53 protein-coding genes (2 of these 53 only partly in view) are annotated in these 56146 nt (G+C 71.1%); 31 read left to right on the top strand and 22 right to left on the bottom strand.

Features of this window, described 5'->3' with window-relative positions:
- On the bottom strand, positions 1 to 890 hold the 5' portion of the coding sequence (locus ABZ919_RS02345) for a sugar ABC transporter substrate-binding protein (RefSeq protein WP_361241474.1). The gene continues 427 nt to the left of window position 1, outside the view; 890 of the gene's 1317 nt are visible here — the first part of the coding sequence; it begins with the start codon at positions 888 to 890; the stop codon falls past the left edge of the window.
- A gap of 214 nt (positions 891 to 1104) precedes the next feature.
- On the opposite strand from ABZ919_RS02345, the gene ABZ919_RS02350 reads away from it, so the two are divergent.
- Positions 1105 to 2394 carry an ROK family protein gene (locus ABZ919_RS02350; RefSeq protein ID WP_361241476.1) on the top strand — a complete coding sequence of 430 codons (1290 nt, stop codon included), beginning with the start codon at positions 1105 to 1107 and terminating at the stop codon, positions 2392 to 2394.
- 285 nt (positions 2395 to 2679) lie between these two features.
- Here ABZ919_RS02350 and ABZ919_RS02355 read toward each other — a convergent pair whose 3' ends face one another.
- Complete coding sequence (locus ABZ919_RS02355; RefSeq protein ID WP_361241479.1) at positions 2680 to 4836, bottom strand: MMPL family transporter; 2157 nt, start codon at positions 4834 to 4836, stop codon at positions 2680 to 2682.
- 648 nt (positions 4837 to 5484) lie between these two features.
- Between ABZ919_RS02355 and ABZ919_RS02360 the strand changes: the two genes are divergently transcribed.
- Positions 5485 to 6018, top strand: a complete 534-nt coding sequence (locus ABZ919_RS02360; RefSeq protein WP_361241482.1) for a hypothetical protein — start codon at positions 5485 to 5487, stop codon at positions 6016 to 6018.
- A gap of 252 nt (positions 6019 to 6270) precedes the next feature.
- Here the strand turns inward: ABZ919_RS02360 and ABZ919_RS02365 are convergent, their stop codons facing one another.
- The gene (locus tag ABZ919_RS02365) at positions 6271 to 6468 is read right to left on the bottom strand and encodes a hypothetical protein (protein WP_361241485.1); all 198 of its coding nucleotides are present in this window, start codon (positions 6466 to 6468) and stop codon (positions 6271 to 6273) included.
- On the opposite strand from ABZ919_RS02365, the gene ABZ919_RS02370 reads away from it, so the two are divergent.
- Both ABZ919_RS02370 and ABZ919_RS02375 read left to right on the top strand, forming a co-directional pair.
- Complete coding sequence (locus tag ABZ919_RS02370; protein WP_361241488.1) at positions 6461 to 7243, top strand: alpha/beta hydrolase; 783 nt, start codon at positions 6461 to 6463, stop codon at positions 7241 to 7243. The two genes, ABZ919_RS02365 and ABZ919_RS02370, sit on opposite strands and share 8 nt — an antisense overlap.
- Positions 7244 to 7276: 33 nt before the next feature.
- Positions 7277 to 7498: a hypothetical protein gene (locus tag ABZ919_RS02375; protein ID WP_361241491.1), complete on the top strand. Its 222-nt coding sequence runs from the start codon at positions 7277 to 7279 to the stop codon at positions 7496 to 7498.
- Here the strand turns inward: ABZ919_RS02375 and fusA are convergent.
- The 4 genes from fusA to paaI form a co-directional block, all read right to left on the bottom strand.
- Entirely contained in the window at positions 7462 to 9519 is a 2058-nt protein-coding gene (gene fusA, locus ABZ919_RS02380) for an elongation factor G (RefSeq protein ID WP_361241494.1), read from the bottom strand. The genes ABZ919_RS02375 and fusA overlap by 37 nt on opposite strands.
- Before the next feature lie 525 nt (positions 9520 to 10044).
- Positions 10045 to 10833 (bottom strand): DNA-formamidopyrimidine glycosylase family protein, encoded by a 789-nt coding sequence (locus ABZ919_RS02385; RefSeq protein WP_361241497.1) that lies wholly within the window; start codon positions 10831 to 10833, stop codon positions 10045 to 10047.
- A 79-nt stretch (positions 10834 to 10912) separates the two neighbouring features.
- Positions 10913 to 12259 carry a phenylacetate--CoA ligase PaaK gene (gene paaK / locus ABZ919_RS02390; RefSeq protein WP_361241500.1) on the bottom strand — a complete coding sequence of 449 codons (1347 nt, stop codon included), beginning with the start codon at positions 12257 to 12259 and terminating at the stop codon, positions 10913 to 10915.
- Positions 12256 to 12699: a hydroxyphenylacetyl-CoA thioesterase PaaI gene (paaI, locus tag ABZ919_RS02395; RefSeq protein WP_361241503.1), complete on the bottom strand. Its 444-nt coding sequence runs from the start codon at positions 12697 to 12699 to the stop codon at positions 12256 to 12258. The genes paaK and paaI overlap by 4 nt, the downstream gene beginning before the upstream one ends.
- Positions 12700 to 12959: 260 nt before the next feature.
- Between paaI and paaA the strand changes: the two genes are divergently transcribed.
- From paaA to ABZ919_RS02425, 6 genes are read left to right on the top strand one after another with little or no spacing between them, the layout of a single operon-like run.
- Positions 12960 to 13943, top strand: a complete 984-nt coding sequence (paaA, locus tag ABZ919_RS02400) for a 1,2-phenylacetyl-CoA epoxidase subunit PaaA (RefSeq protein WP_361241506.1) — start codon at positions 12960 to 12962, stop codon at positions 13941 to 13943.
- Positions 13940 to 14242, top strand: coding sequence for a 1,2-phenylacetyl-CoA epoxidase subunit PaaB (gene paaB / locus ABZ919_RS02405; protein ID WP_361241509.1), 303 nt, complete (start codon positions 13940 to 13942; stop codon positions 14240 to 14242). The genes paaA and paaB overlap by 4 nt, the downstream gene beginning before the upstream one ends.
- A 9-nt stretch (positions 14243 to 14251) precedes the next feature.
- Positions 14252 to 15085, top strand: coding sequence for a 1,2-phenylacetyl-CoA epoxidase subunit PaaC (paaC, locus tag ABZ919_RS02410; protein WP_361241511.1), 834 nt, complete (start codon positions 14252 to 14254; stop codon positions 15083 to 15085).
- On the top strand, positions 15079 to 15594 hold the full coding sequence (paaD, locus tag ABZ919_RS02415; RefSeq protein WP_361241514.1) for a 1,2-phenylacetyl-CoA epoxidase subunit PaaD: 516 nt from the start codon (positions 15079 to 15081) through the stop codon (positions 15592 to 15594). The genes paaC and paaD overlap by 7 nt, the downstream gene beginning before the upstream one ends.
- Positions 15594 to 16727 (top strand): 1,2-phenylacetyl-CoA epoxidase subunit PaaE, encoded by a 1134-nt coding sequence (gene paaE, locus ABZ919_RS02420; RefSeq protein WP_361241517.1) that lies wholly within the window; start codon positions 15594 to 15596, stop codon positions 16725 to 16727. The genes paaD and paaE overlap by 1 nt, the downstream gene beginning before the upstream one ends.
- 36 nt (positions 16728 to 16763) lie before the next feature.
- Complete coding sequence (locus ABZ919_RS02425) at positions 16764 to 16898, top strand: hypothetical protein (RefSeq protein WP_361241520.1); 135 nt, start codon at positions 16764 to 16766, stop codon at positions 16896 to 16898.
- A gap of 27 nt (positions 16899 to 16925) precedes the next feature.
- On the opposite strand, the gene ABZ919_RS02430 is transcribed toward ABZ919_RS02425, so the two are convergent.
- From ABZ919_RS02430 to ABZ919_RS02440, 3 genes are read right to left on the bottom strand one after another with little or no spacing between them, the layout of a single operon-like run.
- Positions 16926 to 17348 carry an NUDIX hydrolase gene (locus tag ABZ919_RS02430; RefSeq protein WP_361241523.1) on the bottom strand — a complete coding sequence of 141 codons (423 nt, stop codon included), beginning with the start codon at positions 17346 to 17348 and terminating at the stop codon, positions 16926 to 16928.
- Entirely contained in the window at positions 17242 to 17790 is a 549-nt protein-coding gene (locus ABZ919_RS02435) for a DUF6545 domain-containing protein (protein WP_361241526.1), read from the bottom strand. The genes ABZ919_RS02430 and ABZ919_RS02435 overlap by 107 nt, the downstream gene beginning before the upstream one ends.
- Positions 17787 to 18947 (bottom strand): helix-turn-helix domain-containing protein, encoded by a 1161-nt coding sequence (locus tag ABZ919_RS02440; RefSeq protein ID WP_361241529.1) that lies wholly within the window; start codon positions 18945 to 18947, stop codon positions 17787 to 17789. The genes ABZ919_RS02435 and ABZ919_RS02440 overlap by 4 nt, the downstream gene beginning before the upstream one ends.
- A 75-nt stretch (positions 18948 to 19022) precedes the next feature.
- Here ABZ919_RS02440 and ABZ919_RS02445 point away from each other — a divergent pair, with 75 nt between their 5' ends.
- The 5 genes from ABZ919_RS02445 to ABZ919_RS02465 all read left to right on the top strand — a co-directional run bounded on the left by ABZ919_RS02445 (position 19023) and on the right by ABZ919_RS02465 (position 25495).
- A complete protein-coding gene (locus ABZ919_RS02445) occupies positions 19023 to 20279 on the top strand; it encodes an alkyl sulfatase dimerization domain-containing protein (protein WP_361241532.1) in 1257 nt (418 codons plus the stop codon).
- Positions 20280 to 20362: 83 nt separating this feature from the next.
- On the top strand, positions 20363 to 21481 hold the full coding sequence (locus ABZ919_RS02450) for a Ca2+-dependent phosphoinositide-specific phospholipase C (protein WP_361241535.1): 1119 nt from the start codon (positions 20363 to 20365) through the stop codon (positions 21479 to 21481).
- 20 nt (positions 21482 to 21501) lie between these two features.
- Positions 21502 to 22473 carry a hypothetical protein gene (locus ABZ919_RS02455; RefSeq protein WP_361241538.1) on the top strand — a complete coding sequence of 324 codons (972 nt, stop codon included), beginning with the start codon at positions 21502 to 21504 and terminating at the stop codon, positions 22471 to 22473.
- A gap of 58 nt (positions 22474 to 22531) precedes the next feature.
- Positions 22532 to 23641: an alpha/beta hydrolase gene (locus tag ABZ919_RS02460; protein ID WP_361241541.1), complete on the top strand. Its 1110-nt coding sequence runs from the start codon at positions 22532 to 22534 to the stop codon at positions 23639 to 23641.
- Between the two features lie 171 nt (positions 23642 to 23812).
- Positions 23813 to 25495: an APC family permease gene (locus tag ABZ919_RS02465; protein ID WP_361241544.1), complete on the top strand. Its 1683-nt coding sequence runs from the start codon at positions 23813 to 23815 to the stop codon at positions 25493 to 25495.
- Here ABZ919_RS02465 and ABZ919_RS02470 read toward each other — a convergent pair.
- The 4 genes from ABZ919_RS02470 to ABZ919_RS02485 form a co-directional block, all read right to left on the bottom strand.
- Entirely contained in the window at positions 25476 to 27197 is a 1722-nt protein-coding gene (locus ABZ919_RS02470) for a hypothetical protein (RefSeq protein WP_361241547.1), read from the bottom strand. The genes ABZ919_RS02465 and ABZ919_RS02470 overlap by 20 nt on opposite strands.
- A complete protein-coding gene (locus ABZ919_RS02475) occupies positions 27194 to 28168 on the bottom strand; it encodes a hypothetical protein (protein WP_361241550.1) in 975 nt (324 codons plus the stop codon). The genes ABZ919_RS02470 and ABZ919_RS02475 overlap by 4 nt, the downstream gene beginning before the upstream one ends.
- A 55-nt stretch (positions 28169 to 28223) precedes the next feature.
- Positions 28224 to 28556 (bottom strand): hypothetical protein, encoded by a 333-nt coding sequence (locus ABZ919_RS02480; RefSeq protein ID WP_361241553.1) that lies wholly within the window; start codon positions 28554 to 28556, stop codon positions 28224 to 28226.
- Between the two features lie 199 nt (positions 28557 to 28755).
- Positions 28756 to 30342: a Na+/H+ antiporter gene (locus ABZ919_RS02485; RefSeq protein WP_361241556.1), complete on the bottom strand. Its 1587-nt coding sequence runs from the start codon at positions 30340 to 30342 to the stop codon at positions 28756 to 28758.
- Positions 30343 to 30737: 395 nt separating this feature from the next.
- Between ABZ919_RS02485 and ABZ919_RS02490 the strand changes: the two genes are divergently transcribed.
- The 5 genes from ABZ919_RS02490 to ABZ919_RS02510 all read left to right on the top strand — a co-directional run bounded on the left by ABZ919_RS02490 (position 30738) and on the right by ABZ919_RS02510 (position 34236).
- Entirely contained in the window at positions 30738 to 32201 is a 1464-nt protein-coding gene (locus ABZ919_RS02490; RefSeq protein WP_361241559.1) for an ATP-binding protein, read from the top strand.
- A 74-nt stretch (positions 32202 to 32275) separates the two neighbouring features.
- Positions 32276 to 32668, top strand: a complete 393-nt coding sequence (locus ABZ919_RS02495) for a roadblock/LC7 domain-containing protein (protein WP_361241562.1) — start codon at positions 32276 to 32278, stop codon at positions 32666 to 32668.
- 3 nt (positions 32669 to 32671) lie between these two features.
- The gene (locus ABZ919_RS02500; protein WP_361241564.1) at positions 32672 to 33058 is read left to right on the top strand and encodes a DUF742 domain-containing protein; all 387 of its coding nucleotides are present in this window, start codon (positions 32672 to 32674) and stop codon (positions 33056 to 33058) included.
- Positions 33036 to 33659 (top strand): ATP/GTP-binding protein, encoded by a 624-nt coding sequence (locus ABZ919_RS02505; protein ID WP_361241566.1) that lies wholly within the window; start codon positions 33036 to 33038, stop codon positions 33657 to 33659. Before ABZ919_RS02500 ends, ABZ919_RS02505 begins: the two co-directional genes overlap by 23 nt.
- The gene (locus ABZ919_RS02510; RefSeq protein WP_361241569.1) at positions 33622 to 34236 is read left to right on the top strand and encodes a GAF domain-containing protein; all 615 of its coding nucleotides are present in this window, start codon (positions 33622 to 33624) and stop codon (positions 34234 to 34236) included. Before ABZ919_RS02505 ends, ABZ919_RS02510 begins: the two co-directional genes overlap by 38 nt.
- A gap of 190 nt (positions 34237 to 34426) precedes the next feature.
- On the opposite strand, the gene ABZ919_RS02515 is transcribed toward ABZ919_RS02510, so the two are convergent.
- Positions 34427 to 34753: a putative quinol monooxygenase gene (locus tag ABZ919_RS02515; RefSeq protein ID WP_361241572.1), complete on the bottom strand. Its 327-nt coding sequence runs from the start codon at positions 34751 to 34753 to the stop codon at positions 34427 to 34429.
- Positions 34754 to 35022: 269 nt separating this feature from the next.
- Here ABZ919_RS02515 and ABZ919_RS02520 point away from each other — a divergent pair, with 269 nt between their 5' ends.
- Entirely contained in the window at positions 35023 to 35979 is a 957-nt protein-coding gene (locus ABZ919_RS02520; protein WP_361241575.1) for an amidohydrolase family protein, read from the top strand.
- A gap of 173 nt (positions 35980 to 36152) precedes the next feature.
- On the opposite strand, the gene ABZ919_RS02525 is transcribed toward ABZ919_RS02520, so the two are convergent.
- The 3 genes from ABZ919_RS02525 to ABZ919_RS02535 all read right to left on the bottom strand — a co-directional run bounded on the left by ABZ919_RS02525 (position 36153) and on the right by ABZ919_RS02535 (position 39692).
- Positions 36153 to 37028 (bottom strand): YihY/virulence factor BrkB family protein, encoded by an 876-nt coding sequence (locus ABZ919_RS02525; protein WP_361241578.1) that lies wholly within the window; start codon positions 37026 to 37028, stop codon positions 36153 to 36155.
- 212 nt (positions 37029 to 37240) lie between these two features.
- Positions 37241 to 38023 (bottom strand): alpha/beta fold hydrolase, encoded by a 783-nt coding sequence (locus tag ABZ919_RS02530; protein WP_361241581.1) that lies wholly within the window; start codon positions 38021 to 38023, stop codon positions 37241 to 37243.
- Between the two features lie 124 nt (positions 38024 to 38147).
- Complete coding sequence (locus ABZ919_RS02535; RefSeq protein WP_361241584.1) at positions 38148 to 39692, bottom strand: FMN-binding glutamate synthase family protein; 1545 nt, start codon at positions 39690 to 39692, stop codon at positions 38148 to 38150.
- A gap of 430 nt (positions 39693 to 40122) precedes the next feature.
- On the opposite strand from ABZ919_RS02535, the gene ABZ919_RS02540 reads away from it, so the two are divergent.
- Positions 40123 to 40605: a hypothetical protein gene (locus ABZ919_RS02540; RefSeq protein ID WP_361241587.1), complete on the top strand. Its 483-nt coding sequence runs from the start codon at positions 40123 to 40125 to the stop codon at positions 40603 to 40605.
- Positions 40606 to 40910: 305 nt separating this feature from the next.
- On the opposite strand, the gene ABZ919_RS02545 is transcribed toward ABZ919_RS02540, so the two are convergent.
- Positions 40911 to 41516: a class I SAM-dependent methyltransferase gene (locus ABZ919_RS02545; protein WP_361241589.1), complete on the bottom strand. Its 606-nt coding sequence runs from the start codon at positions 41514 to 41516 to the stop codon at positions 40911 to 40913.
- 393 nt (positions 41517 to 41909) lie between these two features.
- Between ABZ919_RS02545 and ABZ919_RS02550 the strand changes: the two genes are divergently transcribed.
- A complete protein-coding gene (locus ABZ919_RS02550; protein ID WP_361241592.1) occupies positions 41910 to 43616 on the top strand; it encodes an MFS transporter in 1707 nt (568 codons plus the stop codon).
- A 402-nt stretch (positions 43617 to 44018) separates the two neighbouring features.
- Positions 44019 to 44882, top strand: a complete 864-nt coding sequence (locus ABZ919_RS02555) for a lipase (RefSeq protein ID WP_361241595.1) — start codon at positions 44019 to 44021, stop codon at positions 44880 to 44882.
- A 112-nt stretch (positions 44883 to 44994) separates the two neighbouring features.
- Here the strand turns inward: ABZ919_RS02555 and ABZ919_RS02560 are convergent, their stop codons facing one another.
- Positions 44995 to 45966, bottom strand: a complete 972-nt coding sequence (locus ABZ919_RS02560; protein WP_361241598.1) for a hypothetical protein — start codon at positions 45964 to 45966, stop codon at positions 44995 to 44997.
- A gap of 215 nt (positions 45967 to 46181) precedes the next feature.
- A complete protein-coding gene (locus ABZ919_RS02565; RefSeq protein ID WP_361241601.1) occupies positions 46182 to 47459 on the bottom strand; it encodes a protein kinase in 1278 nt (425 codons plus the stop codon).
- 519 nt (positions 47460 to 47978) lie between these two features.
- Between ABZ919_RS02565 and ABZ919_RS02570 the strand changes: the two genes are divergently transcribed.
- Positions 47979 to 48674, top strand: coding sequence for a glycerophosphodiester phosphodiesterase family protein (locus ABZ919_RS02570; protein WP_361241604.1), 696 nt, complete (start codon positions 47979 to 47981; stop codon positions 48672 to 48674).
- 196 nt (positions 48675 to 48870) lie between these two features.
- Here the strand turns inward: ABZ919_RS02570 and ABZ919_RS02575 are convergent, their stop codons facing one another.
- Complete coding sequence (locus ABZ919_RS02575; RefSeq protein WP_361241606.1) at positions 48871 to 49680, bottom strand: DUF427 domain-containing protein; 810 nt, start codon at positions 49678 to 49680, stop codon at positions 48871 to 48873.
- Positions 49681 to 50382: 702 nt separating this feature from the next.
- On the opposite strand from ABZ919_RS02575, the gene ABZ919_RS02580 reads away from it, so the two are divergent.
- The 6 genes from ABZ919_RS02580 to ABZ919_RS02605 all read left to right on the top strand — a co-directional run.
- Complete coding sequence (locus ABZ919_RS02580) at positions 50383 to 51405, top strand: lytic transglycosylase domain-containing protein (protein WP_361241818.1); 1023 nt, start codon at positions 50383 to 50385, stop codon at positions 51403 to 51405.
- Positions 51406 to 51458: 53 nt separating this feature from the next.
- Positions 51459 to 52517, top strand: coding sequence for a sigma-70 family RNA polymerase sigma factor (locus ABZ919_RS02585; RefSeq protein WP_361241609.1), 1059 nt, complete (start codon positions 51459 to 51461; stop codon positions 52515 to 52517).
- Between the two features lie 107 nt (positions 52518 to 52624).
- Positions 52625 to 53554, top strand: coding sequence for an ABC transporter ATP-binding protein (locus ABZ919_RS02590; protein ID WP_361241612.1), 930 nt, complete (start codon positions 52625 to 52627; stop codon positions 53552 to 53554).
- Positions 53551 to 54321: an ABC transporter permease gene (locus ABZ919_RS02595; protein WP_361241614.1), complete on the top strand. Its 771-nt coding sequence runs from the start codon at positions 53551 to 53553 to the stop codon at positions 54319 to 54321. The genes ABZ919_RS02590 and ABZ919_RS02595 overlap by 4 nt, the downstream gene beginning before the upstream one ends.
- 3 nt (positions 54322 to 54324) lie before the next feature.
- Entirely contained in the window at positions 54325 to 55149 is an 825-nt protein-coding gene (locus ABZ919_RS02600) for an ABC transporter permease (RefSeq protein WP_361241617.1), read from the top strand.
- Between the two features lie 11 nt (positions 55150 to 55160).
- Positions 55161 to 56146, top strand: partial view of an MCE family protein gene (locus ABZ919_RS02605; protein ID WP_361241620.1) — the 5' portion only. 271 nt of this gene lie beyond the right edge of the window; 986 of the gene's 1257 nt are visible here — the first part of the coding sequence; the start codon lies at positions 55161 to 55163; its stop codon lies off the right edge, out of view.

Below are 56146 nucleotides of genomic sequence, written 5' to 3' on the forward strand. Positions count from 1 at the left end.
CCGTAGGCGTCCTCGCTCATCCCCTGGGACTTGAGGTTGGCGGCGGCGGACTGCCACAGCAGCATCGCCTGCTTGCCCTTGGCGAAGTCGCTGACGGACTGGTTCTGCGCGTACTCGGCGTCACCGGCCGGGATGACCTTGTCCTTGGCCATCAGATCGACATAGCTCTTCACCGCATCGACGATCTTGGGGTTGGTGAAGTCGGGCTTGCCGTCGGCGGTGAAGAAGTCGGCGCCGCGCTGCTTGGCGAAGACGAAGACGTGGTGGATGTTCTCCGCCGGGTTCGAGCCCTCGGCGCCGAGCGGGGACTTGCCCTTGGCCTGGATCTTCTTGCCGTCGGCGACCAGTTCGTCCCAGGTGGCCGGCGGCTTGCCGATGCCCGCGTCGGCGAAGATCTTCTTGTTGTAGTAGAGGGCGTATGCCATCGAGTACAGCGGGACCGCGGCAGGGTCCTTGCCGGCCGCGCCGGTGGAGCCCAGGGCGGAGTCGACGAACCGGTCCTTGCCACCGATCCTGGCGAAGTTCTTGGTGTCCCACGGCAGAAGCGCGCCGGTCGCCTGCAGGGAGGCGCTCCAGGAGTTGCCGATGTTCAGCACGTCCGGGCCCTGCCCCGACGTGGTCGCGGTGAGGATCCGGTTGAGCAGATCGGTCCAGGGCACGACCTCCAGCTTCACCTTGATGCCGGTCTGCTTCTGGAACTTGTCGAGTTCGGGCTGGAGGACCTGCTGGTCGACGGCGATACTGGCGCCCTGGTTGGAGGCCCAGTACGTCAGCGTCTTCGGCGAGTCGTCGGACCCGCCGCCGCTGGACGAGCCGCCTCCGCAGGCCGCGGCCGCGAGGACGAGAGACAGGGTGACGGCGCCTGTGGCGGCGGCTCGGGTGCTGCGCATGGCTCCTGGTGTCCCTTTCCGGGAGTCGAGATCCCGGGGGCTGTTCACGGGGTCGGAACCCGTGCGGACCCGTTCGACCCCCGGAGCCCCTCATGGCTTAATTTAGGACGTGAGTTAAACCTCAAGAGAAACGCTCGTCAAGGGATGCGGCAGCGGCGAACGGCCCGAAGGGCCGTGCCACCGCAGGACATTCCCTGAAAAACTGGGAGGCCAGGTGGCAGCGCTGGGCGGCCGTACGGTACGTGACCTGCGGCGGCAGAGCCGGGGCGCGGTTCTGCAACGGTTGTATGTCGACGGGCCGATGAGCCGGCACGCCCTGGGCCCGGCGACCGGGCTGAGTTCGGGCTCCGTCAGCAACGTCGTGTCCGGACTGCTCGCCGATGGGCTGGTGGAGGAGGCAGGCGTCGTCGGCGCGGACGCCGGCCGGCCGCGCCGGCTGCTGCGGATACGGCCGGACAGCGGGCGGCTGATCGGGGTGGACGTCGGCGAGCCCCGCGTCCGGGTGGAGCTGCTCGACCTCGGCCTTGCCGAACTCGCCCGCACCGAACGCCCGCTGGGGTCGCACGGCTACGACGTCGACGTCGTCGTCGGCCATGTCGCGGACGGCATCGCGGAGGTGCTCCGCCGGGCCGGCCTCTTGCCCGGTGAGCTGCTCGGCGTGGGCGTCGGCGTGCCGGGCATCGTCGAGGACGCCGGGCGGCGGGGCGCGGTCGTGCACGGGCAGACGACCGGCTGGGACGCCGTACCGCTGGAGCGGTTGCTGCGCGCTTCGGGCCACCTCCCGCCCCACGTGCCGTACTTCATCGACAACGGTGCCAAGGCGCTGGGGCAGGCGGAGATGTGGTTCGGCGCGGGGCGCGGGGCCGGCAACGCCGTGGTGGTGCTGTTCGGTTCGGGTGTCGGCGCGTGCGTGGTCTCCGAGGAAGCGGCGCTGGGGCGCGCGGTGGAGTGGGGGCATCTGACGGTGCGGGTCGCGGGGCGACGTTGCCGGTGCGGGGCGCTCGGCTGCCTGGAGGCGTACGCGGGGGCGTCGGCGCTGGTCGCGCGCTGGCGGGAGGCGGGCGGGCGGCCGTCGGCCGGGGCCGGTGAGGAGCGCGCGCTCACCGAACTGCTGGCCGCGGCCCGCCCGTCCGGTGGCCGGGAGGCGGACCCGGTGGCCGCGGACGTACTCGCCGAGACCGCCGAGTACCTCGGAGCCGGCCTGTCCGACCTGATCAACCTCTTCCAGCCCGAGCGGGTGCTGATCGGCGGCTGGGCCGGTCTCCAGCTCGGCGGCGCCTTCCTGGACGAGGTCCGCGCCCACGCCCTGACCCGGGCGCTGCGCCATCCCGCGCGCCGGGTCCGCATCGAGCTGGGCCGGCTCGGCCCGGACGCGGTGACCGTGGGCGCGGCGGTCCTCCCCCTCGCCGCGTTCTTCTCGTCCGGCGGCCACCGCCCCCGCCCGGCTCCCGGGACGTCACCGGCACCGGCCTGGCGGGCCGTGGTGGAGGGACGGTCGGTGTGAGGGACGGGCGGGAGGGGCCAGGGTGTCGGGGAGGGGTGGGGACTCGACGACGAGGGCGTTCGTGTGTCCCCGTACGGCCGGCGTGAACCGGCCGCCGCGGACTTCGTCGCGCGCAGGCACGGCTCCCAGTCCGATCACGGCGTGTCGGGAACTCCGTGGTCCGGGGAACCGTGCCTGGTTCCGTTCACCAGCCGACGGCAGGTCAGCAGGGCCTGTGGCAGGCCACTTGCCGCGGTCCGCCCGACACGGTCCCGTTGCCCCGCTCCCGTCGGGGTGCGCGGTCCGTCAGTTCGCCGTCGGGTCGAGCTGCCGGGCGTCCGCGCCCACGCCTCCCGGAGCGGCGGGCGTCCCGCGGTCCTGTTGGCCGGGCCACCAGGCGGCGTGTCCGATCAGGGCCGTCAGGCTGGGGGTGAAGAACATCGCCATGACGAACGCCGCGACGACGATGCCGAAGGAGACGGCGAAGCCCATCTCGGTCAGCAGCGAGTTGCCCGCCATCATCAGGGTGGCGAACGTGGCCGCCAGGATGAACCCGGCCGCGGCGACGGTCGGACCGGCATGCCGCACCGCCATGCTGGCGGCGTCGCGTGGCTCGCGACCCTCGCGTGCCTCCTCGCGGAGCCGGGCGATCATGAGGATGTTGTAGTCGGTGCCGATGGCGACCACGAACAGGTACATGATCACCGGGAGCATGAACATCAGCCCCGAGTGCCCCTCGCCCTTCTGGAAGATGAGCACCGTGCCGCCCAGCGTGGCGCCGAAACCGAGCCCCACCGACGCCATCAGGTACCAGGGCGCCACGACGCTGCGCAGCAGCAGGCCGAGGATGACCATGATCAGCAGTGCGGCGACCGGGAAGACCGTTCGGTAGTCGTGGTCGACCGCGGCGTTGATGTCCTTGTAGATCGACGACATGCCGCCTACGAGTGCCTTGGTGCCGGGCGGTGCGTCGGAGTGCGCGATGTCGCGGACCTCGCCTACCGTGCTGAGGGCCTGATCGGTGGCCGCCTCGTACTTCAGCGTGACGGTGATGTAGGCGGTCGCGCCGTTGGTGCTGATCGCGGCGGGCCGGACGTCGGCGACGCCGGGGACCGTGCGGAGCTTCGCCTCGTACGCGGGCAGCGCGGCGGCGTCGAGCCGGCCGCCGCCGGTTGAGGTGACGAAGACGGAGGTCGGTTCGGCGGCACCGGCCGAGTAGGCGTCCTGCATCTCGGTCTGGACGACCATCGACTCCTCGGTCTTCGGCATCGAGCCGGACGCCAGGTCGAAGCTGGCCTTGAAGCCGAGCGTGCCGAGCGCCAGCGCGACCATGACCACGCCGGAGACGCCGGCGAACAGGGCCGGGCGGCGCCGTACTCCGCGGCCGAGCGCGGCGAAGCGCGCGTTCGACGGTTCCTTGCGCCACGCCTTCGACGGCCAGAAGAGCGCACGCGGTGGGATCAGCGAGCAGATGGCCGGGAAGAGCGTCAGCGCGGCGAGCAGCGTCACCGCGACGGTGATGGCGAGCGCCGGGCCCATCTGCTTGAGGAAGCCGAGCGTCGACAGGACGAGCGCGAGGAAGGAGATCATGACGGCGCCGGCCGCCGAGGCGATCGCCTCGCCGACCCGGCCGACCGCGTTGACCATGGCCTCCTTGGGCTGGTCGCCGGCTCGCAGCCGCTCGCGGTAGCGGAACATCAGGAACAGGTAGTAGTCGGTGCCGACGCCGAGCAGCACGACGATGAGCAGCGACGAGATCGAGCTGTTCGCCTGCAGCCCGAAGACCCTGGTGGCATCGGCGATCAGCCCGTTGGACGTGGAGGCCACCATGGCGATCAGGAGGATCAGCGGCAGCACCGCGAGGATCGGGGAGCGGAAGATGATCAGCAGGGTGATCAGAATGATCGCGAAGGTGCCGGCGAACGTCAGCGCGTTGGCGCGGTTGGAGGAGTCCTGCTGGTCGAGGGCCTGCGCCGCCGTACCGCCGAGCCTGGCCTCGAGGTGCGTGCCCTTGGTGAGCGCTTTGGCGTCCGTGCGCAGTGTCTTCGCGGCGTCCAACTGTTTCGGCTGGCCTGCGTTCTTGCTGTCCATCTGGACCAGGCCCAGCGTGTAGCGGCCGTCCTTCGAGGGCGCGCCGGGAATGACCCGCTGGACCTGGTCGATCTTCTTCCCGGCGAGTGCGGTGGTGATGTGCGCCGCGTCCTTCAGGTCGGCGGGGGTGAGCCTGCCGCCGTCGGAGCGCTGGTACACGACGATCGCGGACGGCGTGAAGGCGCTGGGGAACGCCCTCTGCTGAAGGTCCGTCGCTTGGATCGACTCGTAGTTCTTGGGGAGGAAGCTGCTCTCGTCGCTGTTGGACGGGAGGCTGGGTGCCGTGGCGGCGATGGCGACCGCGGCGACGATCCACGCCACGATCGTCCATACGGGGTGGCGGACGACGGCGCGCCCGATGCGGTGAAACATTCCGGTCTGCCTCCGGGCAGGAACGATCGCCACCCTTCGGTGCGGTACCCGGGGGCCGGCGAGATCGGCCGATGCGTGGGGACGCACCGGCGGGCTGACTGACTGACGGTGCCACTGTGGCACGTTGAGTGGCGCAGGAGCAAGCCATATTGGCTCATGAGGATGTCATTTGGCGCCAATCCGCAAACGCCAAGGGGGGCAGCGCCGGCCAGGCCGCGGTGGCTGGGTCCCGCGTCGACCCTCGTGCACCTCACCGGGACGGTGCGGCTCGCCGCTCGGCGCGCGAACGCGGGTGCGGGCATGCCCCACTTCGGGTGGACCGCACCGAACACAGCGAAAAACGATGGCTGTCGGGGAAGCGGGACGTCACCGTCGTACAGATGGCACCCCGGCGGGACGGCTCCGCTCGCGTCACACGGGGTGGGGTCGCGGCGATCGTGCCGCATCGATGGGCGGTGGGCGGTGGGCGCCACATGGCGCCCCTCCCGCCCTCAGCCATGGTCGGCACAGCAGGCCCTCCGCACACCGCGGCCAGCCGCCGTGGCCTGCGGCGTTTCCACTCGAGTGCACCAAGTGGCGCCAAAGGAGCACCCTCGCGCGGGCCAGCACGACTTGCCTCATGCGCCATAGATGCGCCATACTGGCGCCATGGACTTGGCCTTGTATGTGAGCCACCTCAGGCGTGAGTTCGTCACGCTCGCCGAAGCCGGCGGTGAGGACGCACGCGTGCTGGCCGAGCGCCTGACCGGGCCGCTCGAGTCGGCGATCCGGATGACCCTGCTGGACGCGCTGTCGGCGGCCGCCGACGAGATCACCCGGGGCCTTGCTCCGGTTTCCGTGGAAGTGCGCCTGCGCGGACGCGATCCGGACTTCGTTCTGGCCTCGCCGCCCGCCGAACCACCCGTACTCACGGCCGAGTTCGCCGCGGCGACAGCCGACGGTGTGCCGGACGGCCCTGTGCTGATAGCCGAGGACGGCCCCACCGCGCGGATCAACGTACGTCTGCCCGAGCAGCTCAAGGCCGCGATCGAGGAGGTCGCGGTCAAGGAGAGACGCTCCGTCAACGCCTGGCTGGTCAGAGCGGCCGCCACTTCCTTGCAGCGGTCCGATCGCGGTCAGCGTCCCGAGCTGCACGGTTGCGAGAGACGGACCAAGCAGCGCTGCGCCGCCCGGGAACGCTAGCCGCGCGGCGCGCCGGCCGCACACCGCGTCCCGGCCCTCCGGGGGACGGCTCACCCCGCCTTTGATGCGGAGACACCCATGCCGGTCCGGGTGCGTCGACGTGCCGTCCGGACCTTCTGGCTCGAACGGACCGGCCCGCCCGCCCCTCTGAGACACGTCCGCCGACGAGATCACCGCAGGCGCCGTGACGCCGACGAACCCGCCGTGGTGCGCGGCCGCACCTCCCACCGCACCTCACCATCCACCGCGACATCAGCCTCCACCGTCGACATCACTCTCCACCGCGGCTTCTCCGTCGACCGCACCCACCGACGACATCACCACCCACCGCTGCATCACCACCCACCGCTGCATCACCGTCCACCGCGGCATCACGTCCACCGACACACCACCGTCCACCGCTCCTGTCCACTTCCGACCCTGGAGAAAGGGAATGGAATCCATGAACACCAAGCGATCCGACTGGACCGGCATGGTGCCGGTCGACGACACCGCACTGGCCGTGAGGGACACCCGTGGGCCCGGCCGTCCCGTGGTCTACCTCAACGGCTCGTACGCCGACCAGTCGCACTGGCGCCGCGTCATCACCGAACTCGGCGGCGGCTACCGGCACATCACGTACGACGAGCGCGCCCGCGGCAAATCGAACTGCTCGGCGGACTACTCGTTCGAGGCGTGCCTCCGCGACATCGACGCCGTCCTCACGGCGAGGGGTGTGGACCGGCCGCTTCTGGTCGGCTGGTCCTACGGCGCGACCCTGGGGGTGCGGTGGGCCGGCCGAAATCCGGATCGCGTCCACGGCGTGGTGTCCGTGGACGGTGCGTACCCGTACGACTGGATCGACGACGCCGCCCGGGAACGGCTCCGTAAACTCTTCCGCCGGCTGAGCCCGGCGTTCCCCATCGCCCGCCCGCTGGGCCTGGCGGCACGGATGACCCCCGAGCAGCACGCCGAGGTCAACATCGAGATCAACGAGCTCCTCGGCACCCTCGGCCCGGTCCTCGACACCGCGACCTTCCCGGTCCGGTACGTGGTCTGCACCGGGGCCAGCCTCGGAGTCGACCGTGAGGAGTTCGAACGGTGCCGCGCCACCCTCGACCCGGCGCTCGCCCGCAACCCGAACATCCGGGTGAGCGCGAAGGTCGCGAGCAACCACACCGCCGTCCTGCGCAAGGACTACCGTGCCGTCGCCGACGCGGTTCGCGAGCTCGCCGTGCCCCGCTGAGCGGCCGGAGAGGTCGCCACGGTCGCGGCGACCGTGAGCGCGGCGGTCCTCCCCCTCGCCGCGCTCTTCGCGCACCACCTCCTCGGCCACAACATCGGAGGCACCCACGAGTCCGAGCGGACACGACGCGCGCGCCTCGGCACCGCCCACTCCACGCGTCCCCCAGCACCCGGCGACCGCACCACCACCGTGGCGGCGGTGGTGCGGTCCCCCGGTCGCTACCGGACCGGCACCGGTCGCGGTGCCGGCGCGTAACCGGCGGGTCGGGTCGTGAAGGTGCCCCTGCCCTGGGTACGGCTGCGCAACCGGGTGGCGTAGCCGAACAGTTCGGCGAGCGGCACGGTCGCGGTCAGCACGGCCGAGCCGCCGTGGCTCGCGGAGCCGCCGACCCGGCCGCGACGGGCGGCCAGGTCACCGAGGACCGAGCCGACGGCGTCCTCCGGCACGGTGACCGTGACCTCGGCGACCGGTTCCAGCAGGGCCGTCGCACAGACGCGCAGGGCCTCGCGGAGCCCGAGCCGGCCCGCGGTGCGGAAGGCGGTGTCGGAGGAGTCCTTCACATGGGTGGAGCCGTCGGTGAGCGTGACCCGCAGCCCGGTCACCGGGTGTCCGTCCAGCGGGCCCTCGGCGAGGGCGTCGCGGCACCCGGCCTCGACCGCGCGCACGTACTCCTGCGGCACCGCTCCACCGACCACGCTGGACCGGAACTCGAAGCCGGCGGCGCCGACTTCGGGGCCGAGCGGTTCCACGTCGAGCACGACATGGGCGAACTGACCCGCTCCGCCGTCCTGTTTGACGTGCCGGAAGTCGAATCCGGTCACTCCCTCGACGACCGTCTCGCGGTGGGCGACCCGCGGCCGGCCGACGGTGACCTCCGGTCCCCCGTCGCGGCGGATCTTCTCCACCGCGACCTCCAGGTGGAGTTCGCCCATGCCGGACAGCACGGTCTGCCCGGTCTCGGTGTCCGTGCGCACCACCAGCGAGGGGTCCTCCTCGGCCAGCCGCGCCAGCGCCGTCGCCAGCCGTCCGGTGTCCGTGGCGCGCCGGGCCTCGACGGCGACGGACACGACGGGCTCGGCGGCCACGGGCGGTTCCAGCAGCAGCGGAGCGCCGGGATCGCACAGCGTGGAGCCGGCCCGCGCCGACTTCACACCGGCGAGCGCGACGATGTCTCCGGCGACCGCCCGGTCGAGGCGCTCGTGCCGGTCCGCCATGACCCGCAGGATGCGTGCCACGCGTTCGGTGCGCCCGGTGCCCGGGTCCCACACGGTGTCCCCCTTCTCCAGCGTGCCCGAGTACACGCGCGCGTAGGCCAGCCGCCCGGTGGTGCTCGCGTTCACCTTGAACACCAGTGCCGCGAACGGCACTTGGGGGTCGGCAGCCCGCTGCTGACCGGTGCTCCCGTGGACGCCGCGTACGGCGGGGACGTCCAGGGGCGAGGGCAGATAGGCCACCACCGCGTCCAGCAGCGGCTCGATGCCGCGGTTGCGGTACGCGGAGCCGCACAGGACGACCACGCCGTCGCCGGTGCGGGTGAGGTCGCGCAGCGCTCGCGCGAGGGTGTCGGCGCCCAGCGTCCCCCGGTCGCAGAACTCCTCCAGGGCGGTCAGGTGCAGTTCGGCCACCGTCTCCTCCAGCGCCCGGCGCCGCCGTTGCGTCTCCTGCCTCAGCGGCTCGGGCACGGGTCCCTCCACGGCCGTACCCACGTCGTCGGCCCAGACCAGCGAGCGCATCCGTACGAGATCCACCACGCCCGTGAACCCGCCCTCCGCGCCGATGGGAAGCTGGACCGCGAGCGGGACGGGATGCAGCCGCCGCCGGATGGAGTCGACGGCCCGGTCGAGGTCGGCGCCCGCGCGGTCCATCTTGTTGACGAAGGCGATTCTCGGCACGTGGTGCCGGTCGGCCTGCCGCCACACCGACTCGCTCTGCGGCTCGACACCGGCGACGGCGTCGAACACGGCGACCGCTCCGTCGAGGACGCGCAGCGAGCGCTCGACCTCGTCGGCGAAGTCGACGTGGCCGGGTGTGTCGATGAGGTTGACGCGGTGGCCGTCCCAGGAGCAGCTGACGGCGGCGGCGAAGATGGTGATGCCGCGGTCGCGCTCCTGCGGGTCGAAGTCGGTGACGGTGGTGCCTTCGTGCACCTCGCCCCGCTTGTGGGTGGTGCCCGTCGCGTACAGGATCCGCTCGGTGACGGTGGTCTTGCCCGCGTCGACGTGGGCGAGGATGCCGAGGTTGCGGACGGCGGCGAGGGTACTGGTGTTCGTGCGCACGGCCCAGGGCCTTTCTGGCGATCAGGAAAAGGGCAGCGCGATGACCCGTGCGTCCGTACAGGGCGCCGCCCGGCCGACGGCGCGGGGCCGGTTCGGCAGGGAGGTCAGCGGGGCGTCACGGGCGTCCGGTGCCGGCCGCGCAGCGGGCACCGGCCGGACGAGGACACGAGGATCACGTCGTAGCGGTAGGGGGGAGCGACGACAGCGGTGCGTGCGCGCACGGCCGGGCTCCCCTCTGCGTCGGACGACAGGCGCCGCCGTACGGTCGGGGCGGCGCTCGGTACGGGACGACGGTACGAGAGGGAGACGGCCGGGTCACCTGGTTTTCCGGTACGGCAGGAGGAGCCTCAGGAGCGTCCGGGAGATCGGGGTGCGCCCCGGAAGTCGCCGGCCGGCCAGGCGTACACAGCCGTGACACCGTCTGCCCTGCACCGTGGAACGGACCTCCAGCTCGGCCGGGTGCCCTCGCGCACCCTGGTGCGGCCGCGCTCCGCGTACCGCCGAAGCGGTCGGGTCCCCCACGCCTCAGGGCTCGTCCGGCTGGCACCGCGGGCACCACACCGTGCCGCGGCCCGCCAGGCGGAAGCGGCGCAGCCGGGTGCCGCAGCGGGGGCAGACCGGGTCGGGGTCGTCGCGGTGACCGGTGAGCCAGGTGTCGCGCGGAGGTACGCAGTCGGCGGTGACCGCGCTGCGCAGCGTGCGGCGCATCTGCGTGTACAGGCGGCGGCGTTCGGCCTCCGTCAGATCGCCGGCGCGGACACGGGGGTCGAGCCGGGCACGCCACAGGATCTCGTCGGCGAGCAGATTGCCGAGGCCGGCCAGGACGGACTGGTCGGTCAGCGTGGTCTTGATGTGCCCGCGGCGGGAGGAGAGCGCGGCCTCGAAGTCCTGGCGTTGCACCGACAGCGCGTCGGGACCCTGTCGGTCCAGCAGCCGGGCAACGCCGAAGTCGTCGTCGGCCAGCCACAGGCCCTGGAGCTTGCGCTGGTCGCGGTAGCGGAGCTGGCGGTCGCCGCTCAGGGTGAACAGCACGCGGTCGTGGGCCTCGACCGCGTCGGCGGGACGGGCGCAGAGCAGTCGGCCGGTCATGCCGAAGTGCAGCAGCAACGTGGGGCCGCCGGTGCGGGCGAGCAGCCACTTGCCGTGCCGCTCCGGCTCGGTGAACCGCCGGCCCTCGAGCGCCTCGCGCAGCCGTCCCGCGCTCACGCCGCGCAGGACGCCGGTGTCGCGCACGTCGACACGCCGGATGACCCTGCCCTTCGCGCAGGACGCGAGCACCTTGCGGAAGCCCTCCACATCGGGCAGCTCGGGCACGGTGTCTCCCCTCGGCTGGCTGCTGCCCCCTGCCGACAGGGTGCCCCGCTGCCACCGCCCCGTGGTGGCAGCGCGCAGGTCAGCCCTTGCGGAGGTCCTTCACACGGCGGAGCTTGCCCAGCGAGCGTTCCAGCGTCTCCGGGTCCACGATCCGCACCTCCACGCTCACGCCGACGCCGTCCTTGACGCCCCGGGTGATCGCGTGCGCGGCGGCCTCGCGCTGCTCGGGTCCGCTGCCGTGGCGGGCTTCCACGAGGACGGTCATGTGGTCCATCCGTCCCCGCCGGCTGAGCTGGATCTGGAAGTGCGGGGCGACACCCTGTGTGCGGACCACGACCTCCTCGATCTGGCTGGGGAAGACGTTCACACCGCGCAGGATGATCATGTCGTCGCTGCGCCCAGTGATCTTCTCGATGCGGCGGAAGGACGGGCGTGCCGTACCGGGCAGGAAGCGCGTCAGGTCACGGGTGCGGTACCGGATGATCGGGAGCGCTTCCTTGGTGAGGGAGGTGAAGACGAGTTCGCCGCTCTCACCGTCGGGCAGGACGTCGTCCAGGAGCGGGTCGACGATCTCCGGGTAGAAGTGGTCCTCCCACACCTGCAGGCCGTCCTTGGTCTCCACGCACTCCTGGGCGACGCCCGGGCCCATCACCTCGGAGAGGCCGTAGATGTCGACGGCGTCGATGTCCATGCGCTCCTCGATCTCGCGGCGCATCTCCTCGGTCCACGGCTCGGCTCCGAAGATGCCGATCTCCAGCGAGGTGGAACGAGGGTCCACACCCTGGCGCTCGAACTCGTCGAGCAGGGTGAGCATGTAGGACGGGGTGACCATGATGATCTCGGGACGGAAGTCCTGGATGATCTGCACCTGGCGGGCCGTCATGCCTCCGGAGGCGGGGATGACGGTGCACCCGGCGCGCTCCGCGCCGTAGTGCGCCCCGAGTCCTCCGGTGAACAGGCCGTACCCGTAGCTGATGTGGACCTTGTGGCCGGGGCGTCCGCCGGCGGCGCGGATCGAGCGGGCCATCAGGTCGGCCCAGGTGGAGAGGTCGTTGTCCGTGTAGCCGACGACGGTGGGGCGTCCCGTCGTACCGCTGGAGGCGTGGATGCGGCGGACCTCGGACATCGGGACGGCGAACATGCCGAACGGGTAGGTGGCGCGCAGGTCGGCCTTGGTGGTGAAGGGGAAGCGGGCGAGGTCCGCGAGCGAGCCGCAGTCCTCGGGCCGGACGCCGGCCTCGTCGAACTTCTTCCGGTACAGCTCCACATTGTCGTAGGCATGCCGCAGCGTCGACTTCAGCCGGCGCAGCTGCAGGTCCAGCAGCTCCTCACGCGTCAGCTTCTCGGCGGCGTCCCGCAGGTGTTCCGGGCACGGCCGCGCCCGGCGGGCCCCGGCGACCGACGCCGTCTTCCGTTCGATGCTCATCTCGGCTCCTTGGATGAACTGCCCCTGAGGATGCGGCTGCGGCCGCGGAACTCCGCGACCACCTCCTCACCGCGCTTCACCGTCACGTCGTAGATGCCGCTGCGCCCGAAGCGGGTCCGTTCCCGGGCGGCGGCGGTCAGTACGTCGCCCTCGTGCACCGGGGCCACGAAGTCGATGTCGGCTCCGGCCGCCACCGTCGTCGGGCCGTGGCTGTTGCAGGCACAGGCGAAGGCGGTGTCGGCGAAGAGGAAGAGGTAACCCCCGTGGGCGATCCCGTGGCCGTTGACCATGGCCTCGGTCACGGTCATGCGTAGCACGGCGGTGCCCCGGCTGTGTTCCAGGAGCTCGATTCCCAGTCGCCGCGAGGCTTCGTCCGCGGTGAACATCTCCGCGACAGGATCTTGTGCGCCGTTTGCGGCCATTTTAGGTGTATCTACCATCTTACGTCCCGACCGAACATTCGGTTAGCATGCGGCACGCCAAGTAATTCAGCCGCATCCGCGCCTGTCAAGGGACAGCCTGGAAGCCGTGCCCCCGGAGGCCGTGGCTCGCACCCGGACGGAACGGACCCTTCACCCGTGACCACGGTCCGGGCGGGGGCCACACCCGCGGGGGCCACACCCGCGAGGGGCACTTCCGCAAGACGGGAACTCGTCATATCATGTACCGAACGAACGGTCGGTTGGGATAGGTGGTAGGGATGACTGCACGGCAGGCCGGGTCGTCGACGGACGGCGCGCCGCCCGAACTCCAGGAGCGCTTCGACGAGACGATCGCGCGCGACCAGCGGATCGAGCCGCGGGACTGGATGCCGGACGGCTACCGCAAGACGCTGATCCGGCAGGTGGCGCAGCACGCGCACTCGGAGATCATCGGCATGCAGCCGGAGGGCGAGTGGATCACCCGCGCGCCGTCGCTGCGCCGCAAGGCGATCCTGTTCGCCAAGGTGCAGGACGAGGCGGGCCACGGGTTGTACCTGTACTCGGCGGCCGAGACGCTGGGCGCCGACCGTGCGGACCTCACCGAGCGGCTGATCGAGGGGCGCCAGAAGTACTCGTCGATCTTCAACTACCCGACCCCGACCTTCGCGGACGTCGGCGTCATCGGCTGGTTCGTGGACGGTGCGGCCATCTGCAACCAGGTGCCGCTGTGCCGCAGCTCCTACGGGCCGTACGCGCGCGCGATGGTCCGCATCTGCAAGGAGGAGTCCTTCCACCAGCGGCAGGGCTACGAGCTGCTGATGACGATGATGCGTGGCACCGACGCCCAGCGCGAGATGGTGCAGGACGCGGTGAACCGCTGGTGGTGGCCGTCGCTGATGATGTTCGGCCCGCCGGACGACGACTCACCCAACTCGGCGCGGTCCATGGCCTGGAAGATCAAGCGGCACAGCAACGACGAGCTGCGCCAGCGGTTCGTCGACATGACGGTGCCGCAGGCCGAGAAGCTCGGCGTCACCCTGCCCGACCCCGAGCTGCGCTGGAACGAGGAGCGCGGCCGGCACGACTTCGGCACCCCCGACTGGGCCGAACTCAAGCGGGTGATCAGCGGCGACGGGCCGTGCAACACCGAACGCATCGCGCGGCGCCGGGCCGCGCACGAGGAGGGTGCCTGGGTGCGGGAGGCGGCAGCCGCGCACGCCGCCAAGCAGGCCGCCCGTACGGAGAAGGGAGCAGCGGCATGAGCGACACGCAGGCGAAGAGGGACGGCTGGCCGCTGTACGAGGTCTTCGTGCGGGGCAAGCGCGGACTCAACCACGTCCACGTCGGCTCCCTGCACGCCGCCGACGACCGCATGGCGCTCACCCACGCCCGCGACCTGTACACCCGGCGCAACGAGGGGGTGAGCATCTGGGTGGTGCGCTCCGAGCACATCGCCGCCTCCACCCGCGACGAGAAGGACCCCTTCTTCGACCCCAGCGCCGACAAGGTCTACCGGCACCCCACCTTCTACGACATCCCCGACGACGTCCCCCACATCTAGGAGCGGGCCATGAGTGACGACCACGTCTACCTGTCCCTGGCCGAGGGGCACGACGACAGCGACGCCCGCTGGGCCTTCGGAACCGGCTTCGAGGACCCGTTGTACGGCGTGAGCACGGCCGTTCCCGAGGACGTCGACCGGGCGGAGCTGGCCGCCTGCTGCCTGGCACTCGCCGACGACGCACTCGTCACGGCCCAGCGCCTGGCCGAGTGGACGACCCGCGCGCCGGAGCTGGAGGAGGAGGTGGCCCTCGCGAACATCGGGCTCGACCTGCTCGGCCAGGCACGCCTGCTGTACGCCCGCTGCGGCCAGGTCGACGGCACCGGGCGCGGCGAGGACGCCTACGCCTACTTCCGCGACGCGGGCGACTTCCGCAACGTGACTCTGGCCGAACTGCCCAACGGGGACTTCGCGTTCTCCATGGCGCGGCTGCTGGTGTTCTCCGCCTGGCGCCTGGCCCACTTCGAGCGGCTCTCCGCCTCTCCCGACCCGGTGCTCGCCGCCGTCGCCGCCAAGGGCGTGAAGGAGCTCACGTACCACCGCCAGTACGCGGCCGAGTGGGTCGTCCGGCTCGGCGACGGCACCGAGGAGTCGCACCGTCGGATGCGCGCCGGCCTCGCGCAAGTGGCGCCGCACCTGGCCGAGTTGTTCGGCGCCCACGACGCGGAGACGGAGGTCCTCGCCGTGCTGGGACAGGTTACCGAAGCGGCGGGGCTGCACCGGCCGGACACCGCGCCGGCGGCGGCCGGTTCCGGACGCGACGGCGACCACACCGAGCACCTCGCCCCGCTGCTGGCGGAGCTGCAGAGCGTGGCCCGTGCCCACCCGGAGGCGACATGGTGACCGCCCTCACCGACGCCCGGCACGCCCGGCACGTCGCCGAGCAGGTGCCCGACCCGGAGCTGCCCATGCTCACCCTCGCCGACCTCGGTGTGCTGCGGGGGGTGACGGTGACCGGCGAGGGCACGGTGGTCGCGGACCTCACGCCGACCTACTCCGGCTGTCCCGCCATGTCCGAGATGCGGGCGGCGGTGGCCGCGCGCCTGAAGGCCGCCGGCTACCGGCGGGTGGAAGTGCGCACGGTCCTCGACCCGCCGTGGACCACCGACTGGATCACCCCGGAAGGCCGCCGCAAGCTCGCCGAGCACGGCATCGCGCCCCCGGGACCCGCGCCGCGCCCGGCGCCGGGACCGGTGCCGCTGGTCCTGTCGGCCACCCGGCAGGTGGTGCCGTGCCCGCGCTGCGGCGCGACCGACACGGAGGAGACCTCTCGCTTCGGCGCCACCTCCTGCAAGGCCCTGTGGCGCTGCCGGGCCTGCCGCGAACCGTTCGAGTACGTCAAGGAGATCTGATGGAGGACCTGTTGGCCCCCACCGACGCGGCCCCCGGCGAGACGCCTCCCGCCGCCGCGCGGCGCACGCGCCGCCGCCCGGCCTTCCACACGCTGCGGGTGGCCGCGGTGGAGCGGCTGTGCGAGGACGCGGTCGCAGTGGGCTTCGACATCCCGGACGAGCTGACGCAGGAGTTCGCCTTCGAGCCCGGCCAGTCGCTCACCCTCCGGCGCCAGGTGGACGGACGCGACGAACGGCGCTCGTACTCGATCTGCTCCCCCGTGGGCTCCCGGCCCCGGATCGGTGTCCGGGTGGTCCCCGGCGGCCTGTTCTCCTCCTGGCTGGTCCACGAGGTCGAGCCGGGCGACACCGTCGAGGTGATGGCCCCGACCGGTGCCTTCACCCCCGACCTCGGCACGCCCGGACACCATGTGCTGATCGCGGCCGGCTCCGGCATCACGCCGATGCTCTCCATCGCCGAGTCCGTCCTCGCCGCCGACGACCGCTCCCGGGTCACCCTCTTCTACGGCAACCGCCGCACCGACTCGGTGATGTTCGCCGACGAACTGGCCGACCTGAAGGACCTCTACCCGGCCCGGTTCCAGCTCGCGCACGTGCTCTCGCGCGAGCCGCGTGAGGCCGAGCTGCTGACCGGCCGTCTGGACGCCGACCGGCTGGCCGCGCTCATCGACGGCCTGGTCGACGTCTCCGACGCCGATCACTGGTGGCTGTGCGGCCCGCACGGCATGGTCCTCGACGCCCAGCAGGTGCTGGCGGGTCTGGGCGTGTCCGGCGACCGGATCCACCAGGAACTCTTCTTCGCGGGCGAGGAGCCCGTGGCGCCCGTGCGCCACGAGGAGCCCCGCGCCGACGGGCCGGTCAGCCAGGTCACCGTCGTCCTGGACGGCCGCTCCACCACGTCCGCGCTCTCCCGCGAGGCCACCATCCTCGACTCCGCGGCCCGGATCCGCCCCGACCTGCCCTTCGCCTGCAAGGGCGGCGTCTGCGGCACCTGCCGCGCCCGCGTCACCGAGGGCGAGGCGGACATGCGCCGCAACTACGCACTGGAACGGTCCGAGGTCGACGCGGGATACGTGCTGACCTGCCAGACGTATCCGGTCTCCGAGACCCTGACGGTCGACTTCGACAGCTGAGGGGAGTCTCAGTCCGAGTCGGGTGCGGCCCTGGGTGTGGGGACCAACGCCGTGTCGCGCTGGGAGACCGGTCAGGCCAGTCTCCCCGCCGCCGCGCGGGCGGAACTCCTGGACTTCATCAGCAGCAGGGTGGCCGAGATCCTCGGGCCTGAGGCCCACGGGCCCCAGTAGGCTTCGCCGCCTGGCCCCGGCTCTCGGTCATCGGACGAACTCGCGGTATGCGGTGCTTCCCTCCGTGAGACACGCCAGCGCCGCCTCCCAGACCGGCCGCACGGGCGCGGGGATCTCGTCCGGCCCGATCTCGTCCGGTGCGCTGAACCGGTAGTCGGCCAGCTCGCTCTCCTGGAGGACGATGGCGGCCCTCTGCTCCTCGCCGAGGACTCCGCCGTCGAAGACGAAGTACATGTGGCTGCCGGCCGGCGTCCGGACAAAGGCGCTCACCAGGAGCCGCCCGATCGGCTGGTCGACGCCGAGCTCCTCCAGCAGTTCACGGCGCGCCGCCTGGGCCGGCGTCTCACCCTCGTCGACCCCGCCGCCCGGAAGATTCCAGCCTGGCTTGTAGCCGGGCTTGACGATCAGGAACCGGCCCGCGCCGTCCTGAAGGACTGCCGCGGCGGACATCGTGGGACGCGCAGGGGTGGGCGGAGTCATGTGCGGACCTCGGAATTGTCGGTATCGGTTGGTCAACTGCGGCCGGTGGGCTGACGGGTGAGCAGGTTCCGGGCGTCCGCGAGGTCGTGAGCCGGTAGGCGGACGCCAGGTCCCGCAGGTGGCTGACCCCCTCGCCCGGAGTGGCCCCGGGGTCGAAGGGATACGGCGCGCTGACGCCGGCCGACTCGTGCGTGGGCTCGTCGGCCACGGACGGCGCGGCGCCGATCCAGAGCGCTTCGGCCTGCACCTCGGTGGCGTGCTTCGGCGCGCCGCCGGTCTCGGCGCGCGCGAAGGCACGCCCGGCGAGGTCGTACGGCGCGTGACCCCTCAGCAGGAAGACCACATCGCGGATGTGCGTGGCGAATCGGTCCAGGCGCGCCGGCGGCGAAGGGTCCGGGCTCGGAGGTGTCACCGGTGGTCCCGGCCGGCGATCCGGTGCAGGGTCAGCGCGGCGCCGAAGAGCTGGACGCCGCGGGCGGTGTGCGGATCGACGCCGGTCAACTCGACGACGCGGGCCAGGCGGTTGTCGACCGTGTTGGGGTGCACGTCCAGTGCCTGAGCCGTACGGCGCCGGTCGAAGTCACAGTCGAGGAAGGCGGCCACGGTCGCGATCAGGCCCGGCTGGTGGTCCAGCGGGGCCAGCAGGGCACCCAGTTCGGGTGCGCTGTCCGCGGGTGCCGACAAATGGTAGTCGAGCAGCACGTCCCGCAATCGGTGCAGGCCCGGCTTGTCCGCGACGGCCGCGATACGGCGGGCTCGCTCGGCCGCTGCGGGGACCTCCTGGAAGGTGACCGCAGTCGCGGCGCCCACGACCGGTGGAGCTGGAAGACGGGAGAAGAGCCGGCCGGCCACGGCGTCGAGCGCGATCCGGGAGGGCAGCAGGACACAGCCGCCGCATTCGTCCGGCAGGCTGAGAACGCGGCCCTCGGCCAGCGGGGCGAGCCGGGCGACCACACAGCGCAGCAGCCTGCGTACCGCCACCGGTGTCCGCGGCTCGGGGGCCCGCACACTGAGCACGAGGTAGCCGGGCTCCAGGGACAGCCCGCAACGGGCGGCGACCTCCTCGGGCCCGTCACCGCCGATGAGCGCCCGGCTCAGCTCCCGTGCCGCACCCTGCTGGTCGGCGAGGCCCGCGAAGTACGCCTCGGTGACCATCTCGACGGTGGCCTGCAACGCGGTGAGCTGCATGCGGGTCAAGGACTGCAGTGCCGCCTCCTCGCCCGGACGGGCCAACTCGCCCAGCGCGTCCAGCAGTACCTCGGCACCGACGTGGTACCCCCTGAGCAACTGCACCAGGGGGAGGCCCTCCTCGGCACGCTCGGCGGCGCGTTCCCGGAACACCTCGACGTCGATGTCCGGCACGCCTCGCACATGGCGGAGGAAGCCACGTATGGCGTGGCGGGCCGTCGCCGCGATCTCCACGTCCCGCATCTCGGCCGGCAGGAGCGCGAAGCCCGGAATCTCGGCCCGCTGGCGCTCCACGACGTCCCTGGCCAGCTGATTGACCCTCGGTTCGAGGCGTGCTGCCAGCCGGATCGCGCCGTCGCGCGCGGCGTCTCCCTGTGACATGTCACAACTCTAGGCAGCCGTCGGTGGCCTCGCGGCCGATTCCCCCGGGCAGGGCTTCACGGTGGCATGGGCACCATGAGCTTCTCCCTCACCGACTACGCGGACCGGGTCTGGCACGGCGCCGTCGACGACAGCATCGTCCATGCGGGGCAGTCGGCCTCCGGCGTCATCGAGGTGGTCGACGGCATCGGCTGGTACCCCGGCTTCGGCAATGTCGTCGTCTTCCGCACGGGCGGCGAGGTCATCCTGTTCGACACCGGCAACCCGCTGGCCGCCGACGACCTCCACCAGGCCGTCCGCGCCTGGAGCCGGCTCCCGGTGACCACCGCCGTCTTCTCCCACGGGCACATCGACCATGTCTTCGGGATGGGTCCCTTCGATGCGGAGGACGCGCCGCGCCCGACCGTGCTCGCCCACGAACGGGTCGGGGACCGGTTCGACCGCTACCTGCTGACCGGCGGCTACAACACGGTCGTCAACCAACGGCAGTTCCAGGCACCGGAGCTGACCTGGCCGACCCGGTACCGCAGGCCCGACCTGACGTACCGGGAGGCGCTGACCCTGACGCGCGGCGAGCTGTCCTTCGAGCTCTTCCACGTACAGGGCGAGACCGACGACGCGACCGTCGCCTGGATCCCCGAACACCGCATCCTGTGCCCCGGAGACATGTTCATCTGGGTGACGCCCAACTGCGGCAACCCACAGAAGGTGCAACGCTACCCACGCGAGTGGGCGCTCGCACTGCGCCGCATGGCGGCCCTGGACGCGGAGATCATGCTGCCCTCGCACGGGGCGCCGGTCTTCGGAGCCGACCGGATCCGCCTGGCGCTCACCGAGACCGCCCAGTGGCTGGAGAGCCTGGTCCAGCAGACGCTGGACGGACTCAACTCCGGCGCCCGGCTGGACGACCTGCTCCACTGCGTGCGCCCGCCCGCCCATCTGGCCGACCGCGTCTACCTGCAAGCCAAGTACGACGAACCCGAATTCATCGTGCGCAACCTGTGGCGGCGCTATGCCGGGTGGTACGACGGCAATCCCGCGCACCTCAAACCGGCTCCCGAGGACCGGCTCGCCACCGCGTTGGCGGACCTCGCGGGCGGTGCGGCCGCCCTGGCGGAAGCGGCCCGGCGCTACGCCGACGCGGGCGAGCTGAGGGTCGCCGGCCACCTCGCGGAGTTCGCGGTGCAGGCCGCCCCCGACGACACCGCGACACACGCCGTACGCGCCGACATCAACCAGGCACGTGCCGAGTCGGAGGCCTCCCTGATGGCCCAGGGCATCTTCACCTGGGCCGCCGCGGAGTCCCGAGAACGGTCCGGTGGCAAGCCCTGACCCGCGTACGGACGACGGCAGGGCGGTCTCACCTCCGTGCCGGACCATGCCGCGCACGACTCTCCCGGAAGCAAGGAGCTCCGATGCCCCCCGCTCGAGCGCAAGCCCGTCCATGGCGCCGCAAGGCCTGTGGTCTCGCCGCCACCGTGGTGCTCGGCCTGGCCTCGCCGTGGGTCTCCCCGGCACCCGGCCACGCCGTCACGGTCGAGCCGACGGCAGACACATCGGCCTTCGACGGCGTTCCCTTGAACCAGATCTCCGTGTCGGGACTGCACAACGCCTACGACAAGAGCAAGTCCAAGTCGATCACCACGGGCCTCGATCTCGGAGCGCACCTGCTGGAGATCGACACGTACAGCACGTACGGCAATCCCGGCGGATGGGTCGTCAGCCATTCCGATCCCTTGGCCGACGACGACAACTGCACCTACACCACTGGGTCAGGCGCCCTCAAGACCACGTGGGAGAACGGCAGCCTCAGAACGTGCCTCGACGATCTCAGGGCCTGGAGCGACGCGCATCCCCGTCACGACCCCGTTTACCTCAAACTCGAACTCAAATGGGGCTTCCGCTCCAAAGCAGGCATGGGACCGGCCCAACTGGACCAGTTGGTGGCGAAACACCTTGGTTCCGGGAACCTCTTCACACCCGCGGACATGCTCGGGACCACCTACCCGACCCCCGACGCCGCGGCGAGGGCCGGAGCCTGGCCCACCTGGAACCAGCTCCGGGGAAAGTTCCTCGTCTACCCGATCACCGGCACCATAGAGAACAAGCTCGCAGGCTACGACCTGGACCACCTCTCCACCGAACAGGAATACGCCCAGCACCTGGCCGGGCTCGCGGCAGCCGGCCGGCTGGCAGAGGCCTCCATGTGGCCCGCCATGACCAGGCCGAGCCCGAACGGCGACCCCCGGCTCGTCTACGATGCCGAACTGCGTCCCTGGTTCGTCCTCTTCGACACCCAGGCCACCCGCTGGCTGAACGACGGGTACGCCATGCCGTGGTACTGCCGCAGCCACTACCTCACCGTCGAAGGCTCGGCGGAGAGCGTGGTCCCCACGCTCGACGACACCGATCCCGACCCCGCCGCCGCGGCCCGACGCGTCGAGTATCTCGCCCAGGAGGGCCACTCCAGCGCCACCACCTTCGACTGGATGAAGGCACCTGACGCCTTCACCGTCCGGCTTCGAAACTGCTGACGGGCCAGGAGATGACGGAGATGATCGATCCATGGCAGGGCCGGCCCGCGGACGGACAGTGGCGTGCGATCAGCCGTCGCAACGCGCGCTCCGTGCAGAGCACCGTCGGATGGATCTTCTGGGATCCAGGGGCTGTGGCGCGGTTCGAGGCTCGTGGCCTGCCGGGGCCGCTCGGCTACATCGCCTCCCGGGGCGCGCCGCTCGCACCTGCCGGGCCCGAGGCACTGACCGCCGCGTTCGGCACCATCAGCTCGGCCGGCATCGCCCTCACCTTCGACCTCTTGCAGGGGGATCCGGCCGCCTTCCGCGCATTCTGGCGCCTGCGCGACGAGGCCGTCGACGAGGGGCTGCGCCGCCATGCGCCCGGCATCGTCGATCCGCTGATCGAGATGGGGCCGGCACTGTGGTCCGCGGTCGACCGCCTCCCGAGGCTGGGGCGCGTGCTGTTCGGTGCGACCGTCTCCATGCCCCGCCCGCACAACCCCCTGCTGTCGGGCTGGCACGCCGTGAACGCGATCCGCGAATGGCGGGGGGACACCCACTGGGCCTTGCTGGCCTCGGCCGGTCTGACGTCCTCGGAGGCATCGATCGTGCACAACGAATGGCTGGGATACCCAGATGACTGGCTGAGCACATCGCGGGGCCACACCGTTCAGGAGATCGACGAAGGCTGGGACCTGCTGTCACGGAAGGGATGCGCGGCACAGCGCAGACTCCTTCCTCCCGCTCTACGGCTGCGTCAGCGGCTGGAGGACCTCACCGACGACCTGACGGCCCTGCCGTGGCAGCTGCTCGGCGAGGATTTCTCGACGGTGTTCGCGGAGCGCCTCGAACCCCCGTGTGCACTGCTGCTCGCCCGCGTGGACGAAACCGCGGGCCCGAACTACCAGCCTGCGTCACGAGTGCGGGAGCGGCACCGGAGTTCCGGGGACGCCGGAGACACGACCGGAGCTCCGCCCCGTCCCAGCACCCCCCTGCACCCGGCGGAGTAGTCACGATGGCTCCCCCCGCAGGATGACCGCGGGGCGGCGGTGAGCGATGCTGTGGCCCGTGACAGCCGATCTTCACCGAGCAGGAGCCCGAGACGGGGACGGAGACGAGGGCGGGGACGGAGACGAGGGCGGGGGCGCCCGTCCGGCGTCCGCTCCCCCACCGCTCCGTGCCGAGCGCGCGCACCGGCCCCATCGCTCCCGGCTGCGGCGGTGGCTGCGGCGCGCCGCGCTGGGCTGCGCCGTCGTGCTGGTGGTCGTCACAGCGGCCTCGTTCGTCTACAACGGCGTCACGGCCGGGCGAGCCGCGCCGCCGCGGGGGCTCAGGTATGTGCAGGCCGCCGACATCCGCACGCGCTTCCAGACCTGGGGTACGGCGGGACCACCGGTCGTCCTGGTGCACGGCGCCTTCGAATCCGTGGACACCTGGTCGCGTCTTGCCCCGCTGCTCGCCCGCGACCACCGGGTGTACGCGCTCGACCTGACGGGCGACGGGTACAGCGAGCGCCACGGCCCGTACACCGTCGACCACTTCACCCGGCAGCTCCTGGGCTTCCTGGACGCCATGCACCTCGGCGGTCCGGGCGAGCGCCCGCTGCTGGTGGGGCACTCCAGCGGAGCCGCCGTCGTCACCGAGGCGGCGTTGCGGGCCCCGGGCCGGCTGGGGGGTGTGATGCTCCTCGACGGCGACGCCCTCGACACGGGGGCCGGGCCGCCGCCGGCCTTCAAGTACGTGCTGATCGACCCGTACCGCACCAGCCTGCTGCGGCTCGGGCTCGGCATCGACGCGGTGATCCGCAGTGTGTACGGCGCACAGTGCGGGCCTGCCTGTCCGCCCCTGGACGCCGCCGGCGTCGATCAGTGGCGACGCCCGCTCCGGATGCCGGGCGCGGAGAGCGCGCTCTGGAGCATGCTGGCCGCGGGCGTGCCGGGCCTGCCGGCGGACCGGGTGGCCCGGCTCGCCGGGGTGCGCCTGCCCAAGTCGGTGGTGTTCGGTGCCCAGGACGACGTGTTCACCCGGCAGACGCCGCAGGAGACCGCCCGGCGCATCGGCGCACCCCCTGCGACACTCGTTCCGGGCGCCCGGCACCTGACGATGATCTCCAGCCCTGAGGCGGTGGCGACGGCCGTGGACAGACTCACGGCGGTGTCGCTCGCGGAGTCGCGGTGACTCTGCCGCCCGCCGGCCTCTGACGGAACGGTTGGGTGCGGGCCGCAACCACGTGTCCCGGGCCCGCACGGACCAGTACCCTGTTCGCCACTGTGCGTGAGGATTCCGGAGCTACACGGGGGAACTGGACGGATGAGTGTCCGAGAATTAAGCCCTCAGGGCCGGCAGCCGGTGCGGGCCGATTACGAGGACGAGCAGCGGCGGCTGTCGGTGTTCCACCTCGTCGGTTTGGCGGCCGGAGGCATGATCGGTTCCGGCTGGCTGCTGGGCGCGAACGAGGCGTTCCACCGGGCCGGTTCGGACGCCTATCTCGCCTGGGTGTTCGGCGGCCTGCTCATGCTGCTGATCGCTGCGGTCATGGTCGAGCTGGGCACCGTCGCCCCCAAGACCGGCGGGCTGGTATTCCTGCCGCTGCAGAGCAGCGGCGCGCTCGTGGCGACCGTGGTCGCGGCCGGCCTGTGGATCTTCTACGCGATCAACCTCTCCTGTGAGGCCGTCGCGATGACGAGGGGCCTGTCCTGGAAGGTCCGCGGGCTCCTGGACCCCTCTCAGGCGCTCACCCTCAAAGGCTGGGGCTACGCGCTGGGGTTCATGGCGGCGATCTCCGCGGTGAATCTCGCCGCCCCGCGGATCTTCTTCAGGATCAACTCCTGGCTGACGGTGGTGAAAGTCGTCATCCCCGTTCTGACCGTCGCCCTCCTGATCGCGGCCGGCTTCGACCACCACAGTCCCCACGCGAGTGGCGGCGGCACCGGAAAAGGCGCCGGCGCCGCCCTGGCAGCGGTCGTCGACAGCGGCGTGATCTTCGCCTACGTCGGCTTCCAGGGACCACTGGACTTCGCCGGGAACATCAAGCGGTGGGAACGGGGAATCCGCGAGGCGGCCCGGCTCCGCAGGGCGGTCTTCGGAACGATCACCGGCGCGATGGTCCTGTACATATCGCTCCAGGTCGTCTTCACGAAGTACCAGGCGGCCTACTGGAATCCGGCCGGCACCGAGCCGTCGCCCTACGCCCAGTTCGCCTTCGCCCTCTCCCTGTGGTGGCTCCTGTGGCTGCTCAGGATCGGCGCCGTGATCTCACCCATGGGCGCGGGACTCGTCTTCGCCCATGCGCTCACCCGTGAGGTGGCAGCGCTCAGCCGGGCCCATCTCACGCACCGCGGGCTGCAAACCGCCCACAAGGCGTCCCTGAGACGGCGGTACGACGTGTACTGGCTGGTCCTGGTCGTCGACTTCTTCGTCGCGGGCATCGCGTTACTCGCGGTCGGCGGCAGCTGGAACTCCCTCGTCGCGATCACCGGAGTCCTGACACTGGTCGTCTACGCCGTCCCGGGCGTCGTCCTCGTGTCGCTGCGCGACCATCTGACCGGCTGGTCCCGCCTGCGGCGCGGCGTGCGCGAGGTCCTGGCGCGGGCCGGCTTCGCCCTGATCGCGCTGATCCTCTACGGGGCGGGCTGGGCTTCCCTGTGGCGGGGCATGGCGACCCTCACGGCGGGCTGCGCCCTGCTGCTGTGCCTGCCGATCCTCGCCCGGTGGCTGCCCGCCTTCGGCCGGATGTACGACGCCAAGGTGCACGTGACACGGTTCCGGCTCTGGCGCACCAGTCCCGCCGCCCAGGCTGCGCTCTGGCTGACCGGTCATCTCGCGCTGCTGACGCTGCTGACGTTGCTGGGCAATTCCTCGGTCCATGTCCTCCCCAAGCTCCTCGGTGGCTTCCTGGCCGTCGCCGCGGCGCTCGTGGCCTTCGAGGGCCTGGTCGACGCGTCCAGACGCCACATGGCCGAAGTGGCGCCCATGCTCCCGACTCCGGTCACCGGCCGACCCGCCGCGGCCGCTAACGCAGCGAACGAATGACCTCCGTGGCCTCCGCCTCGAATCCCCTCCCGCTCAGCTCCAGGACCGCCTCCTCCCGGCGGTTCGCGTCGGACCAGCGGCCCACCGTGGCACGGAGCAGGAAATACCTGTCCTCCTGCTCCATCGTGCTGGTGCGCAGCCGGTCGACGACCAGCGCCACGTCCTGAGGGGTGACGCGCTGCTCGTTCTCCAGGCATCGTTCGAGCAGGTCCCAGCCGTCGCGGGGCAGCGCTGCACCGTACAGGCAGGCGGCGATCTCGGCGATGACCGCACCCGAACCCCGGAGCACGCCGACCGGGTCGGACGGGTCCGCCAGTTCCTTGCAGGCCAGATCGACGGCCTCGGCGCGGCCATGACCCCGCAGCTCCCTGACGTACTCGACGAAGAGCCGGGCGTCGGCGCCCTGTTCGAGGACGCGCGCGGCCAGCCGCTGGGCGATCGTCTGTGCCACACGGTTGCGGTCCCTCGGCCGCTCGATCCTGACCAGCAGACCCGCCAGATCGCTTCCGGAGCGTCCGTCGGTGTGCGCCGCGGCGGCGATGCGCAGCAGTCTCCGGCATTCCGGCTGGGCGTTGAAGTTGCCCAGTACGGTGTCCAGGTAGTCGAGTTCCACCGGCGAGCGGGGCCCGGCCGCTCGCGCCGTCCCCCTGGCCACGATGTCGGCGAGCAGGTCCTTGGTCGTCCTGGTGAGAGCCTCTGAGCGGTGCCAGGCGATGACGATCTCCGCCAGGTGCTCCACGTTGTCGCGCGACGCGGCGTGCCGGCGGACCAGCACGCACTTGTCGGCGGAACCCTGTCTGACCAACTGGCCGCAGATCTCCGCGATGTCATGCTGTGACAGCCGTGTGCCGACGTGCTCCACGAGGGTGTCGGGACTGTCGGTCCGGGTGGCGATCAGATGGGCCACGATCCGTCTCGTCTCGGGTACGTGATCCGGAATCCGCAACTGTGCGTCGACCCACTCCTCCAGGATCCGCTCGGAGGGACTGAGCTGGTGGAGCGCACCGGCGAGGTCCTGGAACTCCCGGGGGACGGTGTACGAGGCCTGCGACGGCACGTGCGCGTGCTCGGTGATCGCGACGAGGGTCTGGCGGAGGAGCTCGGCGGCCTCCTCCCCGCACTTCTCGTCACGCAGCGCGATGTAGAGGAGGGCCTTGTCGAGATTGGTGCGCCCCGAACTCGGTGCGGTGAACACGCGCAGCGTCCTGTCCACCAGCTCGCTCTTCCCGGCGCCCCGGCACTCCCGGACGAAGACGGCGACGTCGAGCACCGTCCGCTGGCAGGCGATGTCATGGATGACGCCGTCCGTCAGCCGCGGGTGCCCGCCCTCACCCGCACCCTCGGCGTCCCACTGCCGGATGGCGAGTTGCGCGGCATGAATGATGTTCCGGCTCAGCGCCGCGGTGGCCACCATGTTGACGGCGTCCCGGTAGTCGAAACTCACCGCGCATTCGATGAGCCGGTCGATGGTGCTGAGCATGGCGAAAGCGTGCAGGGCCCTGATCGCGTTGGCGGGCCGCGGCCTCTCGCTGCTCTCGGTGACGGGCCGCTCCCCCTCCCGCATGGCCTGCATGCGCTCCTTGAAGGCGGCGACCGAGCACTTGGTCACCCATTCGTAGCCGAAGCTCCACGGCTCCGTCGCACCGTCGTCCCCGGAACTCCTGGCCACGCCGGAGCCCGTGGCCTGCTGGCCCTCCGTCATACGCGCAGTGCCTTCTCCACCTGGTTCCAGTAGCGGGCAAAGGCCTGGGGCGAGCTGAACACCTCGTTGGCCCTGACGTCGATGTGCCGCGCGAGATGCCGGCTGGCCTCGTCCGGCCTGGAGCCGAGCAGAGCGACCACGTCGCCCGTCTTCCGCTCGTCCTTGAGCAGTTCGTCGAGGCGGGAGTCGCGGTCCATCAGCAACGACTTGACCCAGTCAGCGGGCTCGACCGGGAGTTGCGGGACCGGGTCACGCTTCTTGAGCTCCATCTGGTTGGTGAAGAGAGGGGTTCCGTCACGGGCGTCGTTCAGCGACATCCTCGGTACCTGGTGCTCGGCACCCGTGCAGTTCTCCATCTCCTTCTTCACCGCCTCCCGCAGGAGGCCGATGGTGAGCTGGTGATTGTGGTCCTTCGTGCCATCCAGCAGTATGTGCAGCAGATGCCCGCTGAACGGGGTGCACTTCGAGAGGTTCCCCGGCAGGGCCGAGCAGCCGTCGGCAGACGCGAAGTTCGCGTTCTTGACGGCCGTGAACACACAGGTGCCCTCGTCCAGCGCGCCCAGGACTCCGGGAAGGACGGGCTCCTCCCCCAGCTGAGGCAGCAGATTTGAGTAACAGCAGTCGGCGATCAGGACCTTCAGCCTCGCCCTGGCCTTGCGCATGACGCGGTAGACGTACCAACTGGAGAGCCATGTCCATGGCTTGTCCCGGCAGGACGAGCCCAGCGAGAAGTGGACCTGTGCGCCGGGAACGTCACTCCAGTACTGACCGTGGCCGACATACACCACCAGGAAGATGTCGTCGGGCCCCGTCTCGTCGGCGGCCTGCTGCAACGCCCTCATCACGCCGTCAGCCGTCTGGACGTCGTCCTCGGTCAGGACCCGGCAGCAGTCGGTGCCCCACATCTCGTCGCCCGCGAGGACCTCGCCGTACATACGCGCGCTCTCGCCGATCGGCGGATGGCTCTCCAACCCCGAATTGACGGCGTACCTCGCCGGTCCTATCACCACCGCGCGGGACGCCATCTCAGCCGTCCAGCCCTTCCGCCGCCGGCTCCGCCGCGGAGTCGGGTACGGACTCGGTGACGACCGAGGTCTCGGGTGGATCCAGCCGCTCTTCGCGCCAGCGTTCGACAATCCGCTTCACGGCGTCCACCGCGGACGACACGGCCATCTCGGTGGCCTTGCCGACCACGGCCACGAGGACGATCTCGACGATGCCGCCGGTCAGCACCCTGCCCTCGTCGACGGCACGCGAACACCACGACAGACCGGTCTCCGCCTCCAGCTCGCCGAGCATCCGGTCCGGATCGTCCAGACCGGTCAGCCCCTTGACGGTCACCGAGATCCTCGTAGCCATGCCAACGCCCCCGCCTCGAGCTCAGGACTCCCACCAGGGCGCCGAAGCCGGTTCCGTGCTTGCCCGCGTCAACGCCCATACCAGCGTACTCACCGGGGCAAGCCGCCCCGGGCTGATCGGCCTGTCTCAGCCCCGGCCCGGGTACCGGACGAATCCTTCCCCGCCCCCTGCAGGTGCTCGTCGGGGGAAGCCTTGCCGGTCAGTCGACACCGCGGAGGCTGGCTTCTTCGAGGTCGAGTTCGTGCTGGAGCCGGCGCCGGGTGCCGTTGCTGATCTTGTTCGCCTCGTAGAGGCGCTGGAGCTCGGCCGACTCGATGGCGATGAGTGTCCGGCGGATCTCACGGTAGGCGTCGGCGGGACGGGCGTCCGGGTCGCTGTAGTGAGCGTCTTCGACCTGGTGGATGCGCGCTTCCAGATGACGGCGGGCCTGTTTCAAGGCGGTCTCGGCGGCGGCACCCAGATCGGCGAGCTGATCCGGATCGCCCAGCAGTTTGAGCTCGTCGAGAGCGGCGTGGGCGATGCGCCGGCGGGTCCGGGCCTCCTCGCGCGCGGTGTGCTCCGGTTCCAGAGCGATGCCGGCGCGGCGGACGACGGGAGCCAGTGTGAAGCCCTGGAAGACGAGAGTGAGCGCGATGGTTCCGGTGGTGAGCGTGAGAATGAGCGCCCGGTGCGGCAGGGGCGCCCCCGTGTGGGTGACCAGGGGGAGGGCGAGCGCGGCGGCCAGCGGCATGACGCCGCGGGTGCCCGCCCAGGACAGGACGGCCGGAACACGCCAGGAGAGGCGGGTGTCGCCCTCCCTTCGCCGGTGGTGGATCAGGGCGGACAGGGGAAAGATCCACAGCAGGCGGATCGCCAGCAGAGCGAAGGCGATCACCGGCACCCACAGCGGCCAGCCGTGCTCGTCGCGCGCGAGATGGCGGACGGCCGAGGGGAGCTCGAGGCCGATCAGGGCGAAGACGACGCTCTCCAGCAGGAAGGTCACGGTGTCGTAGACGGCGTGGACCTGGAGGCGGACGGGGGCGTCGCTGAGCTTGTGGCTGGTGCTGCCGAGGACCACCCCGGACACGATGACCGCGGTCACCCCGGAGGTGTGCGACTGCTCCGCGACGACGTAGGAGGCGTAGGGGGTGACCAGTGCGATGACGGTCTCCAGCATGGAGTCGTCGGTCCGTCTGCGGATCAGGGCCACCACGGCGGCGACCGCCGCGCCCACGAGCGCTCCACCGCCCGCAAGGATCACGAACTGCAGGGCCGTCCCGGGCACGCTGATGGCGCTGCCGGACACCGCGGTGGCCACGGCGACCTTGTACAGGACCAGTGAGGTGGCGTCGTTGAACAGGCTTTCCGCCTGCACCATGGCCTGCACGCGAGGTGGGAGGGACAGGCGCCGGCCGAGCGCGGTCACGGCCACGGGGTCGGTGCTGGCCAGGACGGAACCGAGGATGAACGCGGTCGCGCCGGTGAGCGGGGTGATCGCGTCGGCCACGTACCCGACGCCGATGGCGGAGGCGAGGACCAGGCCGAAGACCAGGGCGGTCACCGGCCGCCACACGGTGCGCAGGTCGCGCACGGAGATTTCCCCGGCCGAGGCGAAGAGCAGCGGCGGCAGCACCAGCACGCTGATCACGTGAGGCGGCAGGCGCACCTCGGGCACCCAGGGCATCAGCCCCACGACCACACCCGCGACCACGAGGAGCGACGGGGCGGGCAGGCTCCAGCGCCGGGCACCGGTCGCCACCGCGGTGGCCAGGACCACCAACAACAGGACGACGGTCAGGCCGGTCATGGAGCATCCCCGGTGGCTTACGGCTTGTTGTCCCCGTCCGACCGGGCCCTACCAACGTAACCGACATCGGGCGCCGACGCAGCCGAAGTGGAGCGGCAACCGTCCGGTGTCCGCCTCCGCAGGGACGTGTCGCCGGCAGTTCCGGCCGGCGGGCGGACGCCCTCCTGGACGGGCGCTTCGGAGCGGAGTCGAAGGACAACGGTTCGATTTCTGTACGCGCCAGGGGCTGACACCGGGGACCTGGTGCGCGATAACGTGCGCGCTCGGCCCGATCATCGCACTGTCCGGGGACTTACATGCCTGATCCTTCCATGCCGCCGGACGACCGGCCGACGCCACCCGTGACCTCCCGTGTGACGGCCGAGCCGCAAGCAGGGTCCCTGAGGCGGCGTCTGGTGTTGTCGTCCGTGCTGCCGCCGGGTGTGGTCACCGTGATCGGCGCGGTGGCCACCGCGCTGGCCGGCGACGGCCACCTGGACCGGGCGAACCAGGGCGCGGTGTTCGGCGGGGTGGTCCTCATCGGTGCCATGACGGCCGGGATCGCCGGCATACGGGCCTCGGCGGAGGCACGAGCAGTCACCGAGCAGTGGGCGGAGCTGTCCCGCGGGGCCGACCGGCGCCGTGCCGAGCTGGCCGAGCTGGCCCGTGCCACAGCCGAGGGCAGGGCCGAACTCCAGTCGCTGAGGAGCCGGTTGCGGGCCGGGGAGCGGCCTGTGCTGCGCCGGCCGGAACTGCCGCCGCAGACCGGCCCGGACGAACTCTCCCGTCTCGGCTTCGAGATCGCCACGGCCCGCCACGAGGCGGAGGCGGCCCTGCTGGAGACCGCCGCCGGTGCGGTCGGTGCGGAACACCACTTTCGGCTGGAGCAGTTCGAGGTGTTCGCCAACCTGGCGCGCCGCCTGGAATCCCTGGTGCACCGGGAGATCGGTCTGCTGGACAACCTGGAGAACGAGGTCGAGGACCCCGACCTGCTGAAGGGGTTGTTCCGGGTGGACCACCTGTCGACCCGCATCCGCCGCTACGCCGAGAACCTGGCCGTACTCGGCGGCGCGAACACCCACCGCCAGTGGACCCGCCCCGTCGGCCTGACCGACGTGCTGCGTTCCGCCGTCGCCGAGATCGACCAGTACGCCCGGGTCAAGCTGGTCCCGCCCATCGACGGAACGGTCAGCGGCCACGCCGTGGTCGACGTCGTCCATCTGCTGGCCGAGCTGCTGGAGAACGCGACGGTGTTCTCACCTCCGCAGACCACCGTGCACGTGCGGGTGGAGCCCGTCGCCGCCGGGGTGGCGATCGAGGTCGAGGACCGGGGCCTGGGCATGTCCCCGGCCGAGCGCAACCAGATGAACACCGTTTTGAGCGCACCCGACAAGGTCTCCCTCGGCGAGCTGCTGCAGGACGGCCGGATCGGCCTGTACGTGGTCTCCGTCCTGGCTCAGCGGCACGACGTCGCCGTGCAGTTGCAGAGCAACGTCTACGGCGGCACTCAGGCCGTCATGGTGCTGCCCAGCGCACTGCTCGGGCCGCAGCCGGCAGCTCCCGCGCACCAGACCGTCCCGAGCCCTGGTGCGGAGCCGCAGGAAACGGTGGAGCACGAGGCGTCGGACCTCACGGCGACAGCGACGACCGTCGCCGAGGATCCAGGCGTGTCCGATTCCGGGCCCCGGCCCGCCCCGGTGCCCTCCGACAGCGAGGGCGACCGTCCGCGGCTGCCTCAGCGCCGCCGCCAGGACCACGCCGCCGAACGGCCGCAACCGGTCCGCAGCTCCGGTGCCTCCGAGGACCTCGAACACGACCCCGGCCTGATGGCCGCGTTCCAGACGGGCCTGCGCAGGGCCGAGGAAGCGGAGACGCCCTGAGAGCCGGGACCGCCCTGAAAGCCCGGGGCCCGTTCTGCAAGCCGTTTCCTTCTGTCGAAGAGGAGTACACGATCGTGGCGAGCGAAGACCTTTCCTGGCTGTTGACGGGCCTGGTGAACCGGGTGCCGCACACCCGAAGCGCCTTGTTGCTGTCCTCGGACGGGCTGGTGAAGGCGGCGGAGGGTCTCGACGAGGACGCCGCGGACCAGTTGGCCGCGCTCGCCAGCGGGCTGTACTCGTTGGCGCGCAGCGCGGGCCGGCACTTCGACGACGGCGGTGACGTGCGACAGGTCGTGGCGGAGCTCAGCACCTCGCTGCTGTTCGTCTCGGCCGCCGGGCACGGCGCGGTGCTGGCGGTGCTGGCCGGACGCGAGGCGGACGCAGCGGTGCTGGGCTACGAGATGGGGATGATGGTCAAGAGCGTGCGCCCGCACCTGGCCACGCCGCCCCGGCATCCGGTGGGATGACCGATGACGCCGGTCCTCCCCGACGGACCGCTGGTCGACGAAGCGGCCGGGCGGCTGGTACGTCCCTACACGGTGAGCGACGGCCGGACCAGGGCCACGTCCCACTTCACGCTGGTGACGATGGTGCGGGCCACCGGCGCGCAGACGCAGGGCGCCTTCGGCCTCGAGCACGCGCAGGTGCTCGCGCTGTGCGAGCGGCCGGTGAGCGTCGCCGAGGTCGCGGCCCGGATGCAGGTGCCCGCCGCCGTGGTCAAGGTGCTGCTGTCCGATCTGGCCGAGGGAGGCGCGGTGGTCGCAGGCGACGCGCCCCCCGCATCCTCCGGCCACTACGCACGACCTGATCGAGACCTCCTGGAAGCGGTACGCGATGGCCTCCTCAAACGACTGTGACCCGCTGCCCGCCGACGTCCTGCCGGTGGGAATCAAAGTGCTGATCGCCGGCGGGTTCGGCGTGGGCAAGACCACCTTCGTCAATGCGCTCAGCGAGATCGAGCCGCTGAGCACCGAGGAGATGCTGACCGCCGTCAGCGCGGCCACGGACCGGCTGGACGGGGTGGAGAACAAGGCCACGACGACGGTGGCCCTGGACTTCGGCCGGATCACGCTCGGTCCGTCCCATGTCCTGTACTTGTTCGGCACGCCCGGGCAGGAGCGCTTCTGGTTCATGTGGGACGAACTCTCCGAGGGAGCGCTCGGGGCGGTGGTTCTCGCCGACACCCGCAGGCTGGAGCACTCCTTCGCGGCGGTGGACTTCTTCGAGCGGCGCGGGATGCCCTTCGTCGTCGCCGTCAACGAGTTCGACGGGGCCCACCGCTACCGCGGGCAGGAGGTGCGGACCGCGCTCGACCTCAGTCAGGAGGTGCCGGTGGTGCTGTGCGACGCCCGCGTCCAGAGCTCGGGCATCCGCGTGCTGCTCGAACTGATTCAGCATCTGCTCACGACAAGGAGTTCCCATGGCAGCGACACCGACCAACCCCTCCTCCGGGCCTGAGGCCGGGATCGCCCTGCGCCACCTGCTCCTCCCCCCGGAGGACCCCGGGGTGCGCGCCCGAGCCGAGCGGCTGCGCGAGCTGGGCATCGATGCCCGCCCGGATGCGGAACTCGACGCCTTCGCACGGGAACTGGCGCACCGTACCGGCGGCTGCTACGCCGGGGTCAACTTCTTCCTCGACGCCGACCGACAGTACTTCGCAGGCCTGTACAGCGCCGCGCAGGACACCACGGTCCATGTGGGCCCGCCGTTGCTGGAGGACCCGGTGCCCGGCCGCGTCATGCCCCGCGACATCGACATGGGCATCTGCCCGCACGTGGTCAAGCGGCGCCGGGCGCTGGTGCTGGAGGACATCCGGGACTTCCCGCGGTTCGCCGGCAACCCGGTGGTCGACGCGATCGGCGTCCACTCCTATCTGGGCGCACCGCTGATAGACAGCACCGGAGTGGTGCTCGGCACGATCTGCGTGGTCGACCAGGACCCGCAGCCGTGGGGGCGCAGGGGGCTGGAAACCATCAAGGCCATGGCCGCGGAGCTGGTGGAGCGGCTGGAGGAGTCGGCGCGCCGTCGCAACTGACCGGCGCTGCCGGGCTCGCACGCCGTCGCCCCGGTGCTTTCCGGCGCGGCCGTCCAGCGCCCGGCCGCGCCTCCCGCACGCAACGCCCGGTCATCCGGCCCGGACCGCCGCCTGTTCGCTCCTCGGCAGGGAGGGCCGCACGGCATACGCGTTCGGCAGCCCCCGGGTCCCCTGCTCCTTTGCGACTCCGTCAGCCTTGGACGGCCATTTCCCCGAGCAGGGACCAGTCGTCCTGTTCCAGGGCCGCGTTGACGATGCGCGGCGTCTCGGCCAGGTGGGGTGGCAGGGTCTGCTGTGCCGACTTGAAGTGGTCGGACCCGACATGCGCGGCACCGGCGTCGGCGTCGCGGAACGCCTCGACGAGCACGTACTCGGTCGGATCGTCGAGGCTGCGCGACCAATCGAACCACAGACAGCCGGGCTCGCTGCGAGTGGCCTGCGTGAACTCGCGCGAGATCTCGGGCCACCTCTCCGCGTACTCCGGCTTGACCCGGAACTTGGCCGTGATGAAGATCATTTCACGCTCCCTGATCGACTTGATCTTCACCCATCGTAGGACGGCGGGCGGCCACCGCGCGGTAGCTCGAGGCGCCGGAAGCGGGGGAACCGCCGGGGCCGCCCCACCGGCCCGACGAGTGGTCCGTTCGGGGCCCTGCCTGCGAGCGTCAGGGCGCGGGGCGAAGGCCGCATACGGCGTCTCACGGCCGCGGCCGGGTGACGCATCCCTCACCCGCCTGCCGCGGCCAGGGGTGGACCGCTTCCTCCCGAAGGCCGATCGTGGGCGGCATGGACGATCACCGCAAGCCACCGGGTACGGCAGGGACCATCGGTGAGGACGTGACTTCGGGTGAGGACGTGACTTCGGGCGGCGAACAGGCCGATGAGGTCCGTTCCTTCTGGGGCCGGCTCGGTCTGCCCGGGCTGATCGACGTCCACACGCACTTCATGCCCGAGCGTGTCCTGCACAAGGTCTGGGACTACTTCGACACGAGCGGCCCACTGATCGGGGGCATCGAGTGGCCGATCTCCTACCGGAGGGACGAGGCGGAACGCACGGCCCTGCTCCGGGAGTTCGGCGTCCGGGCATTCACCGCCATGCTCTACCCGCACAAGCCCGGCATGGCCACGTGGCTGAACGGATGGGCGGCCGGCTTCGCCCGCCGTACCCCCGACTGTCTGCACACCGCGACCCTCTATCCCGAGCCGGGTGTCGAGACGTACGTCCGCGAGGCCGTCGAAGCGGGCGCGCGCGTGTTCAAGGCGCATGTGCAAGTGGGGGCCTACGACCCGGCCGGCGAACTTCTCCGGCCGGCCTGGGGGTTGCTGGCCGAGGCAGGGATTCCCGTGGTGATCCACTGCGGCTCGGGACCCGCGCCCGGCAAGCACACAGGTCCGGAACCGATCGCGCGCGTACTGGCGCGGCACCCGAAGCTGCGGCTGGTCGTCGCGCATCTGGGGATGCCCGAGTACGAGGAGTTCCTCGGCCTCGCCGAACGGTACGACCAGGTGCGGCTCGACACGACGATGGCGTTCACCGAGTTCACCGAGGGCCTCATGCCGTTCCCCCGCCGTGCCCTGCCCCGGCTCGCCGGACTGGGCGACCGCGTCCTGCTCGGCTCCGACTTCCCCAACATCCCCTACCCGTACGTACACCAGCTCCAGGCCCTGGAACGCCTGGATCTCGGACCGGAATGGCTGCGGGCCGTGTGCCACGACAACGCGGCAAGGCTGTTCGGGCTGTGAAAGGGGCGCCATGACCAGGTGGTCCCTGTCCGGGCGGGGCCGGCAGTAGCCCTGCGGGCCGACAACGGCGCACTCTGCGATCAGTTGATCCGCCTCCGCCAGAAGGCCGGTGCCGGGAACCGGCTCGTCCCGCGCCAGGCTGACGCGCGCCGCATGCCCGTCGGTACCGGTCGTCAGGGTTGTCGGGGTTCGTGCCCATGAGCGACGGCGGCCTGCCGCGCGAGCTCGACGTTGAACTGGGCACCTGCCAGGAGCGCCAGGTTGGACAGCCACAGCCAGATGAGGAAGACGACGACCCCGGCCAGGGAGCCGTACAGGCGGTGGTAGGTGCTGACATGAGAGGCGTAGACGGTGAAGGCGAGGGAGGTCGACAGCAGGAGCACGATCGCCAGGCCGCCGCCAGGCGCCATCTTTCGCAGCGGACGCGACGGTGCGGGACCGGAGCGGTAGAGCACCAGGACCAGGACGATGGCCACCACCGCCAGAACAGGCCAGCGCAAGGTGTCCCATGCGGTCTGGGGAAGGCTGCCCATCTCCAGTGCCCGTCCCAGACGCCGTACCAGGCTGCCGCTCAGCAGCAGAGCGAGCGTCGTGGTCAGGAGAAGAGCGATCAGCACGATGGCCGTGACGATGATGCGTGGGGCCGTCCGCCACACCGGCCGGTGCGAGCTGACACGGTGCATGGCGTGCAGGGCCCGGCGGAAGACACTCAGGTAGCTGGAGCCCGACCACAGGGCCCCCGCCGCGCCGAAGAAGACCAGCAGCCAGGCCGCCGAGGGCTGACCGGCCATCTGCTGGAGGGCGCTGCGCAGCAGGTCACGGGATGCGGCGGGCACCACATGGGTGAGCCGGTCGATCACCGCCGGTTTCGCCGTGGGCATGGTGAGCCCCAGCACCGAGAGAAGCACCAGCAGCACGGGGAACAGGGCCAGGACCGCGTAGTAGGTCAAAGCGGCGGCCCAGTCCGTCACGTCGTCGTTCCAGATCGCGACGGGTGTCCGGCGCAGCGCAGCCCACCACTGGCCCGTCCGGCCGCCGATCTCGCGCATGGCGCGGACACTCCGGCTACCCACTGTCCACGCCCCTCCAGCAGCGGCCGACGCCGACCGCCCTGCTGTCGCATCCCGGCATACACCGGGGACTCTATCCTCGAAGAGGAAGTCCCGGACGCCGTCCTCGGTCCGACGCGCGCGCAGCCCGTTTACCCGCCCTGCACGAAGTGATGTGCCGCGCCCGTTCAGGGACGAGGCGTCGGCCGCGCTCACATGTCTTTTCCTCCGGGTCCTGACCTGTGGATGTACTGGTCGGCCCAGGCGCTGATGATGTGAGCGGCGCGCTGGGCCTGTCCTCGTGCGGTCAGGAGATGGTCCGCTCCTTCGAGCGAGACGAAGCTTCGCGGGTGTCGTGCCTCGCGGAAGATCTCCCCTGCGTTGGCGATGTCGACGGTGTTGTCGGTAGGCGAGTGCATGACGAGCAGCGGCAGGTGCAACTCGCGTATCCGCTCGCGCAGGCGGGCTTGGTGGACGTCTTCGACGAAGGCACGCTTGAGGACCAGGGTCCTGCCGCCGACGAACCACTCGTGCGATCCGTCGCTGAGGACCCGTTCCATGACCGCGTCGTACTGTCTCTCGACGTGGCTGGGGTCGGCGGGCGCCCCGATCGTGGCGACCGCGCGGACGCCGGTTGCCTCGGCCGCTGCGGCGATGGCGGCCGCGCCTCCCCACGAGTGCCCCACCAGCAGGTCGGCCGGCGTTCCGCGCTCCGCCATCAAAGTCGCCGCCCGGACGGTGTCCTGGACCTTGACGGTGAAGGAACCGTCCCCCCAGTCACCGTCGGAGTCTCCGATCCCGAGGTTGTCGTAGCGCAGCATCCCGATCCCCTCGCGCGCCAGCTGCTTGCTGACACGCGAGGCGGCGGGCGAGTTCTTGCCGAGTGTGAATCCGTGGACGAAGATCCCCCAGCCCCGGATCTCGCCTTCTGGCAGGTCGATCGACCCGGCCAGTTCGGGGCCGACGACGCTCTTGAATCTCACTTCTTCAGTCATGTTGATCGCCTCGGCACGCACTGGTCGTGGGGTAGGGGCAGGTGGGGGGTGAGGGCGGCACCGGCACCACGCTCGAGTTCCGCGCAGGGGAGCCTTGAGCGCGGCGCCCGACGCTGTCGGCGCGTCAGACGGCCGGCTTGTGGGCGGCGGCCGGATCGGTGGCGAGCAGTGCCGTGATCTCATCGGCGAGGTGCGGGCCGAGCTCGCCCCAGCCCTCCTTGTAGCCGTACACGCCGGCCAGGGTGCGGGCCTCGTAGTCGCCGTTCATGATCTCGATGTCGTCGGCGGTGATGAGTGCCGGGTGGGCGACGCCGACGGCCGCCGAGACCTTGAGCAGTTCCTTGCGCAGGGTGCGCAGGTAGACAGCGGCCCGGGTGGCCTTCGAGACCGGGTCGAGTCCGCGGGCGAGCCATGCGTTCTGGGTGGCGATTCCGGTGGGGCACTTGTCGGTGTGGCACTTCTGCGCCTGGATGCAGCCGATGGACAGCATCGCCTCGCGGCCCACGTTGACCATGTCGGCGCCCAGAGCGAAGGCGACCATGGCGTTCTCGGGCAGGCCGAGCTTGCCGGAGCCGATGAAGGTCAGCTCGTCGGTCAGCCCCAGCTCGGCGAAAACGCCGTAGACCCGGGAGAAGCCCATCCGGAACGGCAGCGACACCGAATCGGTGAAGATCAGCGGCGCCGCCCCGGTGCCGCCCTCACCGCCGTCGACGGTCACGAAGTCGACACCGCGATCCCCACGCGCCATCAGCGTGGCCAGCTCCTGCCAGAAGCCCATGTCGCCCACCGCGCTCTTGACCCCGACCGGCAGACCGGTCTCGGCGGCGAGCAACTCGACGAAGTCGAGCATCGAGTCGACATCGCTGAACGCGGTGTGCCGCGACGGAGAGGCGCAGTCCTTGCCGACCGGGATACCGCGGATCTGCGCGATCTCCTCGGTCACCTTCGCACCCGGCAGCATCCCGCCCAGCCCCGGCTTGGCGCCCTGGGACAGCTTGATCTCTATCGCCCTGACCGGGGCGCCGGCGACGACGTCCTTGAGCTTGTCGAGGCTGAAGCTGCCGTCCTCGTTGCGGCAGCCGAAGTACGAGGTACCGATCTGCAGGACGAGGTCGCCGCCGTTGCGGTGGTACGGCGACAGACCGCCCTCGCCCGTGTTGTGCATCGTGCCCGCCAGCGCCGCCCCCTTGTTGAGCGCCGTGATGGCCGCGCCGGACAGCGAGCCGAAGCTCATCGCCGAGACGTTCACCACACTCGCCGGCCGGAACGCCTTGGCCCTCCCGCGCGGACCGCCCAGCACCTTGGCCGACGGCAGCGGCGCCTGCGGGTCGTGCACGTCGGGCAGAGGGCCGGCGAACGTGCGCTGCTTCAGGTAGGCGTGCCCCTGCACATGCTCGACGTCGACGTCGGTTCCGAACCCGAAGTAGTTGTTCTCCTCCTTCGCCGACGCATAGATCCAGCTGCGCTGGTCACGGCTGAACGGGCGCTCCTCCTCGTTGGAGGTCACGATGTACTGCCGCAGCTCCGGCCCGATCGTCTCCAGCAGGTACCGGGCGTGCCCGACCACCGGAAAGTTCCTCAGCAGGGCGTGCCTCTTCTGCATGAGGTCGCGGGCAGCCAGGAGCGCCACTGCTGTTGCGGCGGCCGCGCCGATCCTCCGAGCGTGCATGAACGTTCCTCCTCGATGCACGACTCCATCGCCGTGCGGTGGAGTCGTCGTGTCGTGCGGGGTGTTGAACGGCGGGCACGGCCAAGCGGGCATCAGCGTCCGTCGAAGAATGCGAAATTGATATTAAGAGGCCGCCCGGACAGCCACGTGGCCAGGGGGCCGGTCCGGATTCGGCTTCGCGTCGGCGAGAGGGGATGGGACGGGGAAGCCGGTGCGGACACGTTCGGGCCGGTGTCGCCGGTGAGCTGTCGTCCCCGTATTCGTGTGAGCGCACCACCGCGTAGTGGTGCAGGAGGCGGTCCGGATGGCGTGGCGATGACCTCGTCACCGAAGACCTGGTCCCGCTCGCCGGCACTCAGCGTCGGGTGTCCTCCCCCGGGCGGTCCGAGTGAGCGTGGAGGCCGTGGCGCCAGTCGTTCACGGAATGCCGATGACCGAGTTCACCGGCGTGGACGAACATCGTCAACTGATCCTCGATCCAGGGGTCGGCTGTCAGTTGACGGTCTTCCGCACGTGGGGCGAAGCGGCCACTCGCCATGCGGTACGTGCCGGTGCGACCATGGCCGTCGTCATACGGGCGGCCGTAGACCCGCTCACCGCGGTCATGGAGCCGGTGACCGTGCGCATGGCCGGCACGGTGGTGATGCATGCCGTGGTGGCCGACGGTCTTCGCGTCCGCAGCCAGGACGGCCCGGGCCGGGGTGGGCCCGCTGTCCTGCGCGGTGGCCGCAGTCGCGGAGCCGCCGACGGCGAGGAGAGCGCCTCCGGCGAGCGCCACCGAAACGCCTGCGGTCGCGATACGCCGCATGAGCTCCTTCATGATCTTCCTCCTTGCACTGTCCGCCACTCCGTGCCTGCCGGCGGCGGACGCCCCGTTGTCCTGACCCTGGCCAAGCTACGCACCCAGACATAGTTGAACAATAAACTTGATGGGTGAAGCTAATCACCCGAATAGCCCGGAATACGTGGGGGCGGGAAACCGTGGCGCTCGACGGATGCCGGATGCCACGGGCAACGCGCACGTCGATGCCGTGGGCGCGCGGCGTCGAACAGGGCCGCAGAGCCCAGTCGGCGAAACGGCAAGGGAAGAGATCAACCACCCCGAGACCCCGGCGCACAGATCGAAGACCCAGCCGGTCGCCTCAAGGCAATGGCTCGCGCGCTGCTCGCAGGAGCCGCCGGCCGCCTGGGGCCGGGATCAAGCTGCGCCGCACCACCTCACCGGCGGTGGACGCTGACGGCGTACCCGCCGCCGTCGTAAGGGTCGGCGTCCCAGGTGGCGAAGCGGTCGACGAGGGTGAGGCCCACCGCGGCGCAGCAGTCGTCGTACTCGCGCAGGGTGGTGCTGGGCGGCACGGGCAGGTGGGCTTCGTCCAGGCCGAAGCCGGCGACCAGCAGACCGCCCGGGCGCAGGGCTGTGGCCAGGCGCTCGACCACCGCGGCCTCGGTGCCGGCGGCGAGCAACGGGATGACGTTGCCTGCAGCGACCACGAGATCGAAGTCCGCCGCGATGCCGAGCCGGTCCGGCTCGAGCGTGGACAAGTCGCCCTGGAGCCAGGTGAGTTCCGGCGCCTCCTGCTGCGCCACTGCCAGCATCGACGCATCGAGATCCACCCCGACACAGTCGTACCCGAGCGTTGCGAGGCGGATCATGACCCGTCCGGTACCGCACCCCGCGTCCAGCACCCGCGCCCCGGCAGGTACGAGGGCTGCGCAGAACCGCGCCTCACCGTGCACATCCTTGCCGCTACGGGTCAGGGCCGCGAACCGGGCGGCGTAGTCCTGTCCGGACGTCCCCCCGGTCAACTCCTGCCAGCGGCTCATGGGGCCGACTATAGCGAGGGCGAGCTCGGGTGCCGGCCCTGTGCGGGTGCAGGCAAGGGCCACACCGGTAGGCCCAAGTCAGCCACGGCTGGCGCCTTTTGACGATATGGGCCAGAAGATGCCGGCGTGCCCCGGGATACCCCACCTCCGGCATCCGGAGTGGCCGGCCCCTGCACCTCCCCAGGCGCGAGGTCACGTTTCGGCAACCCGATGCACATCTCTAGGCCGTACCGACTGGTCGGTACTAGCCTCTGCGCACACCTTCCGTCCGGACACAGAGACCCGGGGTTCGGCTGACCCGGCCGAACAGTGCTCGTGCCCGCCGCGCCGTACGGCGCGCACTGTCCGCACCCACCGCACCGGGCCCTCGGGCCCGAACCCAGGAGCCGCCGCATGGCCATGCCTGCTTCGCCCGACGACACGAACGTGAGACCAGCCGACCCCGGCACGCCGGAAGCTCCCGGCCCCGCCGCCCGGCTGTGGCGCCGCGAGTTGGACCACTACCCCGACACCTCACGCCGCATGGGGTATCTGGCGATCGTGGTGCTGACCACCGTGGTCCTCTACTACGCCCTCTACGTGCAGTACGCGGTCGCCACGTCGATCATCACGCACTTCCACATGACCTACAGCTACTTCGTGTGGGTCTCCGTCATCGGCAACGCGGTCGGCGCCTTCGCCTCGCTCGTGGCCGGTCTTGCCGACCGCTGGGGCCGGGCCAACATGGTGGTCTACGGTCTCCTCATCGCCGCCCTGCTCAGCCTCCTCGGCCTGCCGAACGCCCAGGGCAAGGGCACCTACCTGGTGCTCTTCGCCTGCCTCAGCTTCATCGAAGGCATCGTCCTGGTGGCCACGCCGGCACTGATCCGGGACTTTTCGCCACAGCTCGGCCGAGCCACCGCGATGGGCTACTGGACCATGGGCCCGGTCATAGGGAGCCTGGTCGTCACCGTCGTCACCAGCAGCACCCTGTCCTTCGCCGGCTGGCAGGACGAGCTGCGCTACTCCGGCTGGGCCGGGCTCGCCGTCTTCGTGTTGGCGCTGTTGGGCCTGCGCGAGCTGTCGCCCCGGCTGCGTGACCAGATCATGGTCAGCCTCCGCGACCGAGCGCTCGTGGAAGCACGGGCCAAAGGCACGGATCCGAGGACCGCGGCCGAGGGCCACTGGCGGCAGATGCTGCGGCTGGACGTCGTCGGCTCGGCCACCGCTGTCAGCCTTTTCCTCCTGCTCTACTTCGGCGCCGTGGGCAACTTCGTCGTCTATTTCGCCACCACCTTCGGCTACAGCGAGCAGCGCACCAACGGGCTGGCCAACTGGTACTGGGCGGCCAACGCGGTGGCACTGGTGGTGGCGGGGCTGCTCTCCGACAGGCTGAAGGTGCGCAAGCCGTTCATGCTCGCCGGAGCCGTCGGTTCGATCGTGGTCACCTCGCTCTTCGCCCTGCACGCCACGGAGCAGCACACCGGCTACTACACCTTCGCGGCCCTGTTCGTCGCCATCGGTGTGCTCACCGGCGTCTCCTACGCACCCTGGATGGCGAGTTTCACCGAGACCGTGGAGAAGCAGAACCCGGCCGCAACGGCGACCGGTCTGGCCGTGTGGGGATGGATCATCCGGGCGGTGGTCGCGATCTCCACAGCGTTCGTCCCGGTCGTGGTGACGTCGGCCACGCCGCTGGTCGAACATGGGGCCCAGGTGAAGGCGGCAAGTGCCCAGGCCGCTCCTGCTCTGGCCATCATCGACGCGCACCCGCGGCTTTTCGCCAAGCTCGGGGCCTACCCTGCGGACGCGGTCCCGCCGGCATTGGCCGCTGAGGCGGGGCGGGAGGTCGGGGCCGAGGGCCTGGCCACCGTACACAAGGCCCAGCCGCAGTTGGCGCTGCTGCAGCGCTACGGATCCCAAGTGAAGAGCGCCGCGGCCGACGGTCCCCGGCAGTGGCGCACCTGGTGGCTGATCTGTGTCGCCGGCCAAGTGATCTTCCTGCCGTTCATCTTCGTCATGGCCGGCCGGTGGAGCCCGCGCAGGGCCCGCGACGAGGCGGTGGAGCACCAGCGCGCCGTGGACCGTGAACTGGCGGCCCTCTCCGAGGAGAGCGACTGATCCGACGGCCACCGTCGAGCCTGGGTGGGCAGCCTCTGAGCTGCCCACCCAGGCTGTGGCGTGGGCGTTCGCGGCGCGCCCGGTCGGCTCGCCTCCGGCCACGGCACTCAGTGCTGCCGCTGCCGGACTTCGAGGGCCGGCCCAGTGGCATCGCACCGCTGAGCCGGCTGCCCGCCGAGCCGTCCGGGGAAGCATGCCTCGCTGCGGGCACGAGACACGGCGACCCCGCTGTCACGGAGGGTGCTCGCCGCATCGGACGAACTGCTGACGTCCGCCCTGGAGGGGCCGGCACCGACGCCGCCGTGAAAGGTGTCCGTGTGACTGCTGCGACAGGCGGGGAATCCGCGAGAAGCAGACAATGTTGCTCATACGCGGCGTAGCGCGTGGGCACGGGAGGTGGCCATGGGCATTCCTTTCGGGCCGCATCTGTCGGTGCCGGGGTTGTCACCGGTGCGCGGTGTGGGCGTCGAGGCGGGCCGGGCCGCCGTGCGGCTGGTGCAGCTGCCGCTCGACATGGCTGCCGGGAGCATCGCGCAGCTGGCCGGGCACCTCGGCCGTGCCATGCCATGGAGGGAGGCGGGCCCGGATGAGCCGCCGCCGGGAGCAGCGGGAGCAGACGGGGCGCTGACGGTGCTGCTGGTGCACGGCCTCGGCGACGGGGAGTCCGTCGTGTCGCCGTTGGAGCGGTGTCTGGGCGGCGCCGCCGGACCGTTCTTCGCGGTGGGTTACTCCGCGTTCACTCCGGACATCCGCGCGGCAGCCCGGGTTCTCGGCGAGCAGGTGCACCTGGTCTGTACCAGCGGGACCCCGCGGACCGTGGTCGTCATCGGGTACAGCCTGGGCGGGCTGATCGCCCGCTACTACGTGCAGCGGCTGGGCGGGGACAGGCACGTGCCACTGGTGATCACGCTGGCCACGCCGCACGGCGGTACCGCGGCGGCGCTGCTGGCCCCGCCCCATCCACTCCTGCGCCAGCTGCGGCCGGGCAGCGATCTGCTCACGGAACTCGCCGAGCCGGCACCGGGATGCCGCACCCGGTTCGTGGCCTTCTACAGCGATCTGGACGAGATCGTCATCCCCGCTGCCAGGGGCCGCGTCGATCACCCCGATCTCCTGGCGCGCAATGTGCTCGTGCCCGGCGTCGGCCACCTGACGCTGCCCCGGCACCAGCCGGTCATCGATCACCTGTGCTCGCTGCTGACCGCCGCCCGGCAGGCCACGCCCGCCCCTGGCCTGTGGCAGGGGGGCTCCTCCCTCGCCGGATGAGGACACTCCCGCCCTCGGGCTCACGCAACCCGGCGCGTGAGCCCGAGGGCGGGGTGCCCGCTCAGTCCTGCCCGGGCAGGTCTCCGATGGAGCCCGCGGGACCAGGGACGGGTCAGGCGGGGACGCGTTCCGCGGTCGTGAGGATGGAGGAGCGCGCCTGATGGCGGCGCTCGTAATCCAGGGCTCGCCGAGTGATGCGCTCGGTGGCGTCGCCGAGCCGTTTCAGGATCTCGTCCTCCTGCATGCTGTCGTAACCGGGCCAGGGTTCGGGCCCGAGCAGGTCAGCGACCCTGTTCAGGACCGCCGGGCGGGCTGCGTGGGAACGCTCGTAGGCACCTACCGTGGCGAGATCCGTCTGGGGCAGTTGTGGCAGCCGCTCGAGGACCGCACGGCTGCTGAGCCTGCGGTAGTCGGGGATCGGCAGATCCAGTTCCGAGATGAGGGCTCCGTCCGGCGTACCCTGGAGCCGGTCCACTCCCGGCATGCGCTCGGCCGTCTCCCGCAGCCAATTGCTCCATTCGCGTACGGCCTGGGCGGCTCGGCCGGCGCCCATGCCGTCGGGAGCCGTGACGGTCGCCTCGGCGTGCTGTTCGAGGCTGTCGCCCAGTTCCTCCAGTGTCTCCTCGCCGTCGCGGCGAATGGAACGCAGCAGATCCGAGGTGGCGCCGTCCTGGGCTTCCTGGGCAATCCGCTCGGCGGCCCGGCAGATCGCCACGGCGAAGGCGGTGACCGCGTACTCGTCCTCGACGTTTCTGAGCATCTGAGGCTCCGTCGCCGTCCCCGGGCCCCGCAGGACGTTCGGGACGGCCTTGGCCGCGTACAGCGGCAGCCGGATCACTTGGCCGGTGAGGTGCCAGGCGTTCCCGGCGACGGTCTGTGCCAGCCGGCGAGGCTTCAACGAGTTCAGCCGCTCGTCGATGAGGTACACGTGCCCCCGGGCGTCGCCTGCGCGGCGCTCCAGAACCTCCCGGTACTCGCCGGCAGGCGTGACGGCGAGATGGGCTTTGAAACGATCGGCAAGCGCCGCTTCGGCCTCACGGACCTCACGCAGCGCTGGAACGAGCATGTCTGTGGCTACGGCCATGACGTTTCCTTACGGCTAGGGCGATGCTCGCATGACATCGGGCCAGAGCGACCCCGCCCCCCTCGTTCCTTACGGTGCCCCGAAACGCTCTGCCCCGCATCTTCCCGACGGCCACTCGATGGGTTTCGGGCGCAATCGGCGTCGGCAGAGCGACCGCATACGTTCGTGATCCTGCTCGTCGGCGAGGGTACGTTCGTGGTGGCGCGAGGGGAGCCCTACCTCTGATGAGGTTCGCCGGAAGGCAGGGCGACCCGCACGATGGCGTGGCGTGGCACCTGGCTGCCGGGCGAGGGTGTCTGCTCACATACCCGGCCGACGGGCGTACCGGGGTGAGGGCACGCCCGGTGCCGGACGGGCTGGACGCGTACGCCTGCTGCCTGGGCTCTCGACCGGGCTTCGGTCATCGTCTCACCGATCAGCGAGGGTGCCGTGACCCGGGGACGAGCAGGGCCGTGAAATCCGATGGCCACGCCGGTGCCCACGGCGGCCGCCAGCAGCACTGCCATCGCCTGCAGTGGCCGGCGGATGCGCCGTCGGCGCGCGGAGGGTGCTTTCGGGGGATCGAGTGGCGGCGGTGGATCAAGTGGCGCCGGTGGCTGGGTGTGTCGAACCGTCGCAGGTGGAGCCGGCAGCGGCGAGGTGACCGTGGTGGCGCGGCCTGTCAGTACGTTCCGGATGGCGTCACGCATCTCCTCGGCGGTCTGGTACCGGTCCGCACGGTCCTTGGCCAGCGCGCGCAGCACCAGGGTGTCGTAGGCGGCAGGCAGCCACGGAGCGTGGGCAGAGGGCGGCACCGGTGGTTCCGAGAGGTGCTTCATGGCCACGGCCAGCGGGGTGTCACCGCTGAACGGGGGGCGGCCGGTCAGCAGTTCGTACAGCAGGCAGCCGGTCGAGTACAGGTCGGTGCGGAAGTCCACCTGTTCGCCCCGGGCCTGTTCCGGCGAGAGGTACTCGGCCGTGCCCACCACCACCGAGGTGCGGGTGAGGGTCGTACCCGCCCGGTCCACCGAGCGGGCGATGCCGAAATCCGTCACCTTCACGGCGCCCTCGTGGGAGAGCATGACGTTCGCCGGTTTGATGTCCCGGTGGACGATGCCGTGGCGGTGGGCGTGATCGAGCGCCTCGAGCACGCCGGCGGCGAGTTCCAGGGCGTGCTCGGGTCCGGCGATCCGCGCGTCGCGCACGAATGGGAGCAGCGTGGTGCCCTTGACGTACTCCATCACGAGGTACGGGACGAGGCGGCCGTCGATCGTGTCCTCGCCCGCGTCGTAGACGGCGACGACAGACGGATGGCCCAACAGGGCGGCCGAGACGACCTCACGGCGGAAACGCGCCCAGTGTTCGGCGTCGGCCGCCAGTTCCGGCCGGAGCGTCTTCACGGCGACCGGGCGGAACAGCAGCAGGTCGTACGCCAGCCATACTTCGGCCATCCCCCCGCGGCCCAGGACCTCTTCCAGACGGTAGCGTCCGCCCAGACGACGTGAACGATCCACGATGCTCCCCCTCGTTGCCGACTTCCGCCGGGGCACCGTAGGGGCGGTTCTTGTGGGATCTCTGTGACCGGGCCGACCCCGTGGCGAGGCCCGGCAGTCGTCGGGGGCGCGCACCTCGTCCGGAGCGGCCGGTCGACCCTGTGCCGCGCCTGCGCCCATGAACGAGATCACGCCGGGGCCGAGGCAGTCGGCGACGTGGTCAAGGGGAGGGCCAGGACGCCTCCCAGGCCGGTGATCCGGCCGGAGGCGGTCGCGACGACCGGGATCGTGGGACCAGTGCCGGCCCGGACATCGGCGCCGAGGCGGCAGAGGGACCTGAGCCCGCAGCGCCTCGTCCGGATGCGGAGGGTGCTGACGGTAGCCTTGGAGCGCCCTCCGGCGCAGTCCAGGCGGGCCGGGCGCGCGACCGGACGGGCCCATCAGGCTTGGGCGCTCCGATGGGCGGTCGCCCGCCGCCCGGCGGGTGGGACGGCGCTCGTGCGGCTGCCCCGGACCACCACACACAAGGACGGCAACCGAGTGTCTTTCTTCACCATCGGCCACCGCGGTGTCATGGCCGCCGAGCCGGAGAACACCCTGCGCTCCTTCCTGCGGGCCGAACGCGAGGGGCTGGACGGCATCGAACTGGACCTGCACCTGAGCAAGGACGGCGAGTTGGTCGTCATGCACGACGAGACCCTGGACCGCACGACGGACGGCTCCGGTCCGATCGCCGACCAGGAACTGCAAAAGCTCAAGGAGCTCGACGCCGGACTCGGTGAGCGCATCCCCACGTTCGGGGAGGTACTGGACGCCGTCGGGCCGACGCTGCCGATCCAGGCCGAGATCAAGGACGTGGCGGCCGCCCGGTCGCTGGCCAGGGTGCTCACCGAGCGCGACCTGCTGGGCCGGGTCTCGGTGCTGTCGTTCCACGACGCGGCGCTGATCGAGATCCACAACCTGCTGCCGCAGGCCCGCACCGTGCTGGTGGCAGGCCCCAGCGCGCACCGCGACACCTTCGTCGGCCGCGCACAGAAGGTCGATTGCACCCTCGTCAGCGTGGAGTTGTGCCAGCTGAACCGGGCCATCGTGGACAAGTGCGGCGCCGCCGGCATCGACGTGATGGCCTGGACCGTCAACGACGAGCGCGACCTGGCGCTGGCCCGGACGCTCGGCCTGGTGGGCTGTGTGACCGACCAGCCCGGCATGAAGCGGCTGGTCGAGGCCACGGCCTGACTTCAGGGGCCGGGGACCGATCCGGCCGCGGGTGCGGGTGCGGTCGGTCCCGACCCGCCCCCGCCTACCGCAGTTTGCCGAGCCGCGGTCCCGACGGACGGCCGCCCCGGGCACCGGTGCACGGGCGGCACCGGCAACTGCACGACTTCCACCGCGACATGCCGTCCTTCCTGGTCCGCGGGCGCCGGCGAGCGGCTCAGCGACGTGCCCGCTGCTGCTTGTCCCACTGAGCCCGTGAGAGGGCAGTGGGCCGCGGGAGCAGGACGCCGTCCACGTACAGGTCGACGTGCTCGTTGTAGAAGGCGACCATCCCCGCGACGGCGGCGCACGACACCGTCGGGAAGTCGTACGCCCAGGCGAGATCGTCGTGGACGACACCACCGCGCACGAACGACCAGTACTCGCTGGTCCTGCCCTTGTACGGGCACGCCGTCACCGTGTCGGAGGAACGCAGCAGTGTCCAGTCGACATAGGCACGCTCCATGTAGTAGCGGGTCGGCAGGCCGGTTTCGAAGAGCTTCACGGAGGACGGCGCGTCCGCGAGGACGGTGCCGTCCACCTCGACGCGCACGCTGCTGGACGAACGCAGCGCGTCCACCCGGGTGTAAGGGCTCCTCGGGTGGACGAAGACCTCCTCCTCCTCCTCGTACCACGCGTCGATCGCGTCCCACCGGAAACGGGCAGTACCGATGAGTACCTCCGGGGCGCCCTCGTCCCAGACCCACGCCGCTCCCTCACGGACCTCGGAGCCGACGCGCAGCGAGTGCCGCCGTGCGGGTCCGGGGCCCAGCCGGCCGAGTCGGCCGTCGTCGCTCAGGACGCCCTCGGCCAGATCCCGCAGCGGAATGCTGTACTGCGGATAGCCGGGCCACTCCCACACGTACAACGCTCGCGGGGTGTCGCATACGCACCGGCCCCCCACCTGCGCACGGATGCGCCGCGGCACCGGCTCGACGTGCCCGACGGGGACGATGAGACCCGGGTAGTCCACACTCTCGTCCGCCATCGGCGATCACCTCAGTCCGCTCGGCCGCTTCCGTACGTCCAGCTTTTCCCGCAGACGCGCGCACGGCCACTCGGTGCCGGCCGCTGCCGGCGCCGAGACCAGTCCTGTGATCGTGCCCGACGTGCGCACCCCCGTACGCCGATCTCGTAGCCCCCGGGTCCGTCACCGTCCCGCCCTGACTGCGCTCACGACGCTGCACCCGCTGTCCCCCGGCCCAGCTTCCAGACGCATTCCGGCCCGCACCTGGTTAGCCGCCCTGCCCGCGGCCGTCGCGCTCTCCGCGTGGAACGGCTCCACCGCCTACGCCGGCGCCGCCCCCTGGACACGCGGGCGTCGGCGCGTAGTTGGTGCTTCTTGTCACTGCGGCCCGCAACGGCTGTGCCCCAGGGGCGAGATTTTCACGCCGTACGCCAGCCAACCCTGCCCCACAAACCGGTCGCAGTGAGCCGGACCAAAGGGGCCGGTGGCCCGCGGCCACCGGGCGAGCCCCCCCGGCCGTCTGGTGAGACCTTGAGACACGCGTGTGTACCCCGCTCCCGGAACGGCGCCCGGCCCCTCCGCCCGGTTCCGCGCGACGGACGTGCCCTCCGGCCGCGTAGAGCAGACGACGGATTCACCCACGGAGGGGACAGCACAGTGACAGCGCGCGCACTCAACGGGGCACGGAGGGGTGTCAGGGGTACGGCGATCGCGGCGGCGGCGATGGCCGTCCTGACCGCGTCCCAGGCGCCGGGGACGGTCTCGGCCGAGGCCGCGGAGCCCGCGCGGAAGACGGCGCCGGCCGAGCACGATCCCAGCGTGTCCGGCGACACCCCGTACCGCAGCGGCCTTCCCCCGCTGCGGACACGGAACAACGGCTCGGCGCCGGGAGCGACGGGCGTCGGCGCCCTGCCCGCGAGCGTGTTCACCGCGTACCGGCGTGCCGAGGAGGAGTTGGCGCGCAGCGCGCCCGGCTGCCGGCTGCGCTGGCAGCTGCTGGCCGCGATCGGCCAGGTGGAGTCCGGGCAGGCATGGGGCGGCCGGGTGAGCCCGGACGGTACGACCGTCACGCGCATCCTCGGCCCGCGGCTGACCGGCGGCGCCTTCGCCGTCGTGCCGGACACCGACGGCGGCGCGTACGACGGGGACGCGGTGTACGACCGCGCGGTCGGCCCGATGCAGTTCATCCCCTCCACCTGGGCCCGCTGGGGCGCGGACGGCAACGGCGACGGACGGTCGGACCCGAACAACGTCTACGACGCGGCGCTCGCCGCCGGCCGCTACCTGTGCGCGGGCGGCCGGGACCTGTCGCACCCCGCCGATCTGGACCGGGCGATCCTGGGCTACAACCACTCGGACGCCTATCTGCGCACCGTCAAAGCCTGGTACGCGTACTACCTGACCGGACACCGCGTGGTACCGGACATGTCCGCTGGATCCCGGTCGGACCGGCCGAAGCCGTCCCGCCCGAAGAGGCCGAAGCCCTCGCCGTCGAAGCCCTCGGACGACCGGAAGCCGGGTCCCGGTCCCTCGCGCACGCCGGCACCGCCCGCCTCATCCTCCCCCGGCCCGTCCCCCACGGCCTTCGTCCCGAAGGCGTCCGCGACCCCACTGGTCCCCGTCCCCGAGCCGGCTCCCACGCTGCCCGGCGGCGGCGTGCCGCCCGGTACGGGGCCGCTGACCATCGGCAACGGCTGGAACACGATGGGAGTCTCCCCCTCCACAACCACGCCTACTCGGGGGTAATGTCGCCACCCGCCGGAAGCACAGGACCGGCGGGTGAGTGCGAAGGGGCCCTCATGGCGACGGACATGCCTGCGGACACAGCGGCCGCCGAGGAGCGTTGGCAGCGCATGTGGAGCCATCGCGAGCAGCTGCTCAAAGTGGCCCGGCGACGCTCCATGAGCCAGGAGGACGCCGAGGACGCCGTGCACGAGGCGATGCTGCGGGCCGCGGAACGCCCGGACCTCGACGACGAGCGGCTCGGCGCCTGGCTGACGACGGTGACGATGCGGCTGTGCGTCGACCGGTACCGGCAGGTCAACCGCGAGGCCGAGGTGGGCAGCCGCCCCACGCTCGTCGCGCCGGGCCCGGTACCCGTCGAGGAGGCGGTGTGCGACCGGGCCGAGGCGAAGTGGCTCGCCGTGCGCAGCGGTGAGCTGCCCGCCCGGCAGGCGGAGGCGCTGAGGCTGAAGTCCGAGGACCTGGACGTGAGTCAGGTCGCGGTGCGGATGGGGCTCAGCTACCGGACCGTCGAGTCGCTGCTCGCCCGGGCCCGGCGGACGCTGCGCGCCTCGCTGGCCGGGACGCTCGGGCTGGTGCTGTTCCTGGTCGGGCGCGCGCGGCTCCGCGGGGGCGGCAAGGCCCAGGTGGTCGCGGCGACCTCGACGGCGGCGACCCTGGTGGTGGCGGGGTTCGTGCTGCCGTACGCGCTCTATGCGGGCGGGAACGGGAACGGTCAGGCGCGGCGGCCGGCCGTGTCCGGCGACGCGCAGGTCCGGCGCAGCGACACCACGGGCGGGGGGCGCACCCACAAGGCGCGCGCCTCCTCGCCCCCGGCTCCCGGGGCCCGGAGCCGGACGCCCTCACCGACCGGGGGGACGTCCCTGCCGCTGCCGGTGCCCGTGCCGTCCCTGCCGGGCGTGTCCTCGTCCCCGCTCCCGGAGCTGTCGGCGCCGCAGGTGCCGGGCGTGCCGCAGGTGCCGGGCGTGCCGAAGGTGCCGGACCTGCCTACGAGGTCGGCTGCCGCGTCGGTCCCGTCGCTTCCCCCGGCCTCGGCGGTACCGGCCACTCCGCTCCCCTCCCTCGTCCCTGCCCAAAGGACGCCTTCGAGCACGCCGTCGCCGAAGCTGCCGTAGCACGCCGCAAACACGTCCGAAAAAAATCCCGGTCGCCGCGACGGACGCCCCGCGCCCGCCCGTAGAGCAGATGTCGAAGCTGCTCCACGGGCGAAGGGCGGAACCGGATGGGTGTCGAGATCTGTGTGGAAGGGCTGACCAAGTCCTTCGGCCACCAGGTCATCTGGGAGGACGTCTCGCTGACGCTGCCCGCCGGTGAGGTCTCGGTGATGCTCGGCCCCTCGGGTACGGGCAAGTCGGTGTTCCTCAAGACACTCGTGGGGCTGCTGAAGCCGGAACGTGGCTCCATCACCATCCAGGGCCGGGACATCACCAGGCTCCGTGAACGCGACCTGTACGAGGTGCGGAAGCTGTTCGGCGTGCTGTTCCAGGACGGCGCGCTGTTCGGCTCGATGAACCTGTACGACAACATCGCCTTCCCGCTGCGCGAGCACACCCGCAGGTCCGAGAGCGAGATCCGGCGGATCGTGCTGGAGAAGATGGACATGGTCGGGCTGATCGGCGCCGAGGAGAAGCTGCCCGGCGAGATCTCCGGCGGTATGCGCAAGCGCGCCGGGCTCGCCCGCGCCCTGGTCCTCGACCCGGAGATCATCCTGTTCGACGAGCCGGACTCGGGCCTGGACCCGGTGCGCGTGGCCTACCTCAACCAGCTCATCGTCGACCTCAACGCACAGATCGACGCGACCTTCCTGATCGTCACCCACGACATCTCCTCGGCCCGCCAGGTCCCGGACAACATCGGGCTGCTGTTCCGGCGCGAGCTGGTGATGTTCGGGCCCCGCGAGGAGCTGCTGACCAGTGACGAGCCCGTCGTACGGCAGTTCCTGAACGGCCGGATGCAGGGGCCGATCGGCATGGCGGAGGAGAAGGACGCGGCCCAGGTCGAGCAGGAGCTGGCCCAGATCGACGAGGGCCCACGCCCCCAGGGGCTGACTCCCCGTCTGCTGCCGGGCCCCGGCATCGCCCGCCCGCCCCGCTGGGAGGCGATCGCGAGACGCGAGGCGGAGCTGCACGGGACGGGGGTGAGCAGCGCATGAGGCTCTCCCCGACAGGTGCGCTCCGGCACTCGGGCAACCTCTTCGCGATGGCGCTGGACGTCGTCCGGGCCCTGCCCCGACGGCCCTTCCAGGCACGGGAGTTCATCCAGCAGGCGTGGTTCGTCGCGAGCGTCACCATTCTGCCGACGGCGCTGGTCTCGATCCCCTTCGGGGCGGTCATCGCTCTGCAGATCGGCAGCCTGACCCGGCAGTTGGGCGCGCAGTCCTTCTCCGGTGCCGCGTCCGTGCTCGCGGTGCTGCGCGAGGCCTCGCCGATCGTCACCGCGCTGCTGATCGCGGGTGCGGGCGGCACGGCGATCTGTGCGGACCTCGGGGCGCGCAAGATCCGCGACGAGATCGACGCGATGCAGGTGCTCGGCATCGACCCGATCCACCGGCTCGTCGTACCGCGCGTGCTGGCGTCGATGGCCGTGGCCGTGCTGCTCAACGGCCTCGTCTCGGTCGTCGGTGTCGCGGGCGGCTACTTCTTCAACGTCGTCCTCCAGCACGGGACGCCCGGTGCCTACCTGGCGTCCTTCACCACCCTCGCCCAGCTGTCCGACCTGTGGGCGGCGGAGATCAAGGCGCTGGTGTTCGGGGCCATCGCGGCGATCGTCGCCTCGTACAAGGGGCTGACGGCACAGGGCGGTCCGAAGGGCGTGGGCGATGCCGTCAACCAGTCCGTGGTGATCACCTTCATGTTGCTGTTCGTGACCAACTTCGTGATGACCGCGGTGTACTTCCAGGTCGTCCCGCAGAGGGGTTAGCCGATGAGACCTCCGAAAGTCCTCGACCGCCCCGTGCGCTCACTCGAAGAGCTGGGCACCCAACTGTCCTTCTACGGCCGCTCGCTCGCGTGGACGGGCCGCACCCTGCGCCGCTACAAGAAGGAGATCCTGCGGCTGCTCGCCGAGGTGAGCTTCGGTCGCGGCGCGCTCGCCGTCGTCGGCGGCACGGTCGGCGTGATCGCGTTCCTGTCCTTCTTCACCGGCACCGAGGTCGGCCTCCAGGGCTACGCGGCCCTCAACCAGCTCGGCACCTCCAACTTCGTGGCGTTCCTGTCGGCGTACTTCAACACCCGGGAGATCGCCCCGCTGGTGGCCGGGCTCGCCCTGTCCGCGACGGTCGGCGCCGGGTTCACCGCGCAGCTGGGTGCGATGCGGATCAGCGAGGAGACCGACGCGCTGGAGGTGATGGGCGTCCCGTCGCTGCCGTTCCTGGTGACGACGAGGATGATCGCCGGCTTCGTCGCGGTGATCCCGCTGTACGTGATCGGGCTGCTGTCCTCGTACCTGGCCGCGCGCACCATCACCACCGGCTACTACGGGCAGTCGACGGGCACGTACGACCACTACTTCCACCAGTACCTGCCGCCCGTCGACGTGTTCTGGTCCTTCGGCAAGGTGATCGTCTTCGCCGTGCTGATCATCCTGGTGCACTGCTACTACGGCTACCACGCGAGCGGCGGCCCGGCGGGCGTCGGCGTCGCGGTGGGCCGTGCGGTCCGGACCTCGATCGTCGCCGTCAACGTCCTGGACTTCTTCCTGAGCCTCGCGATCTGGGGCGCCACCACGACCGTACGGATAGCGGGGTGAGAGCGGTGCGCATGCACAGAATCAGACTCAGGCTGTACGGAATCGCCTTCCTCACCGTGCTCGCGCTGCTGCTGTCGCTCGCGGTGGCCGTCTACCAGCAGGCGTTCACGTCCGTCGTGCCCATCACCCTGGAGGCCGGCACACTCGGCAACCAGCTCGATCCACGCGCCGACGTCAAGCTGCGCGGGCTGCTGGTCGGCGAGGTGCGCGAGGTGCACGCGGACGGCACGAAGGCCACGCTCGACATCGCACTCGATCCCCACTACGTCCCGTACATCCCCTCGGACGTGCACGCCCGCCTGCTGCCCAAGACGCTGTTCGGCGAGAAGTACGTCGACCTGGTCCCGCCCTCGCGTTCTGCGCAGTCGTCGGCTCGGCCCATTCGCGCCGGAGACGTCATCACCCAGGACCGCACGAAGGCCGGCATCGAGGTGCAGCAGCTGATGAACGACCTGCTGCCGCTGCTGCGCACGGTCCAGCCGGGTGAGCTGAACGCCACGCTCTCGGCGTTCGCCACCGCGCTGGAGGGCCGCGGCGACCGGATCGGTGACAACCTCGCCCGCATCGAGGGTTATCTGCGCCGTCTCAACCCTCACATGCCCTCCCTCAAGGAGGACATCTCGCGGTTCGCGGACGTCGCCGAGGTGTACGGCGACGCCGCGCCCGACCTGATGCGGATCCTGCGCAACACGGTCACCACCAGCCGCACGATCGTCGACAAGAGGGACCAGCTGGCCGCCGCGCTCCGCTCGACCGCTTCCGTGGCGGACACGGCGAACCGCTTCCTGTCCGAGAACGGCGACCGGCTGATCACCCTGGGCCGGGTCTCCCGTCCCACGCTGGAGCTGTTCGCCCGCTACTCCCCCGAGTACCCGTGCCTGTTGCAGGGACTGGTCCGGCAGGAGAAGGCCTCGGAGGACGCGTTCCGGGGCGGCGAGATGCGGATCACCCTCGAAGCCGTACGGCCGCAGGGGGCGTACCAGCCCGGTGAGGAGCC

The organism is Streptomyces sp. NPDC046759 (genome assembly GCF_040645475.1).
GTDB lineage: Bacteria > Actinomycetota > Actinomycetes > Streptomycetales > Streptomycetaceae > Streptomyces.

Excerpts from the sequence above, each read along its gene's own strand:
- ABZ919_RS02355 (WP_361241479.1), bottom strand. The coding sequence starts at position 4,836 with ATGTTTCACCGCATCGGGCGCGCCGTCGTCCGCCACCCCGTATGGACG.
- ABZ919_RS02360 (WP_361241482.1), top strand. The coding sequence starts at position 5,485 with ATGGACTTGGCCTTGTATGTGAGCCACCTCAGGCGTGAGTTCGTCACG.
- ABZ919_RS02370 (WP_361241488.1), top strand. The coding sequence starts at position 6,461 with ATGAACACCAAGCGATCCGACTGGACCGGCATGGTGCCGGTCGACGAC.
- paaK (WP_361241500.1), bottom strand. The coding sequence starts at position 12,259 with ATGAGCATCGAACGGAAGACGGCGTCGGTCGCCGGGGCCCGCCGGGCG.
- paaI (WP_361241503.1), bottom strand. The coding sequence starts at position 12,699 with ATGGTAGATACACCTAAAATGGCCGCAAACGGCGCACAAGATCCTGTC.
- paaA (WP_361241506.1), top strand. The coding sequence starts at position 12,960 with ATGACTGCACGGCAGGCCGGGTCGTCGACGGACGGCGCGCCGCCCGAA.
- paaB (WP_361241509.1), top strand. The coding sequence starts at position 13,940 with ATGAGCGACACGCAGGCGAAGAGGGACGGCTGGCCGCTGTACGAGGTC.
- paaC (WP_361241511.1), top strand. The coding sequence starts at position 14,252 with ATGAGTGACGACCACGTCTACCTGTCCCTGGCCGAGGGGCACGACGAC.
- paaD (WP_361241514.1), top strand. The coding sequence starts at position 15,079 with ATGGTGACCGCCCTCACCGACGCCCGGCACGCCCGGCACGTCGCCGAG.
- paaE (WP_361241517.1), top strand. The coding sequence starts at position 15,594 with ATGGAGGACCTGTTGGCCCCCACCGACGCGGCCCCCGGCGAGACGCCT.
- ABZ919_RS02430 (WP_361241523.1), bottom strand. The coding sequence starts at position 17,348 with ATGTCCGCCGCGGCAGTCCTTCAGGACGGCGCGGGCCGGTTCCTGATC.
- ABZ919_RS02440 (WP_361241529.1), bottom strand. The coding sequence starts at position 18,947 with ATGTCACAGGGAGACGCCGCGCGCGACGGCGCGATCCGGCTGGCAGCA.
- ABZ919_RS02445 (WP_361241532.1), top strand. The coding sequence starts at position 19,023 with ATGAGCTTCTCCCTCACCGACTACGCGGACCGGGTCTGGCACGGCGCC.
- ABZ919_RS02450 (WP_361241535.1), top strand. The coding sequence starts at position 20,363 with ATGCCCCCCGCTCGAGCGCAAGCCCGTCCATGGCGCCGCAAGGCCTGT.
- ABZ919_RS02455 (WP_361241538.1), top strand. The coding sequence starts at position 21,502 with ATGATCGATCCATGGCAGGGCCGGCCCGCGGACGGACAGTGGCGTGCG.
- ABZ919_RS02470 (WP_361241547.1), bottom strand. The coding sequence starts at position 27,197 with ATGACGGAGGGCCAGCAGGCCACGGGCTCCGGCGTGGCCAGGAGTTCC.
- ABZ919_RS02480 (WP_361241553.1), bottom strand. The coding sequence starts at position 28,556 with ATGGCTACGAGGATCTCGGTGACCGTCAAGGGGCTGACCGGTCTGGAC.
- ABZ919_RS02485 (WP_361241556.1), bottom strand. The coding sequence starts at position 30,342 with ATGACCGGCCTGACCGTCGTCCTGTTGTTGGTGGTCCTGGCCACCGCG.
- ABZ919_RS02500 (WP_361241564.1), top strand. The coding sequence starts at position 32,672 with ATGACGCCGGTCCTCCCCGACGGACCGCTGGTCGACGAAGCGGCCGGG.
- ABZ919_RS02505 (WP_361241566.1), top strand. The coding sequence starts at position 33,036 with ATGGCCTCCTCAAACGACTGTGACCCGCTGCCCGCCGACGTCCTGCCG.
- ABZ919_RS02510 (WP_361241569.1), top strand. The coding sequence starts at position 33,622 with ATGGCAGCGACACCGACCAACCCCTCCTCCGGGCCTGAGGCCGGGATC.
- ABZ919_RS02515 (WP_361241572.1), bottom strand. The coding sequence starts at position 34,753 with ATGATCTTCATCACGGCCAAGTTCCGGGTCAAGCCGGAGTACGCGGAG.
- ABZ919_RS02520 (WP_361241575.1), top strand. The coding sequence starts at position 35,023 with ATGGACGATCACCGCAAGCCACCGGGTACGGCAGGGACCATCGGTGAG.
- ABZ919_RS02525 (WP_361241578.1), bottom strand. The coding sequence starts at position 37,028 with ATGCGCGAGATCGGCGGCCGGACGGGCCAGTGGTGGGCTGCGCTGCGC.
- ABZ919_RS02530 (WP_361241581.1), bottom strand. The coding sequence starts at position 38,023 with ATGACTGAAGAAGTGAGATTCAAGAGCGTCGTCGGCCCCGAACTGGCC.
- ABZ919_RS02535 (WP_361241584.1), bottom strand. The coding sequence starts at position 39,692 with ATGCACGCTCGGAGGATCGGCGCGGCCGCCGCAACAGCAGTGGCGCTC.
- ABZ919_RS02540 (WP_361241587.1), top strand. The coding sequence starts at position 40,123 with ATGACCGAGTTCACCGGCGTGGACGAACATCGTCAACTGATCCTCGAT.
- ABZ919_RS02545 (WP_361241589.1), bottom strand. The coding sequence starts at position 41,516 with ATGAGCCGCTGGCAGGAGTTGACCGGGGGGACGTCCGGACAGGACTAC.
- ABZ919_RS02550 (WP_361241592.1), top strand. The coding sequence starts at position 41,910 with ATGGCCATGCCTGCTTCGCCCGACGACACGAACGTGAGACCAGCCGAC.
- ABZ919_RS02555 (WP_361241595.1), top strand. The coding sequence starts at position 44,019 with ATGGGCATTCCTTTCGGGCCGCATCTGTCGGTGCCGGGGTTGTCACCG.
- ABZ919_RS02560 (WP_361241598.1), bottom strand. The coding sequence starts at position 45,966 with ATGGCCGTAGCCACAGACATGCTCGTTCCAGCGCTGCGTGAGGTCCGT.
- ABZ919_RS02575 (WP_361241606.1), bottom strand. The coding sequence starts at position 49,680 with ATGGCGGACGAGAGTGTGGACTACCCGGGTCTCATCGTCCCCGTCGGG.
- ABZ919_RS02580 (WP_361241818.1), top strand. The coding sequence starts at position 50,383 with ATGGCCGTCCTGACCGCGTCCCAGGCGCCGGGGACGGTCTCGGCCGAG.
- ABZ919_RS02585 (WP_361241609.1), top strand. The coding sequence starts at position 51,459 with ATGGCGACGGACATGCCTGCGGACACAGCGGCCGCCGAGGAGCGTTGG.
- ABZ919_RS02590 (WP_361241612.1), top strand. The coding sequence starts at position 52,625 with ATGGGTGTCGAGATCTGTGTGGAAGGGCTGACCAAGTCCTTCGGCCAC.
- ABZ919_RS02595 (WP_361241614.1), top strand. The coding sequence starts at position 53,551 with ATGAGGCTCTCCCCGACAGGTGCGCTCCGGCACTCGGGCAACCTCTTC.
- ABZ919_RS02600 (WP_361241617.1), top strand. The coding sequence starts at position 54,325 with ATGAGACCTCCGAAAGTCCTCGACCGCCCCGTGCGCTCACTCGAAGAG.